General features: G+C 53.4%; 55 protein-coding genes (1 of these 55 running past the window's edge). 35 read left to right on the top strand and 20 right to left on the bottom strand.

From position 1 onward, the window contains the following. Nucleotides 1–116 precede the first annotated feature (116 nt). Nucleotides 117–911 (top strand): 2OG-Fe dioxygenase family protein, encoded by a 795-nt coding sequence (locus A6R74_RS03685; RefSeq protein ID WP_064233093.1) that lies wholly within the window; start codon nt 117–119, stop codon nt 909–911. 76 nt (nt 912–987) lie between these two features. On the opposite strand, the gene A6R74_RS03680 is transcribed toward A6R74_RS03685, so the two are convergent. Both A6R74_RS03680 and A6R74_RS03675 read right to left on the bottom strand, forming a co-directional pair. Further along, entirely contained in the window at nt 988–1,533 is a 546-nt protein-coding gene (locus A6R74_RS03680; protein ID WP_064233092.1) for an invasion associated locus B family protein, read from the bottom strand. Between the two features lie 155 nt (nt 1,534–1,688). Continuing rightward, nucleotides 1,689–2,216: a PadR family transcriptional regulator gene (locus A6R74_RS03675; RefSeq protein ID WP_064233091.1), complete on the bottom strand. Its 528-nt coding sequence runs from the start codon at nt 2,214–2,216 to the stop codon at nt 1,689–1,691. Nucleotides 2,217–2,333: 117 nt separating this feature from the next. Between A6R74_RS03675 and A6R74_RS03670 the strand changes: the two genes are divergently transcribed. The 4 genes from A6R74_RS03670 to A6R74_RS23205 all read left to right on the top strand — a co-directional run bounded on the left by A6R74_RS03670 (nt 2,334) and on the right by A6R74_RS23205 (nt 6,066). After that, nucleotides 2,334–2,705, top strand: a complete 372-nt coding sequence (locus A6R74_RS03670) for a DUF2306 domain-containing protein (RefSeq protein WP_064233192.1) — start codon at nt 2,334–2,336, stop codon at nt 2,703–2,705. A 109-nt stretch (nt 2,706–2,814) separates the two neighbouring features. Continuing rightward, a complete protein-coding gene (locus A6R74_RS03665; RefSeq protein WP_064233090.1) occupies nt 2,815–3,441 on the top strand; it encodes a LysE family translocator in 627 nt (208 codons plus the stop codon). A gap of 48 nt (nt 3,442–3,489) precedes the next feature. After that, nucleotides 3,490–3,981, top strand: coding sequence for an arsinothricin resistance N-acetyltransferase ArsN1 family B (locus A6R74_RS03660; protein WP_064233089.1), 492 nt, complete (start codon nt 3,490–3,492; stop codon nt 3,979–3,981). A 393-nt stretch (nt 3,982–4,374) separates the two neighbouring features. Further along, nucleotides 4,375–6,066 (top strand): methyl-accepting chemotaxis protein, encoded by a 1,692-nt coding sequence (locus A6R74_RS23205; protein WP_064233088.1) that lies wholly within the window; start codon nt 4,375–4,377, stop codon nt 6,064–6,066. 477 nt (nt 6,067–6,543) lie between these two features. Here A6R74_RS23205 and A6R74_RS03650 read toward each other — a convergent pair whose 3' ends face one another. Then, nucleotides 6,544–7,278, bottom strand: coding sequence for an SDR family oxidoreductase (locus A6R74_RS03650; RefSeq protein WP_064233087.1), 735 nt, complete (start codon nt 7,276–7,278; stop codon nt 6,544–6,546). A gap of 118 nt (nt 7,279–7,396) precedes the next feature. On the opposite strand from A6R74_RS03650, the gene A6R74_RS03645 reads away from it, so the two are divergent. The 11 genes from A6R74_RS03645 (at nt 7,397) to A6R74_RS03595 (ending at nt 16,495) form a co-directional block, all read left to right on the top strand. Continuing rightward, nucleotides 7,397–8,299, top strand: a complete 903-nt coding sequence (locus A6R74_RS03645; protein WP_064233086.1) for a LysR family transcriptional regulator — start codon at nt 7,397–7,399, stop codon at nt 8,297–8,299. A gap of 262 nt (nt 8,300–8,561) precedes the next feature. Then, the gene (locus tag A6R74_RS03640) at nt 8,562–9,254 is read left to right on the top strand and encodes a hypothetical protein (protein ID WP_064233085.1); all 693 of its coding nucleotides are present in this window, start codon (nt 8,562–8,564) and stop codon (nt 9,252–9,254) included. Nucleotides 9,255–9,469: 215 nt separating this feature from the next. Continuing rightward, on the top strand, nt 9,470–10,507 hold the full coding sequence (locus A6R74_RS03635; protein WP_064233084.1) for a hypothetical protein: 1,038 nt from the start codon (nt 9,470–9,472) through the stop codon (nt 10,505–10,507). 18 nt (nt 10,508–10,525) lie between these two features. After that, entirely contained in the window at nt 10,526–11,323 is a 798-nt protein-coding gene (locus A6R74_RS03630) for a M48 family metallopeptidase (RefSeq protein WP_064233083.1), read from the top strand. Between the two features lie 188 nt (nt 11,324–11,511). After that, nucleotides 11,512–12,597 (top strand): GGDEF domain-containing protein, encoded by a 1,086-nt coding sequence (locus A6R74_RS03625; protein ID WP_240488153.1) that lies wholly within the window; start codon nt 11,512–11,514, stop codon nt 12,595–12,597. A gap of 9 nt (nt 12,598–12,606) precedes the next feature. Continuing rightward, nucleotides 12,607–13,008 carry a DUF2784 domain-containing protein gene (locus A6R74_RS03620; RefSeq protein WP_082906582.1) on the top strand — a complete coding sequence of 134 codons (402 nt, stop codon included), beginning with the start codon at nt 12,607–12,609 and terminating at the stop codon, nt 13,006–13,008. Between the two features lie 149 nt (nt 13,009–13,157). Further along, nucleotides 13,158–13,364: a ParD-like family protein gene (locus A6R74_RS03615; protein ID WP_040481168.1), complete on the top strand. Its 207-nt coding sequence runs from the start codon at nt 13,158–13,160 to the stop codon at nt 13,362–13,364. Next, nucleotides 13,357–14,142 carry a type I methionyl aminopeptidase gene (gene map / locus A6R74_RS03610; RefSeq protein WP_064233080.1) on the top strand — a complete coding sequence of 262 codons (786 nt, stop codon included), beginning with the start codon at nt 13,357–13,359 and terminating at the stop codon, nt 14,140–14,142. Before A6R74_RS03615 ends, map begins: the two co-directional genes overlap by 8 nt. A gap of 87 nt (nt 14,143–14,229) precedes the next feature. Further along, complete coding sequence (locus tag A6R74_RS03605) at nt 14,230–15,609, top strand: S8 family serine peptidase (RefSeq protein ID WP_064233079.1); 1,380 nt, start codon at nt 14,230–14,232, stop codon at nt 15,607–15,609. 13 nt (nt 15,610–15,622) lie between these two features. Beyond that, nucleotides 15,623–15,862, top strand: coding sequence for a hypothetical protein (locus A6R74_RS03600; protein ID WP_064233078.1), 240 nt, complete (start codon nt 15,623–15,625; stop codon nt 15,860–15,862). Between the two features lie 42 nt (nt 15,863–15,904). Beyond that, nucleotides 15,905–16,495 carry an O-methyltransferase gene (locus A6R74_RS03595; RefSeq protein ID WP_205634134.1) on the top strand — a complete coding sequence of 197 codons (591 nt, stop codon included), beginning with the start codon at nt 15,905–15,907 and terminating at the stop codon, nt 16,493–16,495. A 79-nt stretch (nt 16,496–16,574) separates the two neighbouring features. Here the strand turns inward: A6R74_RS03595 and A6R74_RS03590 are convergent, their stop codons facing one another. From A6R74_RS03590 to kynA, 3 genes are all read right to left on the bottom strand, one after another. Next, nucleotides 16,575–17,354: an alpha/beta hydrolase gene (locus A6R74_RS03590; RefSeq protein WP_064233076.1), complete on the bottom strand. Its 780-nt coding sequence runs from the start codon at nt 17,352–17,354 to the stop codon at nt 16,575–16,577. Between the two features lie 10 nt (nt 17,355–17,364). Next, nucleotides 17,365–18,594, bottom strand: a complete 1,230-nt coding sequence (gene kynU, locus A6R74_RS03585; protein ID WP_064233075.1) for a kynureninase — start codon at nt 18,592–18,594, stop codon at nt 17,365–17,367. A gap of 82 nt (nt 18,595–18,676) precedes the next feature. Next, nucleotides 18,677–19,513: a tryptophan 2,3-dioxygenase gene (gene kynA / locus A6R74_RS03580; RefSeq protein WP_064233074.1), complete on the bottom strand. Its 837-nt coding sequence runs from the start codon at nt 19,511–19,513 to the stop codon at nt 18,677–18,679. Nucleotides 19,514–19,893: 380 nt separating this feature from the next. On the opposite strand from kynA, the gene A6R74_RS03575 reads away from it, so the two are divergent. From A6R74_RS03575 to A6R74_RS03550, 6 genes are all read left to right on the top strand, one after another. Beyond that, on the top strand, nt 19,894–20,682 hold the full coding sequence (locus A6R74_RS03575) for a DUF2071 domain-containing protein (protein ID WP_064233073.1): 789 nt from the start codon (nt 19,894–19,896) through the stop codon (nt 20,680–20,682). Nucleotides 20,683–20,849: 167 nt separating this feature from the next. Beyond that, nucleotides 20,850–21,548, top strand: coding sequence for a DUF3592 domain-containing protein (locus tag A6R74_RS03570; RefSeq protein WP_064233072.1), 699 nt, complete (start codon nt 20,850–20,852; stop codon nt 21,546–21,548). A 115-nt stretch (nt 21,549–21,663) separates the two neighbouring features. After that, nucleotides 21,664–22,260 carry a LemA family protein gene (locus A6R74_RS03565; RefSeq protein ID WP_205634133.1) on the top strand — a complete coding sequence of 199 codons (597 nt, stop codon included), beginning with the start codon at nt 21,664–21,666 and terminating at the stop codon, nt 22,258–22,260. Nucleotides 22,261–22,278: 18 nt separating this feature from the next. Then, nucleotides 22,279–24,213 (top strand): M48 family metallopeptidase, encoded by a 1,935-nt coding sequence (locus A6R74_RS03560; protein ID WP_064233071.1) that lies wholly within the window; start codon nt 22,279–22,281, stop codon nt 24,211–24,213. Nucleotides 24,214–24,246: 33 nt separating this feature from the next. Next, entirely contained in the window at nt 24,247–24,786 is a 540-nt protein-coding gene (locus A6R74_RS03555; protein WP_064233070.1) for a GrpB family protein, read from the top strand. Between the two features lie 95 nt (nt 24,787–24,881). Then, on the top strand, nt 24,882–25,517 hold the full coding sequence (locus A6R74_RS03550; RefSeq protein ID WP_064233069.1) for a LysE family translocator: 636 nt from the start codon (nt 24,882–24,884) through the stop codon (nt 25,515–25,517). 78 nt (nt 25,518–25,595) lie between these two features. Here A6R74_RS03550 and A6R74_RS03545 read toward each other — a convergent pair whose 3' ends face one another. After that, nucleotides 25,596–26,297 (bottom strand): FMN-dependent NADH-azoreductase, encoded by a 702-nt coding sequence (locus A6R74_RS03545; protein WP_064233068.1) that lies wholly within the window; start codon nt 26,295–26,297, stop codon nt 25,596–25,598. 119 nt (nt 26,298–26,416) lie between these two features. Between A6R74_RS03545 and A6R74_RS03540 the strand changes: the two genes are divergently transcribed. Continuing rightward, on the top strand, nt 26,417–27,322 hold the full coding sequence (locus A6R74_RS03540) for a LysR substrate-binding domain-containing protein (RefSeq protein WP_064233067.1): 906 nt from the start codon (nt 26,417–26,419) through the stop codon (nt 27,320–27,322). Nucleotides 27,323–27,517: 195 nt separating this feature from the next. Further along, nucleotides 27,518–28,561 (top strand): nucleoside monophosphate kinase, encoded by a 1,044-nt coding sequence (locus tag A6R74_RS03535; RefSeq protein WP_064233066.1) that lies wholly within the window; start codon nt 27,518–27,520, stop codon nt 28,559–28,561. A 94-nt stretch (nt 28,562–28,655) separates the two neighbouring features. Here the strand turns inward: A6R74_RS03535 and A6R74_RS03530 are convergent, their stop codons facing one another. Beyond that, nucleotides 28,656–30,572 (bottom strand): DNA topoisomerase III, encoded by a 1,917-nt coding sequence (locus A6R74_RS03530; RefSeq protein WP_064233065.1) that lies wholly within the window; start codon nt 30,570–30,572, stop codon nt 28,656–28,658. 166 nt (nt 30,573–30,738) lie between these two features. On the opposite strand from A6R74_RS03530, the gene A6R74_RS03525 reads away from it, so the two are divergent. Further along, complete coding sequence (locus A6R74_RS03525; RefSeq protein ID WP_064233064.1) at nt 30,739–31,980, top strand: ABC1 kinase family protein; 1,242 nt, start codon at nt 30,739–30,741, stop codon at nt 31,978–31,980. Nucleotides 31,981–32,088: 108 nt separating this feature from the next. After that, nucleotides 32,089–33,906, top strand: coding sequence for an SEC-C domain-containing protein (locus A6R74_RS03520; protein ID WP_064233063.1), 1,818 nt, complete (start codon nt 32,089–32,091; stop codon nt 33,904–33,906). Nucleotides 33,907–33,941: 35 nt separating this feature from the next. Here the strand turns inward: A6R74_RS03520 and A6R74_RS03515 are convergent, their stop codons facing one another. Further along, nucleotides 33,942–35,303: an AmpG family muropeptide MFS transporter gene (locus tag A6R74_RS03515; RefSeq protein ID WP_064233062.1), complete on the bottom strand. Its 1,362-nt coding sequence runs from the start codon at nt 35,301–35,303 to the stop codon at nt 33,942–33,944. Nucleotides 35,304–35,426: 123 nt separating this feature from the next. On the opposite strand from A6R74_RS03515, the gene A6R74_RS03510 reads away from it, so the two are divergent. From A6R74_RS03510 to A6R74_RS03500, 4 genes are all read left to right on the top strand, one after another. Further along, on the top strand, nt 35,427–35,945 hold the full coding sequence (locus A6R74_RS03510; RefSeq protein ID WP_064233061.1) for an FKBP-type peptidyl-prolyl cis-trans isomerase: 519 nt from the start codon (nt 35,427–35,429) through the stop codon (nt 35,943–35,945). 142 nt (nt 35,946–36,087) lie between these two features. Continuing rightward, entirely contained in the window at nt 36,088–36,243 is a 156-nt protein-coding gene (gene ccoM, locus A6R74_RS22725) for a cytochrome c oxidase subunit CcoM (RefSeq protein ID WP_165603341.1), read from the top strand. A gap of 303 nt (nt 36,244–36,546) precedes the next feature. After that, the gene (locus A6R74_RS03505) at nt 36,547–37,047 is read left to right on the top strand and encodes a hypothetical protein (protein WP_064233060.1); all 501 of its coding nucleotides are present in this window, start codon (nt 36,547–36,549) and stop codon (nt 37,045–37,047) included. Nucleotides 37,048–37,139: 92 nt separating this feature from the next. Continuing rightward, entirely contained in the window at nt 37,140–38,189 is a 1,050-nt protein-coding gene (locus A6R74_RS03500) for a GGDEF domain-containing protein (protein WP_064233190.1), read from the top strand. Here the strand turns inward: A6R74_RS03500 and A6R74_RS03495 are convergent. The 6 genes from A6R74_RS03495 to A6R74_RS03470 all read right to left on the bottom strand — a co-directional run bounded on the left by A6R74_RS03495 (nt 38,173) and on the right by A6R74_RS03470 (nt 45,079). Continuing rightward, nucleotides 38,173–38,658 carry a group I truncated hemoglobin gene (locus A6R74_RS03495; protein WP_082906580.1) on the bottom strand — a complete coding sequence of 162 codons (486 nt, stop codon included), beginning with the start codon at nt 38,656–38,658 and terminating at the stop codon, nt 38,173–38,175. The two genes, A6R74_RS03500 and A6R74_RS03495, sit on opposite strands and share 17 nt — an antisense overlap. 10 nt (nt 38,659–38,668) lie before the next feature. Beyond that, a complete protein-coding gene (locus A6R74_RS03490) occupies nt 38,669–39,571 on the bottom strand; it encodes a DUF3034 family protein (RefSeq protein WP_240488152.1) in 903 nt (300 codons plus the stop codon). Continuing rightward, entirely contained in the window at nt 39,568–41,934 is a 2,367-nt protein-coding gene (locus tag A6R74_RS03485; RefSeq protein WP_064233059.1) for a bifunctional diguanylate cyclase/phosphodiesterase, read from the bottom strand. Before A6R74_RS03485 ends, A6R74_RS03490 begins: the two co-directional genes overlap by 4 nt. Nucleotides 41,935–41,984: 50 nt before the next feature. After that, the gene (locus A6R74_RS03480) at nt 41,985–42,668 is read right to left on the bottom strand and encodes a Cupredoxin (protein WP_082906579.1); all 684 of its coding nucleotides are present in this window, start codon (nt 42,666–42,668) and stop codon (nt 41,985–41,987) included. A gap of 115 nt (nt 42,669–42,783) precedes the next feature. Continuing rightward, nucleotides 42,784–43,377: a lytic transglycosylase domain-containing protein gene (locus A6R74_RS03475; protein ID WP_082906578.1), complete on the bottom strand. Its 594-nt coding sequence runs from the start codon at nt 43,375–43,377 to the stop codon at nt 42,784–42,786. Continuing rightward, nucleotides 43,361–45,079: a proline--tRNA ligase gene (locus A6R74_RS03470; protein ID WP_064233058.1), complete on the bottom strand. Its 1,719-nt coding sequence runs from the start codon at nt 45,077–45,079 to the stop codon at nt 43,361–43,363. The genes A6R74_RS03475 and A6R74_RS03470 overlap by 17 nt, the downstream gene beginning before the upstream one ends. A 266-nt stretch (nt 45,080–45,345) precedes the next feature. Between A6R74_RS03470 and A6R74_RS03465 the strand changes: the two genes are divergently transcribed. Next, nucleotides 45,346–45,780: a hypothetical protein gene (locus tag A6R74_RS03465; RefSeq protein ID WP_064233057.1), complete on the top strand. Its 435-nt coding sequence runs from the start codon at nt 45,346–45,348 to the stop codon at nt 45,778–45,780. A gap of 2 nt (nt 45,781–45,782) precedes the next feature. On the opposite strand, the gene nfo is transcribed toward A6R74_RS03465, so the two are convergent. Both nfo and A6R74_RS03455 read right to left on the bottom strand, forming a co-directional pair. Continuing rightward, a complete protein-coding gene (gene nfo, locus A6R74_RS03460) occupies nt 45,783–46,625 on the bottom strand; it encodes a deoxyribonuclease IV (RefSeq protein WP_064233056.1) in 843 nt (280 codons plus the stop codon). Nucleotides 46,626–46,671: 46 nt separating this feature from the next. Next, nucleotides 46,672–47,427 (bottom strand): glycerophosphodiester phosphodiesterase family protein, encoded by a 756-nt coding sequence (locus tag A6R74_RS03455; RefSeq protein WP_064233055.1) that lies wholly within the window; start codon nt 47,425–47,427, stop codon nt 46,672–46,674. Nucleotides 47,428–47,692: 265 nt separating this feature from the next. On the opposite strand from A6R74_RS03455, the gene A6R74_RS03450 reads away from it, so the two are divergent. Further along, complete coding sequence (locus A6R74_RS03450; RefSeq protein WP_064233054.1) at nt 47,693–48,670, top strand: NADPH:quinone reductase; 978 nt, start codon at nt 47,693–47,695, stop codon at nt 48,668–48,670. On the opposite strand, the gene A6R74_RS22615 is transcribed toward A6R74_RS03450, so the two are convergent. Then, complete coding sequence (locus A6R74_RS22615; RefSeq protein ID WP_125410281.1) at nt 48,654–48,866, bottom strand: hypothetical protein; 213 nt, start codon at nt 48,864–48,866, stop codon at nt 48,654–48,656. The two genes, A6R74_RS03450 and A6R74_RS22615, sit on opposite strands and share 17 nt — an antisense overlap. A 123-nt stretch (nt 48,867–48,989) precedes the next feature. On the opposite strand from A6R74_RS22615, the gene A6R74_RS03445 reads away from it, so the two are divergent. From A6R74_RS03445 to glpK, 3 genes are all read left to right on the top strand, one after another. Further along, nucleotides 48,990–50,963, top strand: coding sequence for an SLC13 family permease (locus A6R74_RS03445; protein WP_064233053.1), 1,974 nt, complete (start codon nt 48,990–48,992; stop codon nt 50,961–50,963). A 123-nt stretch (nt 50,964–51,086) separates the two neighbouring features. After that, nucleotides 51,087–51,845: a DeoR/GlpR family transcriptional regulator gene (locus A6R74_RS03440; RefSeq protein WP_035578823.1), complete on the top strand. Its 759-nt coding sequence runs from the start codon at nt 51,087–51,089 to the stop codon at nt 51,843–51,845. Nucleotides 51,846–52,007: 162 nt separating this feature from the next. Further along, a complete protein-coding gene (glpK, locus tag A6R74_RS03435) occupies nt 52,008–53,492 on the top strand; it encodes a glycerol kinase GlpK (protein WP_064233052.1) in 1,485 nt (494 codons plus the stop codon). A 147-nt stretch (nt 53,493–53,639) separates the two neighbouring features. On the opposite strand, the gene A6R74_RS03430 is transcribed toward glpK, so the two are convergent. Both A6R74_RS03430 and A6R74_RS03425 read right to left on the bottom strand, forming a co-directional pair. After that, complete coding sequence (locus tag A6R74_RS03430; RefSeq protein ID WP_064233051.1) at nt 53,640–55,280, bottom strand: glycerol-3-phosphate dehydrogenase/oxidase; 1,641 nt, start codon at nt 55,278–55,280, stop codon at nt 53,640–53,642. A 127-nt stretch (nt 55,281–55,407) separates the two neighbouring features. Next, nucleotides 55,408–56,928 carry the 3' portion of an ABC transporter substrate-binding protein gene (locus tag A6R74_RS03425; protein WP_064233050.1) on the bottom strand. Its footprint extends 258 nt past the window's final position, so only the last 1,521 of its 1,779 coding nucleotides appear in the window; its start codon lies off the right edge, out of view — the gene reads right to left on this strand; the stop codon is at nt 55,408–55,410.

Here is a 56,928-nt window from a genome sequence, read left to right as displayed (position 1 = left end):
TTCTTAGTACATTTCTTTGACATGTATTTGCAAATCTTTTCATTTCTCTCCTGTTGACCGCGTTCTTACACCGGCAACCCAGGGCAATTCCGCCCAGTTAACAGGAGAATACCAACATGAAACTCGATACCCTCAAGCACGGTTTTGATCTCACCTTCATGCCTGTCGATTCACTCGCCGATTATTGGCATCCGGGAGTGACCGAGGCGCTGAGGCATCAGGATTGGGCGAAAACCGATATTCGGGGACGAATTGATCTGACCGCCTGGCAGGGGTTTACCGCTGACCTGCCGCGCGATCCCTATGTGAACCAGCGATGGAAGCGAATGTCATGGCTCGCCCTGAATGATCAGGGAGATGTCGAAGATATGGGCCAATGCCCCATGGCCCAGGGAGGGGCCTTCAATGACGCGGAAAGCATGGCGGATCGCCTGCGGTACTATGATCCGCTGACTCGGGAATTCATGGCGCGCCCTGATGTGAAGGCCTTCGTTCGCGCCTGGGCAAAGCTGTGGAGTATCGGTGCGCGCGAACCCATCCTGATGCAGATCACCGGGGTTCGCGGGGAAGGCAGCATAGACCCCCTTCAGGGACAGGGGATTCATGCCGATGGCTGCAAGGCCTTGAGCATTCTGGTCCTCAATCGAGAAAACGTGGCAGGGGGTGAAAACCACCTCTATGGCGACAAGGCTGGCACGCAACCCTTGGTTGATATCACCCTGAGTCCGGGTGATATCCTTCATCTGCGCGATGACCGGCTATTCCACAGTGTCGACGGGATCGAACAGCTCGACAGCGAGACACCCTTCGAGCGGTTCATCATCATTATTAATAGCCGTTTCGTGGACGATTTCCAGAATCGGATGTTGCGCCGCTACTTTCCGGAAGCGGTTCTCAATGAGAGCTACTGACACTCTCTGTAAACTGAGAACCTAGCAACATCAACGCCCCCGGAATTCCGGGGGCGTCTTGTTCGGGGGAGTGAGATCAGGGAGCGATGCGGGCACTGGCGTCGGTAAAGCCGATCAGCGAAATTTCTAGGTCCATGCGGTCACCGCGTGGATCAATCATGCTGAGGGTTGCCGTATTGCCACTGCGGAGTTGCTGCAACATCGACGGCTCAATGGGGACGTCAGCACGGCACCCTTGCTCCTGGCAGACCTGATAGGGGAATTGGATTGGCTCACCGTTATCCACACTCAATTGCAAGCCCGGGGCCAGGCGTACCCCTAGCGGCACGAAGAAGCTCATCGCCGGGTCATTGATCTGGGGCGGATAGTCGAGGATTACCTGCATCAAGGGCTGGTCGCTGTCAGGTTGAGTGACCAATTGCGACATCGCACAAGGGGCTGGTCCCGCGGCATTACGCTGGCAACGGACTTCCCAGTCCTGGAACGACTCAGTAGTGACATCATTACCGGAGGCAACCCCCGCTTGTTGTTGGCTGAAGGCATTGGGAGACAAAACTAAAATCGATAATAGCCCCATCCTGCCTAGGTTTTGAGACAGGTTTTGAGTAAGAGAGTGCGGCATTGGCGTAACCTCCTGTTGGTTCGCTGATGGTGGATAATAATACTCACCATGCCTGCTTGTTCGCTTGAGGTCGAGCCCTTGATTTACAAGAGCTTGGTTTACAAGAGCTTGGTTGGGCGGTTTTTTTATTTAGTCTCAACTAAAGGCCATCATAGCTACTCTTCCTTCATTACTTCCTCAACCCATTCCACCCACGTTTCTGTAAGGCGCTGACCAAGCCGCAGCGTGTGCCAGGGCGCGCGCTGGGCGGGCGTCAGCGCCTGTGGGTCGCTAAACCACTCCCGCTCGATGGCGGCGTAGGTCGTCAGGCGCTCCTTGAGTTGCTCGCGAAAAGCGGTGAGCTCTTCGCGGCGGGCCTGCTCGGGCCAGCGCTCCCAAGCGAAAAATTTGGCAAACAGCGGCTGGCGCACAGGGTTGGCGGCTAAGGGCTCGGCGAGCCAGGTGTCGAGCGCTTGAAGGCCCGCTTCGGTAACTCGATAAATCTTGCGGTCGGGGCGTTCAGTTTGCGGCAGCGTCTCACATGTTAACTGGCCATCACTGCGCATCCGTTCAAGCTCGCGGTAGAGCTGCTGATGGCTGGCTTGCCAAACATGGGCAAGGCCCGCTTTGAAGCGTTGCAGGATATCGTAGCCGGTGCCGGGCTCACGCTGCAGAGTGATTAACAAAACGGCGCGTAGGGACATAAGGAACCGTGTGTTGTGAGAGTGTTATGCACATAGTTGCATATTAAAGAAGTAGAGACTAGCCTTATGCAACAAGTTGCATTTGCCGGGCGGTTTGCTTGGCTCTCGGAGGTTTCCATGGCTTTGACTTTGCATCTTTACGCGTCCCTTCTGGCCCTGGTGCTTGGGGCCATCCTGCTGCTCTCGAACAAGGGCACTATCCTCCATCGCATATTGGGCAGCACTTGGGTGCTGGCCATGGCCCTCTCGGCGTTGAGCTCCTTCTGGTTCGGCGGCGGCGTTCTGCCGTTGATGGGGCACTTTGGGCCGATCCACCTGCTTTCGTTATGGGTGTTAGTGGCGCTTGCTGTTGCGGTGTTGGCGATCTTCAAGGGCAGGGTAGAGCAGCATCGCAGTGGGATGATGGGTGCCTACCTGGGGCTGGTCGGTGCCTTTATTGGTACCTTGGCGCCGGGGAGGTGGGTTGCCGTGCAGCTAGGCATATGGTGACAGTTAAAAGTCAGCAATGAAGATATAGGCAATAAACGCCTCACAGAGCATTCCAACCTTCGTTGAGCTTATGCTAACTTAGCAGTAACTAACTGTGAGGTGGCGCCCGATGTCTATCGAAATGTGGTTCGCTTTTGCTCTTGCCTCAGTGGCCTTGCTTGCCATCCCGGGGCCAACAATTTTAACCGTCGTTAGCTACTCGATTGCCCAAGGCAGGCGCGCTAATATTCCGCTTGTTGCTGCGGTGGCGTTAGGCGATTCAACGGCGCTGCTTTTTTCGTTGCTGGGTCTGGGTGCGGTGTTAGCCACCTCGGCCTTTTGGTTCACCGTGATCAAATGGATCGGTGGTTTATACCTGCTATATATGGGCATAAAGCTTTTACGTGCCGGTATATCGTCGGTGCAACCGGTCGCGCCTAAGGTATCAGGGTCGCGCTGGAAGCTGTTCGCTAATACTTATCTCGTGACCGCGCTTAACCCGAAAGGCATTATCTTCTTCGTCGCCTTTTTGCCGCAATTCGTTAGCCCGAAAGCCGATGCAGGTCAACAGCTGTGGATGTTGGCCGTCACCTTCGTGGTGTTGGCAACGCTAAATGCCACGCTTTACGCCGTGTTCGCAACGTCGGTGCGCAAAATGCTTGCATCGCCTCGTGCGCAACGCCGTTTTAACGTCGTTGGTGGAACGTTGCTTTCTTCGGCGGGTGTCTGGGCGCTGCTTGCCAAACGGCCTGCGTGACAGGCGTTTGGTGATTTTAAAATCGTTAGAATACAAACGGAATTAACCATGATCAGAGATGCCGCAAAGAGCGATGCGGGCGCAATAGCGCATATTTATAATTTCTACATTGAAAATACCGCTATTTCGTTTGAAGAGAAGCCCGTATCGGGTGCTGATATCGAGCGCAGAATTGAGGGGGTTCAGGGGGCTGGTTTACCCTGGCTGGTGGCCGTAGAAGATGGTGCTGTGGTGGGTTATGCCTACGCGACAAAATGGAAGGAGAGAAGCGCCTATCGATTTTCAGTCGAAGCTAGCGTCTACCTTGCCAACCAGATGCAGGGCAGGGGCTTGGGTGCAAAACTGTATAAAGCTACCTTTGCCAAGCTGAAAGAAGGTGGAATTAATACGGTGATTGGCGGTATCACGCTTCCCAACTCTGCCAGTGTCGCTCTGCATGAAAAAATGGGTATGAAAAAAGTGGCTCATTTTGAAAAAGTAGGGTTCAAGTTCGATCAGTGGCACGACGTTGGCTATTGGCAGATAAGCTTGGATGCCTAATGGTCATTCAGCATATTTAAGCAAGCCTCGAAGATAAATTTAGGTGACTTAATTATATTAGGCGCTTTTTTTAATTTTTATTTATTACTATTAATATCAATGGGTTAAGTAAAGTTCTCATGGCGGGTTTTCCTCGCATCGCGTACTGTTAGTTTGCAACTTATTGATTTTTTAAAACAAAAAGTTTCGGCATTATTTTAAAATTAGATTAAAAAATTGACCTGGATCAAAATTTTAAAATTATCTTTTGTAACACCTAAATCTCGGGTTACGGCTGCCGATAATTTATCGTACTTACCCATAACACGTAGTTTGATTTTTTGTTATGGAGTAACACCTTCCCCGTGGCTGGAGTCATTCGTTCACGATTGATTCTCTATATAAGAGTAGACAATGCATAACCTATTGAAAAACCTATCCGTTAAGGCAGGCTTAACGGCTGTTCTGGGTTTGTTTACCGCTCTGATCCTTCTTGTCGCGGTGTTGGGCTACCAATCCAGCACTCTGGGAGCGAGTTCGATAGATGAACTTAACCGTATTAACGTTGAGCAACTGAACGCTCTTAATCGAACGCAAGTGAATATCGCTGACACCCAGCTATTTTTTCTTAACCACCTCGACGCTTTGAACGAAGGGAATCAGGCGCTGGCAGAAACCTATCTAGAAACAGCAGGCCAAAGCCTGCAAAGAGCCGCGCAGCGTTTTGAAGCATTTACTGTGGTTCCGAAGTCTGAGCAAGGAAAACCTTTTGCTGATGCGATAGAAGCTGCTTTTACTCAGCTTGTGGCCCGCGGTTTAGAGCCACAATATGAGGCACTGTTGCAAAATAATGAGAACGCCTTTCGTACAGCTAAACGTGAGGGTGACCAGCTCAACCTAGCCTATGTCCAGGCCAATGAAGCCTTTAACGACTATGCCAGCACTCGTGGCCAAAATCTTATGGCCGATTATCATTCTACAATGACCGTATCTGGTTATGTCGGACTGGCTGCTTTGCTGCTGGTTTTATTATGCGTTATCTTCGTTCGAATGGGCATGATGCGAGTTGTTATCCGCCCCATTCAAGAAGCCGTTCATCATTTTGAGCGCATTGCCCAAGGTGATTTATCGCATAAAATCGCAGAGCGGGGACGAAACGAAATAGGCCAACTGTTCGCGGCTATGCAATATATGCAGAAAGGGCTTTCACAAACCGTCTCATCCGTGCGTGACAGCAGTGGATCTATCCATATCGGTGCAAGAGAAATTTCCGGCGGCAATGCCGATCTTTCTTCGCGTACAGAGCAACAGGCCGCTTCACTCCAAGAGACGGCTGCCAGCATGGAACAGCTCACTGCGACCGTGAAGCAAAACTCAGATAATGCGCGCCAGGGCAGCACCTTAGCGAGTGATGCGTCTACAACGGCAGCGCGCGGTGGGGAAGCGGTAGGCCAAGTAGTTGCGACAATGCATGGGATAGCAGAAAGCTCTAAAAAGATGAGCGACATCATTGGTGTGATCGACTCGATTGCCTTTCAGACCAACATTCTTGCACTCAATGCGTCGGTTGAGGCTGCTCGTGCGGGTGAGCAGGGGCGAGGCTTCGCCGTAGTGGCCACTGAAGTACGTAATTTGGCAAGTCGTAGTGCTGATGCGTCTAAGGAGATTAGAGCATTAATTGAAACATCAGCGGGCCAGGTGAAGCAGGGCTCTGACCTTGTGGAAGGGGCTGGCCGAACAATGGAAGAGATAATGGCTTCCGTGAAGCGTGTTGCCGATATTATGGATGAAATCTCCGCTGCTTCCTCGGAGCAAAGTGATGGCATCGAACAGGTTAATCAAGCTGTCTCGCAAATGGATGAGGTGACGCAGCAGAACGCAGCCCTGGTTCAACAAGCGGCTACAGCAGCAGCTTCACTCGAAGAGCAGGCAGCTCAGCTTGAATTGGCTGTGGCTACCTTCAAATTGGCTGGGGGTGAGAGTCGTGTTGCTCTGCCAATCAGTAATGCTCTACCAAAGGCCGTTTCTTCTATAAAGCAGACTGGGTCTGCAGGTGGAAGGGCTCCCAGGGCCAAAGTGGCAGAATTGGAGTGGGAAGAGTTTTAAATAGGCGCTTATTTAACTAGTTAGTGATAGCTCAAGCGTAATTTAAACCCAGCCAAAACGGCCGGGTTTTTTTTAAACATAGTCGTCTCCCATATATAACTTGCTAGCTGAGTATCAGTAGTTGCAACTAGGGGTTTCTAATAGTCATCCCAGAAGGTGAGACGCTGGGTGTGTCACTCTCTTTATGCGTGGATGTTGAAAATTCAGGATTAATGATTCTGTTGTCCTCAGTAGAGCCTCTCTCAGCGATTGCTATTCCTGAAATAAGCATCAATGTAATGATTGTTAACGTACTTAAAATTTTCATGATTTTAAACTCTTAAGTTTATAAAAATCGTTAAAATGAAGTTATGGTGACGACAGCGGCTTTATATCAGCTAACCTTGCGCAGCCCTGTTATGGCATTGGGGAGGCACTATGTCTGTAGGTGAATGGGTGATTGAACTCCACGGTCAGGCAGAGGTAATTTCGCCGAGGTCAGGCGGGGCTTGCGACGGGACGTACCACAATGTCAGTGGTGTCGACGTCTGCTGGCTGTCCAACCACATGAGCGATGGCGTTGGCGATCGCTTCTGGCTTGAGTGCAATTTGACGAAAATGACGCATGGCTTCTGCTGCCGACGCATCGGTGATGGTGTCCGCCAACTCAGATTCAACCACGCCGGGATAGACACAGGTCACACGGATGTTGCTGTGTTCCTGACGCAGCCCATCGGAAATCGCGCGTACGGCATATTTAGTCGCACAGTAGACTGCGCCGGTGGGCACAACGTAAAGGCCGCCGATTGACGAGATATTGATCACATGCCCGCTACCTTGTTGCTGCATGGTGGGCAGTACGGCGGCGATGCCGTGCAACACGCCGCGGATATTGACGTCAATCATGCGATCCCACTCATCGACCTTCAGGGCGGCAACCGGTGATAGCGGCATTACGCCAGCGTTATTGATAATCACGTCGATTCGGCCGAACTTGTCTAGCGCGTAATCGGCGAATGACTGCACGTCCTCGCGGCGAGTCACGTCAACCGCACATGCGATTGCCTTGCCTCCAGCGGCGTTAATTTCTGCCACCAGCTTTTCTAACCTATCGATGCGTCGTGCGCCGAGGGCAATGCTGGCGCCTTGGTTGGCAAGTGTTCGGGCGGTTGCTTCGCCGATGCCACTGCTGGCACCGGTGATGAGGATTACCTTGCCTTGAATATTGCTCATGTTAATCTCCATTGTTCCATTAGGCGCTCGGGGCTGAACGCTTGTTAGAACTTTAGAGACCTATCGTTATCGTGAGAAGCTACCCAAAGCTAACCACATTGGTTAGGATTGCTTTCCAATGAGCGCAGATTTCAATCTTTTGAAAGTCTTCCTAGCTGTTGCGCAAGCTGGAAATTTTCGTGCTGCTGCTGACCAGTTGGGCGTTACTCGTTCTGCTGTCAGCCAGAGCATGCGACGGCTGGAAGATGAGTTGGGCATCGCATTGGTTCAGCGCTCTACCCGCAGTGTGAGCCTGACCGAAGCAGGTACTCGGCTAAGAGCGCAGATAACCGAACCGTTTACGGCTATTACATCTGCATTGGAAGAAGTCGTGGATGATGGCCCTCCTCGAGGGCTGTTAAGGGTGGCGGTTACTTCAATAGCCGAGCGTTTTCTCTCCGGCCCACTGATCGCAACCTTTGCCGAGGCTTACCCCAGTATTACGTTGGACGTAACCGTAACCGATGAAGAGTTCGATATTGTGGGTGCCGGGTTCGATGCTGGAGTGCGCTTGGGAGAAGTCATCGAGCAAGACATGGTGGCAGTGCCGCTCTCAGGGCCACAACGCCAAGTAGTCGTGGCCTCTCCCCGCTATTTGCAGCGGTATGGCACGCCAGACGAACCTTTCGAACTGCTGAATCATCTTTGCATTGGCTGGCGGCCTGCACCGAGCGTGGCACCTTACCGCTGGGAGTTTGCCGAGAAAGGGCGAGAGTTTGATGTGGGGGTTAACCCTCAAATCACGACCAACGATATGTTGCTCATGATAAGAACCGCTCTTGCAGGGGGAGGGATTACCATAGGTATGGAAGAGACATTTCTACCTTGGTTAGAAAGCGGTGAGCTAGTGCCGTTGTTGCAGACATACTTGCAGCCTTTTCCCGGTTTTTACCTATACTTCCCAAATCGTCGTAACCAGCCCCCTAAATTGCGGGCGTTAATCTCACACTTGCGTGCCTATCGTGAAGCGATTGAGCCTTAGTGATCTCGTACGTTGCGCTCAGAATCTGGCGACGTCCCGAGTGGCTGAGCGTGTCGGCGCGTCAGTCATCTCGGCGAGCCTATCGGTTCAGCACTCGTCCTCAACTATCTGCTAAAGCGTAATTTCAGCTATTACTAAACGTACACTTCTAGCCGAATCAAAAACTTTCCTCCATATTAGCGATAGGTCAGGCCACAACCCGCCGAAATGCATGCGTTATCTACTTAATTAGTGATTCCAATAAAGCGAGAGGTTTGAACCAATGACAGGAACTGATAAACCATCAACGACAGCATTGTTGAGCGATAACCGCGTAAAGGTGATCTTAGCCATTGCTGTTATTGCCGTGGTCTGGGCCATTGTTGCACATACCATTGCAGGGTCGCGGCAAGACAGTCTGGAAGCAACCGAAGCGCAGCTGGCCAAAACTGAGCGAGAGCATCAGCAAATTCAGGCGCAGATGTCTGAGGTTGAAGCCGCGGAGCTGGACTTGGCAACACTGCAGCAGCGGATGAGCAACCTGGAAGTTGAACAAGCCGAAGCGGAAGCCGAGCTTGCCTCGACGCGAGCCGACATTGCCAATGTTAAAGAAGATTTGACCGCTTTACGGGGCGAGCATGAAACCCGCGAAGAAGAAGTTGGCGCCCTCAACGAACAAATAGATGAAAGAGAGAGCATCCTAGCGGAACTGAATGAGACATATGCCGAGGTAGAAAAAGACAAACAAGAAGCCGAAGCTGCCCGCGATTCTGCGCAACAGTCTCGACAGGATGCAGAGGAGGCTCGTAGTGAAGCTGAAGCGGATCTAGAAGCGCTAAACGCCGAAATTGAAGAGGCTAATGCTCAACTTGCCGCAGTGGGCGAACAGGCCAATGAGTTAGAAGCAACGCGTGATGCGCTCAATATTGAAATCACCTCGCTCAGAGTGATGCGCGACGAAGCGCAAACGCCTTAAGGTTTACACACCTTAACGAACGCGATTTTACAGCGCAGCAAGCTAGACGTATCTCCCCGCGACTTACAGGGGAGGTCGTCGAGAGTAGCCCGTTCCAGCTACGTCACAATTCAAGCAGATGGCGACCGAATAAATGGGTCTGCATATGTTCGACGCCCTCCCCAAAGCTCTAGTAAGCTGCGACTTACTTTCAGCAGTCGGGAGGATCAACCACCATGACGCACGCGACCATTCTGCAGCAAGGCACTATCCACTGTTTTCCTGCTGGGCTGCGCGATGAGCGTGGCAAGCTGGTAAATGCCGAAGTGTCTGCCGTGCTTTACGACGGCCAGCGGCTTATTTTAGCCAGCGATAAACCGGTGCCGGGGGAGGAACGCTCGGCGATGTTTGCCATGCCAATGACTGAACAAGGCCCGGATGACAGCCAATTGGAGTACTTCACCACGCCGCTAATTAAACAGGCGGTTAAGTACGAAGATCTTTCCCTCACGGCGGATGGCCGCTACGTGCTGGCCACTACTGGCTTTGACCGTATCGACAACGAAAGCCATGACCTTAACGATTACAACCACCTGTTGATTTGGCCGCTGGGTCACCCAGAACAGGTGCAAGTGGTCGACCCCGACCCCCGCGATGGAGTGAAAGGCTCGCTAGAGCTTCGCACCAAGCTGGATCAAGCGATTGGTTTCCCGTACTACAAAATCGAAGGACTGGCCGCCATTCCCGGTGAGCGCGGCGATGGTCTGCTGCTGTTTGGCATTCGTGAGCAGGGGCAGTCCCATGCTGATTTCAGCTATGTCAGCAGGATCGTCGGCGCGCATTATGAGATCAGCAAAAGTGGCAACCTGGTATTTATCGATGAAATGCGTGAGCACTACGCCTTCGACCCTGGTAGCCACTCAGCGGTGCGTTACGACTGTGGCCTATCGAGCCTGGAGTACGATCCCTACCATGGCCGTCTTTACCTGCTAAATAGCTTTGAGGTAGCTAAGGCTGGTGAAGAGCGCATTGGCGGGTATCTGTGGGAAGTGAGCTTGAGCGGTTTTCGGGAAGGGCGCGAGCCAACGCTGGTGACCACACCCGCGGGCTTGCCGCTGGAGTTTGAACACAAAGCCGAAGGCCTTGCCGTGCTGGATCATGACCGGCTGTTCGTCGCCTACGATAACGACCGTCACCTTGGGTTGGGTAGCGTTGATGAACGCGACGAGCGCCACGCCTGCGAAGCGCCTTACACTCTACTGAACGTTTCTTAATCCAGGCGATACCATCCGATGCATCGGCGATTTCTGTTACCTCTTTTCCTCTTGGGGTTGCTGGCCTCTTTAGCTGGCTGCGGGGAAACACCCACTGGGCGCTCCCAGCTGGCGTTAGTGCCGAACTCATTAATGGCCGACATGGGGGAAGATGCCTTTAGCCAGTTACTCAATAGCCAGCCGATCAACCACGATGCGCAGGCGAATCAATTGGTGCAGTGTGTGGCCGAGAGAGTAGTGGCTGGCGCTGAGGCAAGCTATCCGGGGCTCGCCTTCCCCGAGCGCTGGGAAGTGGTGGTGTTCGAGGATGCTTCCCCCAATGCGTTTGCGCTGCCCGGTGGGCGCATTGGCGTGCATAGCGGCCTGCTGCGAGTGGCCGAAACCCCCGCTCAGCTAGCGGCAGTGATTGGGCACGAGGTGGGCCATGTGCTGGCGGATCATGGCAATGAGCGGCTTACCCAGCAGTTGGGCATTAAAGCCGTGTTCATGGTGGTGGGGTTATTAGGGGAAGAGGAGTTTGGCAACCAGCAGTTAATGCAGACGTTGGGTATCGGCGCCCAGTTGGGTATTAGCCTGCCGTTCAGCCGCACCCACGAAGAAGAAGCGGATTTGATGGGCCTGGAAATTATGGCCCGTGCGGGGTTTGACCCTCAGCAAAGCGTGGCCCTGTGGCGCAACATGGCGGCTGTTGGCGGCGACCAGCCACCGGAGTTTCTTTCTACCCACCCGGCTCATGAGTCCCGCATCCGAGCATTACAGCAAGGGTTGGAAGAGACGACAGCCATTTATCGCACGGTTACCCCGGCAAAATGTTGAGGTGAGTGGTATCGCGTTGTTGATAAAATTAAAAAAATGCTATGTGACGTCGGGAGTGCGGGACTGTGCCATTACGGGAAAAAAAGTATCAGGTGCATAGGTTAACAGGGCAATTTTGCGACGCTAGCAGTGAGTTGTTGTATCGGCGGACTATCCAGGAAAGTTTGAGGCTTGAGTTCAGCCTTGCCGTGAGCGTTGCAGCATGTGTCTTTGGCATGTTTGTGATTGCGGATTACTACCTGTTAGGCCTTACCAGAGAGTTCTATCTGCTGCTTATCATGCGAATAGTGGTGGTGAGCCTTTGCCTATTGATAGCCTTCGTGGTGCGGCGTTGGAGTGGAAACGATTACCGCGCCTGGTTGCACGCCTTGCCGCTATGGGTATTTGCCACAGGCATTATTTTGATTGTACCTCTAAGACCTGAAAGCTTATCCACACAAATTACCGCCGTGGCGGTCGCCACCATGGGGTTCTATCTCCTGATCCCCAATCGACTTACCGTGGTGACAGCTGCCAGCCTCTATTTAAATATTGGCTTTCTAGTGGCTGCGATGCTGTTCGCGGGACTGACCCCTATAGGAATGCTTTTGCTTGCTGTTTTGCTGGGTATGAGCAATGTGGTGGGGTTCTTTGCCTTGCTACGCCTGGAAAGACTGCAGCGTAAGCAGTATGCAATGCTTTATGAGGAGCGTGATCAAAACCGACAGTTGCATAATGAAATCGCTCACCGACAATCACTGGAAGAGCAATTGCGGTTAGCCGCTGAGCGGGATGCGCTTACCAATCTCAATAATCGTGGCCATTTTATGAAACTGGCTAATGGGCTATTAAAGCGTTCCCAATACGAAAAAGTGCCGTTTAGCCTGTTTATGATCGATGTGGATCACTTCAAGAATATTAATGATACCTGGGGACATAGCCACGGGGATTGGGTGCTAACAAAGATCGCAGAGGTTTGCGCAGAGTCGTTGCGCCCATCAGATGTGATAGGACGTTTTGGAGGTGAAGAGTTTGTCGTGGCGTTGCCGAACACTAGCCCAAACGAAGCACAAATGGTTGCGGAACGCCTGAAAATGAAGGTCGCCGAGCTGTCTTCAATGGAAGAAATGAGCAAACTGAATCCAAGTATCACCATCGGTGTGGCTGCAACGAGTACTGATGATGTCGGCCTTGAGTCTCTTATCACGCGTGCGGATCAGATGCTTTACGTTGGTAAGCGTGGTGGAAGGAACCGGGTGGTGGTATGCCGTGACGCACGCTCCGACAGCAGTTAGCTGTTCCCTATGCCCCTATCACTGCTCCTTCTCTTCGCCGACATACTACTAATTCTCCACGTTCTATTCGTGGCCTTTGTGGTGCTCGGCTTATTCGCAGTGTACACAGGCTATTTCCTGAACTGGAAATGGGTGCGCAATCGGTTGTTTCGCATCGTGCATCTGTGCGCCATAGGCTATGTGGTGATTCAAGCCTGGTTGGGCGTAGTTTGCCCGTTAACGGTCTGGGAAATGGCGCTCAGAGCTCAGGCGGGCGCTGCTACCTATTCCGGCTCATTCATTCAGTACTGGCTGCATAGCCTGCTCTATTTCACTTTGCCGGAGTGGGTGTTTGTGGTGGCTTACACGCTATTCGGTAGCTTGGTGTTGGCCAGTTGGTTTGTCGTGCGTCCAAATGCGCGCTCTCGTTAATTTCTTCACAGATCGGTATCTTTTTTAGCTAGCCAAGCGCTAGGAATTGGTGGGGCTCCTTGCGCATTGGCAGGTAAGCTTGTCGCTTCATTCTTTGCGATATATGATTCGTAAGCATTTTATATTCGTTTCATATATTGGGTGATGTGATGGGTATCGTTAAGATCAATGACCAGTTGCATGAAGATATTCGTAGGGCGAGTACCGTCATGGTGCGTTCAATCAACGCCCAGGCAGAGTACTGGATGAAGGTTGGTATGTTGGCTGAGGCTAATCCGAGTATGACTTTCTCTGACATTATGCGTGAGCAAATGAAGCAAGCTGATGTAGATGTAAGGAAGGTGATCGGTGGGTGAGGTAACGCTGAAAAGCGAAGAGGAGCTGAGTGTAATGCGTGAAGCCGGGCGGCTACTCGCCTTGGTTTTTAGTCATCTTGATAAGCAAATAGTGCCCGGTATATCCACCATGGACATTAATAATTGGGCCGAAAGATACATCGTGGATGATTTGCAGGCTCGCCCAGCCAGTAAAGGGCAATACGATTATCAATTTGTGCTGAATGCGTCAGTTAATCACGTGGTGTGTCACGGGATTCCATCTGAAACGCAAACGCTTAAATCAGGCGACATTGTTAATGTCGATATTACCCTGGAAAAAGGCGGCTTTATTGCTGATTCCAGCAAGATGTATCTGATTGGCGATGTTACACCCTACGCAAAGCGGCTGGTGGATAAAACCTACGAAGCCATGTGGCAAGGAATACACGCAGTCAAGCCCGGTGCCACGTTGGGGGATGTGGGTTATGCCATCCAGCAACATGCCGAAAAGCACGGCTACTCTGTTGTCCGAGAGTATTGCGGTCATGGAATTGGCCGGGAAATGCATGAAGAGCCCCAGGTACTGCATTATGGAAAGAAAGGCAGAGGTTTGGTTTTAAAAGAAGGCATGGTGTTTACCATCGAGCCGATGATTAATCAGGGTAGGGCCAAGATAAAAACCAAGCGAGATGGTTGGACGGTGGTAACCAGCGACAAGACATTGTCAGCTCAGTGGGAGCATACAGTTGCGGTCACATCCAGCGGTTTTGAAGTGCTCACACTTAGGAATGAAGAGCTTAGTCAACCTGGGTTTTAATCAATCTGGCGAAGATCATTAGGTGCGTTAAGCTGAAAGCAGCAGTATTTCAATATTTCTGTCCAGCCAAACGAAAAGGGATCTACGATGGCTAAAACACCTAAAGGTACCGGCAGCGGTAGCACGTCGCCTGGCCCGAGCGGCTCACTTAATTCGGTCTCCTGCAGCACCGAGAAACTCCTGTTGGCAGCGCTGGAGCGTGGCGGTAGCTGCCTTGAAACGGGACGCTTTCTTATCAGCTACCGTGAGGGAAGAGTAGAGGAGGGCATTAAGGCGCTAAAGGCTCAGAACTTTCGGGTGGCCGATGCCCGTGACTTTACCGATCAGGCCGTCAGCCTGGAAGACACTGGGGACGCCGAGGCGTTGGTGTTCCCGGAGCTGGGTGTCGCGCTGGTTGGCGGTGACGCCTTAGAGCAGCACGGGATGAGTGTTTTTGACAAAATTTCAGCGGACAGTCCGATAGAAATTATTGAGCCCGAGTATTTTGCGTTTTCTGAAAACTCTGATTTTAAAACCCCTGATTCTAAAAACACTAGTTTTAAAAACTCCGATTCTAGAAATGCTGATTACCTGCGGGGCTTTTTGCGCGCAGCGAGTACTATCGCGTGCGATCTCGGCGTTGAACTTGATAGTGACGAGCGCGAAGAATCGCATGAGACGGACGCGCCTGAGGTGACTTGGGGGCTGGCTCAGTGCAAGGTGCCGCAAAGCCGTTGGAGCGGGGCTGGCATTAAAGTCGCCGTGCTGGATACCGGTATGGATCTTGGCCACCCGGATTACGCTGGCAGGGAGTTTGTTACCCGATCCTTCGTTGGGGAACCGGTTCAGGATCTCAATGGGCATGGCACGCACTGTATCGGTACGGCCTGTGGGCCAAAAGCGCCTTCCGAAAGTACTTCACGCTACGGTATCGCGTTCGATGCTCAGGTGTTGGTTGGCAAGGTGCTGACCAACTCGGGCAGCAGTACCGGGGCGGGCGTGCTCGCTGGCCTGAACTGGGCCATTGCCAATCGGTGTGAAGTTATCTCGATGTCGCTGGGTAGCCAAAGCCCAGTGCAAGCAGCCTACACCCACGCTGGCGCTGCGGCACTGCGTAATGGGTGCCTGATTATTGCCGCCGCAGGCAATTCCTCTGCAAGCACGGGCGCGCCTGCCAATTCACCCACGGTGATGTCTGTGGCGTCTCTCGATGCAAACCTGAAGCCTTCCAGTTTCTCAAATCATGGCAAGATTGAGATTGCCGCACCGGGACGCGATATCTTCTCTTCATGGCCTCGGCCCACACGCCATAAAACAATTAGCGGTACCAGCATGGCAGCGCCGCATGTGGCAGGCTGCGCTGCCCTCTGGGCACAGTCTGATGCGTCTCTGCGGGGAATGAAGCTGTGGCAACAGCTGGTGGCTTCGGTAAAAGGGCTGCCATCGCCTGAGCCCCGCGTTGGCGCGGGTTTGGTACAAGCACCTTAGTAAGGAATGATCGATGGCAAAGATAGCGCTATGGATAATTACGATTTCCGACGATCAATCGATCAATGACATCGCCACACGGCTAAGTGCTGAGGGGTTGGCCATCCGGGAGGTGCTGAAAGAGATCGGTTGCATTACCGGGTCGGCAGACGATGTCACGGCTGAACGGCTGAAAAGAGTCAAAGGCGTGGTGGATATTGCCCCTGATAGGCAGGTTGATGTGGGGCCGCCGGGCGCGGATGAGACCTGGTAAGGCAGTTGACTCTTATCGAACAACTGGGACAGGGGAATGGGAGTGAACGAGTCATTACAAGCGCTGTTAGTCGAATTAGAGCAATTTGGTCAGGAAAATGACGCTGCCGTTGCCGACCGCCCAAGGCGGATGCTGAACATTACCCGTGATACCGGAGAATTTCTTTCAGTGTTGGTTCAGGCAACCAGCGCAAAGCGTGTGCTAGAGATTGGCACCTCTAACGGGTATTCTGCATTGTGGCTGGCTAAGGGGGCGCAAAAAATAGGCGGGCATGTTACGACAATTGAGCAATCCGAGTTCAAACTTGAGCTAGCGGCCAAGAACTTTGAGCGCTCTGGTCTTTCTGAGGTGATCACGCAGCTCCGCGGCGAGGCGGGAGGTCTGATTGAAAACATGCCCGTCGCTAATGTTGACCTGATTTTTCTAGACTCTAAGCGCTCGGAATACGTGAACTGGTGGCCCACTATTAAACGGATACTGCGAAAAGGCGGGCTTCTTGTGGTTGATAACGCGACCTCTCATGCAGATGAAATGGCGGCTTTTATGGCGTTGGTATCTGCCGATGCTGATGTCACTACTTGCACAGTGCCCGTCGGGAATGGTCAGTTTTTGGCAACGCGGGATAGCTGTTAGCGGGATAGTTGTTAGTAAGATAGCTGTTAGCGAGATAGTTGTTAATGGCAACGTTTAGCGCTCTATTTTTCCTCGCGGTTTAACTCTTCAAGGTTCCCAATACATCTAGCACATCAAAGTGATCGCGGTTCGCTATATCCACTAGCGCGACTTGGACATCGGTAGCCTTCAACGCTGCTATAAAATCGAGGGCCTGTTGGCGAAAAGTGGGTGGGTCATTTTCGGCGATCACGACCTTGCATGGGGGGAGTCCGTTTATACCGGCAAACTGAGGGCTTAATGCGCGTGCTTGAGTAGGATTGAGCTCTAACGCTTCGTTCACGTAGGTGTCGACTAATGGCGTTAGGTCATAAACGCCGCTAACCAGTATCAGTTTGTCGATGGGTATCTCACCGCTGGCGGCTACCCAGTATGCAAGCTGGGCACCGGCGCTATGGCCGCCTAATACAATAGACGCCACACCACCATTATTTAAGAGGGCGTTGCATGCCGCTCTAGTTCCCTGGATGCATTGGTTCACCATGGACACAATTGAGGTGTTCGGTGCTAAGCCGTAACCCAGGGAGGCAAAGGCCATGCCACGGGCCAAGTAGCGTTCAGCCAAAAAATCCGTCGCGGTGTTATCCAGCTCCTGCCAATAGCCGCCGTGAATAAATACCATCAGCGGCCAGGGGGCAGCCGTATTTTTCGGAATAAACAGGTTAAGACGGGCTGCTGGTTCTTCACCGTAGCTCAAGGTAATCGGCTGATGACGTGCCTCCAGGTCGACGCCTAAAGCGGCCTGGCGCGTTAACGTGGCTTTAAAATCCCGAGCGTAGTGGCTCGGGGAGTAGGCGAGGTTCTGTGGTGTTTCAGCCATAACGTACCCTTTAGGTAACCGCGCCACGCACGTGAAATTGGGGATCTTGGTACGCGCCGCTTTCCATTACTTCACGGAAGTGTTGGGCTGCCTGCCAAACATCTTCGAAACTAAGGTACAGCGGGGTAAAGCCAAAGCGCATTAGGCCGGGCTCTCGGTAGTCGCCGATTACGCCGCGGGCAATCAACGCCTGAACGATAGCGTAGCCGTTTTGGCTGTCCACCAGTGATACCTGGCTGCCGCGCTCGCTGGCAGATGGGGTTATATCGTCAATATTATGAGCGGTAAAAATATCGCTCAAACACTCTCGAAACAGGTCGCTCATCGCCAGGCTTTTGTCTCGCAGCGCTTGCATATTCACTTCGCTCCACAGGGCGAGCGAGGCTTCCAAGGCGGCGTAGGCTAGTGCCGAATGTGTGCCAGTACGAAAGCGGGAAATATCGCCCGCTGGGGTGTAATCAGCTTCAAAAGCGAAGGGCGATGCGTGACCGTGCCAGCCGGAAAGTGGTTGCCAGCCTTTGTCTTGGTGATCGCTATGCACGTACAAGAAGGCTGGCGCGCCAGGCCCGCCGTTAAGGTACTTGTAGGTACAGCCCACCGCGTAGCGAACGCCACAGCCGTTAAGGTCGATGGGCAGTGCACCTGCGGAGTGGGCCAAATCCCAAATCACTTCCGCACCCTGGTCGTGTACTAATTTCGTTGTGCTGGCCATATCGCGTAATTTGCCGGTACGGTAGTTAACTTGGCTAAGCACCACCACGGAGACACCGTTCAGGTGTTCGGCCAAGTCGCGCCCTTCGGGCAGGAAACGATGCTCGGCACCGCTCACCCGGCAATAGCCTTGGGCGATATAGCCATCGGTCGGGAAGTTACCGCCCTCGCTAAGAACCACACGGCGGCCATCCTTGGCTTGGTCGAGGATATACCCCAGCAGCTTGAAGATATTTAGCGTGATGTTGTCGGTAACGCTCATTTCACCAGGCTGTGCGCCAATAACCGGTGCTAGAAGGTTACCCAAGCGCTCGGGGGCATCGAACCAGCCCTGGTTCCAGCCTTTGATCAGCTCATCGCGCCACTGATCAAGAGTATCATCGACCGCTTGTTTGGCAGCCTTTGGCTGAGCACCCAGAGAGTTTCCATCAAGATAAAGAATGCCTTCAGGTAGGGCGAAGCGGCTTTTAAACGCTGCCAATGGGTCTTGGCGGTCACGCTCACGAACACTATCCAGGTTTACAGGCATATCGCTACTCCGAAAAATTGAATGTCACTGGTTTGAACTTCTCAACGGTCATTAAACTTGGCGCGCAGCAGTGCGGTAGTGTTTAGATAGTTGTCCGAACACTCCATAGTTCGGGGAAGAACTGAAGATCCAGCGCTTTGACCAGATAGTTCACGCCAGCCGTTCCGCCGGTGCCGCGCCGGTAGCCAATAATGCGCTCGACTGTTTTCATATGACTGAATCGCCAGCGCTGAAAGTTGAATTCGACATCCACCAGTTTTTCGGCAAGCTCGTAGAGATCCCAGTGCTGTTCGCTGTTGCGGTAGATTTCCGTCCAGGCCGCTTCCACCTCGCTACTTGCAGTGTAGGGGATACTCCAATCGCGTTGGGTATTGCTTTCCGGAATGCTGAAACCGCGATGGGCAAGCAACTGCAACACAATGTCGTAAAGACTGGGTGCGTGGAGGGCTTCCTGAAGTTTTTGGTAATGTTTGGGTTTTGAACGGTGGGCTTCGATTAGCTTGGCGTTCTTGTTACCCAATAGAAATTCGATTTCCCGATACTGATAAGATTGAAACCCAGAACTCTGACCAAGGCTGTCTCGGAAGCTGGCATAGTCGGCGGGGGTCATGGTGACCAGCACTTCCCAAGCCTTAATAAGCTGCTCCTGAATTCTAGAAACCCTCGCAAGCATCTTGAAGGCAGGGCGCAGGTTATCTTCTTGTATATGCTTTGCGGCGCCATAGGCTTCGTGAAGACATAGTTTGATCCATAGCTCGGATACTTGATGGATGACGATGAACAGCAGTTCATCGTGCTCCTCAGAAGCCGGGTTTTGGCAAGCAAGCAAGGGTTCCAGATCCAAGTACTGACCGTAGCTAATATCCTGATCCCAATGGATGGCTTCGTTATCGACGCTGTTTTTTTCATGAGTCGTCATCTTATTCTGCCTTTGACGCTGTGTTATGTAGGGTTTTTTGGCTTCTCTAAATGTTCGTGCCCGAAGCGTGTCTAGAGCTCAGAATAGACCTACGGCAAGCTTTAGCTGAACAACGCCCCGTGATTCTGGAAACAAGGTGAGCAGGTCGTGACTGGTTCGAGGGCCGTCAGAGGCCAAGAAAAGATCGGACTTAATTTATTATTTATAGGTTTTTCTGGCTTCTTTCAACCCTTGACAGCTATTTCACCGCGCAACAAAAAAAGGATCTTAAAGTTGTTGCCTAGTTATGCCTAGTTATGATTAGTAAAATTAGTTGATTTACCTTACAATTACAGAAAGGAATAACCTAGACGATGAAACATTAACTCAAGGAAAGGCTCATGCAGGCATCGCGAAAGTTTGAGGATTACCTGATTAAGCGGCCAAAGCCTAAAGGCATAGATGTACTGTGTGGTCTTAAGCACTTTGCGATTATTACTTACGCTGTGCCGGCCAGACGATTCGAGGGGCTTTTTCCTGAAAGGTTTGTGTTAGATGCTGTTGAAATTGATGGTCAGGCAATGGGGCTTATTTCAGTGGTTCCTTTTATCGATGTGGATTTCACTTCTGCCGTGTTTCCTTTCCCCAAATTTACTATGGGGCAGACCAATTACCGTATCTATATCATCGACAAGAATACGGGGGAGCGATGTGTATGGTTTCTGGGAACCACTTTGGACTCATGGACATTGGTGGTTCCCAGATATCTCTGGAATTTACCTTGGCATGCAGGCAAAGTCTCTTTCGATTGTATGTATGATGAGACAACCGGGCTGTATAGCCATTATCGTATGAAAACAGCGTCTAAGTGGGCGGAAGCTTCTGTCGAGCTTGAGCAATCACCTGAATCAGCTTTTAACTTTCCTGGTTTTCCAGATACTGAGTCAGCATTGGTTTATCTTACCCATCCGCTTGCGGGTTTTTATTATCGACGCGACGGCAAGTTAGGTAGCTATCGTGTTTGGCATAAAGAGCTGGAGGTGAAACCCGCTACGGTAAAGACTGCCCGGTTTAAGCTGTTATCTGACCTAGATATTGTTCATTTAGAGGAGCAGAGCTCCCCGTACAGCGTATTAATTGAGCCCATCAACGAATTCACTATATATTTGCCTCCTACCGTGATCAGTTAATTTTTTCAGTGGCATGAATCATAGAGGAAGATCCCATTCGATAATTATTCCTAATTGACGAGTGGGTTGGTTTTTTTTAAGCTTTATCTAATAGACTGTTTCGTCTGTAAGGGCTGCTCTGATTCTAGCCTGCTACGTTAACCCCCCAGTTTTTCCAAGGAGTGGAAGTGAAAGCACTTTTTTTTGTAAAGCTAACGTCATTAATGGTGGGCATTGCCTTGTTGGTCGGCTCTGTATTTATGTTGCTTAATACAAGGGATTTTCTTTCAGAGGCAGTTATCACCCAAGGTACGGTAGTTGAGCTAGTTGAGTATCGCTCAAGCGACTCGATTACTTATCGCCCTGTGGTTCAATTCACAAATGAAAGCGGTCAGCTTGTGAATTTTACATCATCGACAAGTAGCAATCCGCCGAGCTACACCCCAGGTCAGCAGGTAGACGTTTTATACCAGCCAGGTGAGCGAAGTAGTCCCCGAATCAATAGCTTTTTCTCACTATGGGGAGCAGAGGCGATTCTTGCCGGCATAGGCATTGTGTTCCTGTTGGCGGGAGTCATCCTTATGTTCGTGCCGGAGTTTAGACATCGTAAAGGGGAAACTTTAAAGAAAAATGGTGTGCCTATTGATACTGACTACCAGGGAGTGGAGTTAAATACACGCTTTTCAGTGAATGGCAGGCACCCATTCCAGGTGGTTACTCAATGGCAAAACCCTGCAACCTCGGAAGTGCATGTGTTTAAAAGCAATAATATTTGGTTTGATCCATCAAACTACATTCATACTGATACGATCACAGTGTTTTATGAGAAAGGAGATCTTCAGCAATACCATGTCGACCTTTCCTTTCTCCCTAAGCTTGCAAAGTGACGTACTAACGTTCGAGATTGAACTTGTTTGCTGCTTTTTTTACTGGCTAGCTTCTCATCGTCTAGCTTTGCATAGACCGGCTTATACTGACGAAAGCCTACTATAAGGAAGAACCATGCTGCTCACTCTTATCATCATCGTGGCGATCATCGCCGTTATTACCTTTTACGTCATCGGTGTCTACAACCGACTTGTGTCGTTGAAAAATCGCTTTGAGAACGCCTTTGCCCAGATTGAAGTGCAACTTAAACGGCGGCATGACCTGATTCCTAACCTTGTCGAAACTGCTAAAGGCTATCTCAGTCATGAGCGGGAGACGCTGCAGTCGGTCATCGAGGCGCGTAATACCGCCGCCGCTGGGCTAAAAGCGGCTGCGGCCAACCCAGGCAGTGCCAAAGCGATGGCAGACCTGAGCGGCGCAGAGGGTGCGCTGATACAGGCGATGGGGCGGCTTAACGTGGTTATGGAAGCCTACCCGGATTTAAAAGCCTCGCAAAATATGCAGCAATTGTCAGAAGAGCTAACCAGCACTGAAAACAAGGTGGCCTTTGCGCGGCAGTCATATAATGATGCGGTGATGCACTACAACACCTATCGGCAGAGTTTCCCCCCGGTAGCAGTGGCTGGCATGTTCGGCCACGGTCAGGATGCTTCTTTGTTAGAGTTTGAAGACAGCGCCCAGATTCAAGTGGCGCCGAAGGTGTCGTTCTAAGCTCAGGGAAAACGCGACATGGATTTTTTTACCGCGCAGGATAACGCTCGGCGTAAAACCGGGCGTCTGGTTGTCTTGATGGTACTGGCAGTACTCGCCTTGATTGTTGTTACCACGCTGGCGATTGCCATAACGCTTCATCTGATGGGGGAGCAATCCGCGACACAAACCAACCTTCCTACTCCGGGGTTGTGGTCGGCTCTCTCGATTGAACTGGTCATTGGCGTTGCGATTGCGGTGCTGGCTGTCGTGGTGTTGGGTGGACTATTCAAACGCAGCCAGCTAAGGCGTGGTGGCCGGGTAGTAGCAGAAGCCCTGGGTGGCCGCGAAATCAATCTGAATACCCGTGATGCTGACGAGCGGCGCATTCTCAATGTGGTTGAAGAGATGGCGATTGCCTCTGGAACGCCTGTGCCCCCGGTTTATGTGCTGGAAGAAGAGAGTATTAATGCCTTTGCCGCAGGCTACCAAACCAATGATGCTGTCATTGGTATTACCCGCGGCACTATCCGTGACCTGACAAGAGATGAGTTACAGGGCGTCGTGGCCCATGAGTTTAGCCATATCCTGCATGGCGATATGCGGCTGAATATGCGCCTTATCAGTACATTGCACGGCATCCTGTTGATTGGTCTATTGGGCAGTACAATACTGCGTAGTATACGTTTTAGGCGGGTTGGCGGCGGAAAGCGCGACAACTCAGTCGCGGTCATCTTAGCGCTGGGGGCGGCGCTAATGCTGATCGGCTACGCAGGCACTTTCTTTGGCAATTTGATTAAATCAGCAGTCAGTCGTCAGCGTGAATATCTAGCGGATGCGTCAGCGGTTCAGTTTACTCGCAACCCTCAGGGGATTGGTAACGCGCTGGTAAAGATTGGTTCGCATACCCAGGGTTCGCGCCTTCAGGCAGCGCAGGCGGCGGAGTTCAGCCACCTGTTTTTTGGGCCGGGCGTGCGGCTGGGCTTTATCAGAATGATGGCAACTCATCCGCCGTTAAACGACCGCATCAAGCGGGTTATGCCAACTTGGAATGGCCGTTTTGAGGCAACGCTACCCTCCCAGCAGGAACAAAATGCAAGCTCCGCTTCAGGCCAAGCGACTGCCCGTGTTGAGCCCGGATCCAGGTCGGCTACGCTGGCGTCTGCCTTGACCGGGGCGTCTGCTCAGGCCGCTATTAATTCCATGGGCCAACCCAATCAACGACATCTGGCACAGGCGCGGGCGACGCTCAAAGCATTGCCTGAGCGGATTAAAAACGCCGCCCATGAGCCCTATGCGGCGCGCGCGTTGATGTATGCGCTATTGCTCAGCCAGAATAAGGAGATGCGAAAGCAGCAATTAAGAGCGCTGCAGCAAGTGGCGCTGCTGGATGTTTATCGTGAGCTAGTGGAATACGGCCCAGAGGTATTAAAACTGGATGTACAGTTGCGACTGCCACTGATTGAGCTGGCGCTGCCCGCCCTCAAGTCGCAATCGAGGGAGCAGGTTCAGCATTTTCGCCTTTGTATGGAGCATCTGATCAACGCCTACGGCCAGGTTAGCCTGCTGGAGTGGACGCTGTATCAGCTGGTGCTGAATAACCTGAGCAAGCCGGATAATGGGCCCGCTAACCTGAAGCTAAATGACCTGCAGCGGGAGTGCCAGATGCTGCTTAGCGTGCTGGCGGCTGCCGGTCAGGATGCCCCCGTGGAAATAAACGCAGCGATTAGTGCTGCTGAAAGCGAGTTGCCGTTTTCCCTCACTGCCACTGATGTAAGCGATATGCGAGCACTGAGCTTAGCCGTTGACCGCTTGCGTCGCTTGCGGCACATGCAGAAACCAGCGTTGCTGAAAGCGATGGCCCGTTGCATTGAGCATAGCGGGGTTATCCGGCCCGCCGAAGCCGAGCTGTTCCGTGCCGTGGCGGATATTCTCGATTGCCCCATGCCGCCACTGCTAATAGAACAATCTTAGCCTGAAACTAGCGGCGCAAGGAGTGTAAAGCTCATGGATGAAACGGAATCCTTACATCGAGCGATTGACGAAGAGGTAGCGCTTTTTCCATACGACACAGCTTGGCCAGCCCTGTTTGAGCAAGAGCGTGACCGACTATTTGATGTGTTTCCAAGCGCGTTTTTGGCGATAGAGCACATCGGCAGTACCTCCGTACCAGGGCTTTCGGCCAAGCCTATTATCGATATCCTGGCGGGGGTAAATTCAATCGCCCAGGCCGATGGCTTACTGGAGCCGCTGTGCTCTGCCAAATATGCAACGTCAATGGAATATAACGCCTCTCTTGTGGGCCGCCGTTGGCTGATGCGGTTTGCCGATGGGCGCAGAACCCACCACCTGCATCTTATGGTGTATGGCAGTGAAGAGTGGAACCGGCGCTTGGTGTTTCGAAACCGCCTTCGCCAGAGTGCTGAGCTAGCGCAGCAGTATGAGATGAATAAACGACAATGGGCAGCAGCGTTTAAAGCAGATCGAGAAGCTTATACGGCTGCGAAGGGCAGCTTTATTGCCGAGGCGTTAAGAGATAACATTTAACCGCCGACGAGTAACGCTACTGGTGGAGACCGCATGAGAAGCCCCTGCGATGATTCTTTAGCATTACAGCTGCTAAATAATTAAGGAAAATAACAGTGTTTGACTACTCGCTATTTCATTGGATGACATTTCTTTCCGCGGCGGTGCTTCTGAATCTTTCGCCAGGGCCGGATATTGCCTACATCCTGGGGCAAACATTACGTAGTGGGCGACGGCAAGGGTTTGCCGCTATGTTTGGGATTTGGACAGGAGCGGCGCTGCATGTCGTGATGGCCGCGGTTGGTCTTTCGGCCATTCTGGCGACATCCGCTCTGGCGTTTTCGATTGTTAAATGGGTCGGGGCGGCCTATCTGATATGGCTGGGCGTAAAAATGCTGCTCTCACGGGGCGATCAATTTATTGCAGCAGAAAAGCAGAGCCCCAAGCGCCTATCCTCGGTTTATTGGCAGGGCATGCTGGTGTCCGCGCTAAACCCCAAAGTGGCCGTATTCTTCTTGGCGTTTTTGCCACAATTTATCGTGGAAGGCGCAGGCTCTGCCGAAGCTCAGCTTTTATTGCATGGCAGCTTGATTATCGTGGTTGCCGCGGTAATAGAGCCCCCTTTGGTTCTGGCTGGCGCTAAGCTGGGTGCTTTCCTAAAGAGAAAACCACGCGTTGGTTTGTGGATGGATAGAAGCCTAGGGGCTCTGTTTGTGGCTTTAGGTGCACGGCTAGGAGCTAGTGCTAAGTAGATGCTCAAGGTCAAAGCACGGATTTCCTGAATTAGCGATTTCCGTACCTTTGATACTGGTTGTTTACATCACATAGCTTTAGGCTGGTTCGGGGATTGGAGCCTCCTGGAACACCACCTGCAGTTCATCAACCAGAGATTCAACTTTACCGACTGCCTCGGCAACGGAAGCGGCCAGTAGCTCACCTCCCACTTCCTGGCCTTCGATAGCAATGTAGTGAAGGCGGGTAATACCAATAAATCCTAGTGCTGTGGCCAAGTGTGGTTCTAGGTGATTCATATGGGCCATTTCTTCGCCTGGTGCCATATTCACGCCGCCTCTGGCTGTAAGAATAACCGCATGCCTTGGCCGATCATCCAGTTTTGGAATGTAAGGGTCGGTCGGGTTGCTCTCATCAATTTCCACTGTTCGGCCAGCGCGCACTACTTGGTCGATCCACGCCTTAAGGGCGGCAGGCATTCCGAAGTTGTAGAGAGGCGTTCCTATCACCAGAATATCCGCTGCAATCAGTTCATCAACCAGTTGATTGCTTTCTGCAAGAGCGTCCTTCATCCAGGGCTCTAGACTCACCTCGGGTGTGAAAGCAGACGCAATCCAGTCGTGATTAATAATAGAAGGTGGGTGTTGACCTATATCTCGATAGGTAACGGTGTCTTGTGGTCGGCCTGATTGCCACTGACTGACAAACTGATGGGTCAAATGGCGGCTGTGAGAACCGTGGTTATCCGTTCCAGCAATGCCGGGGCGGGCGCTAGCGTCTAGTTGCAGAATATGTGTCATGGTAACTTCCTAGTCTGAGTTGAATTCATCTATGATTAACAGCAGACTCAGAGTAGGCCTCGCCTGCTAGCTGGAACAAACGATCTTTTCTTACCGCTATAGATGAGTTAAATTCATTCATGAGCCAGCGCCGATTACCCTCTCTTTCGTCGCTCCGCGCTTTTGAAGCGGCTGCCCGCCATGAAAGTGCCAAGCAGGCCGCACAAGAGCTGTCGGTGACTGCCACTGCCATTAGCCACCAAGTTCGAGGACTCGAAGAGGCGCTGGGCGTTTCGCTTTTTTTGCGTAAACCTCGTCAATTGGAGCTGACACCTCAGGGCCGCGAGCTGCTGCAGGTGTTGGAAACAGCCTTTGATAACATCAGCAGTGTTGTCGAACGGCTAAGCGCTATATCTGTTCGCCAGACCGTTACGCTTTCTACAACGCCAGCTGTCGCGGTGCGCTGGCTGCTGCCCTGGGTGTGCATGCTGCGTGACTCTCATCCGGATATTGATCTGCGTATTCACGCCTCTCACGAGTCGGTAGCGCTGGACGGGGTGACGGCAGATATTGCCATTCGATACGGCGATGGTCGCTGGCCGGGGCTAATAGCGGAGAAGTTGTTCGATAACACCTTTATCCCGGCTTGCAGCCCACAACTTGATTTGCACGATGCAGCGCAACTCTCGGCGCACTCGCTGATCCACTTCCGCATTGCAGGTGCTGTATCTTCGCCACTGGATTGGGTGGCTTGGCAGAAACTGGCTAAGGTACCGGGACTAGATGTGAGTGCAGGGCTGGTGTTTACTGACGAAACCCACGCTATTTCAGCCGCCGTGGGGGAGCAGGGCGTGGCGTTAATGAGCCGTCAGTTGATTAACGATGAATTAGTTCAGGGCCGTTTGATGCAACCTTTCGGCCCGTCACTGGAAGGCAAGCCGTTCTTTTTGGTCTACCCGGAAAGCCGTCAGCAAGATCCGACTATTCGAGCTATACGGGAATGGGTGATGTCGGTACCGAGTGGAATGTCTGCGCTATCGAAGTGAACCTAGGTAGGCTACAACGCGATAGCGTAAGGGAAGGTATCATGCTGTTCTGATACAATTTTGATGCCGTGTTTATGCCCACGCTACTCGCGCTATCTGAATCACGCTGGGCGCTTTATTTAGCGCCCAATTGTCGAGGTCGCTTTGGCAGTCAAACGCTCCCTCATAAGTCGTTAATCGAACATGAGAGTACACATGACCGAAACAACATCCTTTATACCCAATACCCTGTTTATCGAAGTATCCGGCGCTGGCCTGCCGGAAGTTGATGGCCTTTATGTTCCGTCACAAGCACCTCCCACCACATCAGAGTCTGGCGTTGTCTCCAGCCCCGGTTACTGGAACGGTAAAATGGCGTGGGATCGTGCAGACGGCAAGGCAGTCAGAAGCCCGGCTATTTCATATTCCAATAGCTACCAATCTTGGCGCATCAGCCGTCTTGACGGGCATCTTGCTTACGAAATTACCTGCGAAGATACATTGCCGCCAACGGATCGCGAGTGGAACGTATACAAGATGGGCGTCGCTCCCGCCCCTCAGGTGACGATCTACCATAGTGATCCGCGTGAGCTTTGTCCCGAACCTAATGTCGTCTTTGTGCTAGGCGGGCCTGGGGCTGGCAAGGGCACCATGTGCGAACTTGCAGAGATTCAATTGGAATGGACACATCTCTCTACTGGCGACCTATTGCGCGCAGAGCAGGAAGCGGGTGGGCCAACGACTGAACTGATCAAAGAGTACATTGCGGCTGGCAAGCTGGTACCCAATGAAATTGTCGTGCGCCTGCTCAAAGACGCAATGGAGCGTACCACCCGCACGACGGGCAAAAGAAACTTTCTGATTGATGGTTTCCCACGTTCGCTGTCCAACCTTGAAGCCTGGTACGAGGTCTTTGGCCGGGAGACCGAGCTGCCGACCATGCTGTACTTTGAATGCCCATTCGACGTACTCGAACAGCGTATTCTGGGCCGTGCCAAATACTCTGGACGCACGGACGACAATGTTGATGCGATGAAGCTACGGTTTGATACCTTCAAAGCTGAAACGTTGCCGACGGTTGAGCTGTTCACAGGAAAGGGTAAGTGCGTGGAGATTGATACGAGTCAGGGTCGTGAAGCCGTGTATACGTTGCTGCGCGAGCACCTTGCCAAGTACACCGAGCAGCAACTGCTGGATCAACCGTTAACAGAAAAGTCTGAAATTTTGCTTGGTTTGAGACCTTACCCGCAGAACGGGTAATGTTGAACCCGCATCGCTCAGCAGGCAGTTTCCAGCGATTGAGTGGTTGGCGATTCGCTAGATAATCAGTGAGGGGCGCTTATTAAGTTTCCCCTTAACTCGTCTTCTTTCTGCCCCCCGTACTTTTCCTTTTCGTATAGCTCTTTCTTGTCTTACCCGTGCGCTTTGCAGGGCCACCGGCTTCGCCCTGGGCAGTTTGCAGGCTCTGCCTCAGTTTTGCGGCGTCGCTATGGGTGAGCAGAGCGCGTAGGTCGTCCAGTAACGCCTGCTGAAACGCGCCGGGATCATCCTGTTGTTCAGAAATCGCCCGCAGGCGCTGTTCCCAAAGCGCGGTGCGTTCGGGGGTGCTCACGGCCAGTGGCAGGGCGGCGATTAATGCGCAGCCGAGTTTGGTGGCGCGCAGGGCTTTTTGCTGGCGCACCAAGTAGCCGCGTTGTACCAGGGTTTCGATAATGCCTGCCCGGGTGGCTTCGGTGCCCAGGCCGTCGGTGTCTCGTAGAGTGCGGCGAACGGCGGGGTCGTCCACGTAGCGGCCAATGTTCATCATTGCCTTGATCAGGCTGGCATCGGTGAAGGGCTCCGGCGGGCGGGTCTCTTTCTCTTCCACGCCTGCGCCTAATGCCTGGCAGGGTTCACCTTGGGTCAGCGGCGGAAGCGGCGGGGTTTCATCGCGGGTGGTGAATAGCGGTTTCCAGCCGGGGTCGAGAATGCTTTGCCCACGAGCGCGGAAGGCTTCATTAAGCAGGGTAAATTCGGCTTTTACCTCAAAGGTGCGCAGCGGGCGATAGAACTGCGCCATGACATTGCGCACGATCAGCCTAAACACATGGCCTTCGGTATCGGAAAGCTGACCAAAATCGGCAGGTTTGCAGGTGGGCGCGATGGCGTGGTGGGCGCCGACCTGTTTATCGTTCCAGGCTTTGGAGCGCAACGTAAAGTCTGCACCATTGAGCCACTGTTGTAGCGTCTTATCGTTTTGGCAGGCGCCGGATAAGCTGCGCTGGGCTAGCTGAAGGTGCTCTTCGGGTAGGTAGCGGCAGTCAGAGCGCGGATAGGTAATCAACTTGTGGCGTTCGTACAGCCGCTGACAAATATCCAATACCATCTGCGCGGAAAGCCCGTGGCGACGGGCGGCGTCCACCTGCAGGGCAGACAACGAGTAGGGCAGTGGTGGCGCTTGGCGTTTTTCCTGTTGATCGAGTTTGCTCAGATGCCCTGAAGCGCCGGGCAATTGAGCTGCTAACGCGTCGGCGGGTGAGCGGTCAATCAAGCGCCCTTGGTCATCTAACGGTTGGTGCTCTTTGGGTGCCCACCAGGCGCGTAACTGGCCTTGGGCAACCTTTAAATCCACCCATAGCGGATAAAACGGGTGTGGCACAAAGTCACGAATGGCGTTGTCGCGGCGCACGATCAGCCCTAGCAGCGGGGTTTGTACACGCCCAACAGAGAGCACGCCGTCGTGACCTGCCTGACGGCCGGTAAGTGTCCAGGCACGGGTTAGGTTGATGCCGTAAAGCCAGTCGGCGCGGGAACGGGCTTGGGCGGCCTGAAACAGCGGTTGATATTCAACATTAGAGCGCAGTTTCGCCAGTGCACGGCAAACTGCCGGTTTGTTTAGATCGCTAATTAACAGGCGCTGTACTGGGCCACGATACTTCATGTGCTCAATGACTTCCTGTACCAGCAATTGACCTTCGCGGTCGGGGTCGCCAGCGTGAACCACATCGGTGGCTTGCTTGATCAGCTTGCGAATCACAGCCAGTTGGCCCCGCGCCTTGGGACGCGGCATCAGTTTCCACTGCCGCGGCACGATGGGGAGTCGGTCTAGACGCCACTGCTTGTCGGCGGGGTCGTAGGCCTCCGGCGGCGCTTGCTCTAATAAGTGGCCCAGGCACCATGTGACCGTGGTGTCACCACAGTTAATGGCGCCATCCTGGCGCTTGCTAGTGCCCGGTAACGCCTCTGCGATAGCTTGGGCGAGGCTGGGTTTTTCGGCAATTATCAGGCGCATAGCAGCGAAGCCTTCATCGTATCCTTTGATAGCGGCTATGTTAGCAGACGCTCCAAAGATTAGCTGGAACGGAGCAGGATAGTGATGCGGTAAGTGGTCAATGCTGTTAGATTGTATAAATTGTGTATAAATAATTTGATGTGGTGAGCGTTAAGGGGCAGAGCCAATGCGTGAGCGAGGCAGAACACGACGATTGATGGGCTTGGGCGCACGCACAGGTGGTGCGCTGCTGAAAACACGGCTCGGCGGCCAAGCGGATTGGCGCGCCCTGGGCGAAGCGCTGTTTGAGGGGCTTTCAGAACTGAAGGGCCCTGCCATGAAGCTGGCGCAGGTAATGTCTCAGTGGGATGACCTGCTGCCGCCAGATCTGGCTGAGGAGCTTGCCCGCTTGCAGCGCCAGGCCGAGCCCATGCCCTGGCCTAAAATTCGTGAAGCATTGCTGCTGCAGTACGGGGATATTGATCACCACTTCCGTGAGATTGAAGAACGCCCGTTTGCCAGTGCTTCCATGGGGCAGGTGCACCGGGCAACAACCCATGGAGGTGAAACCGTTGTATTAAAGGTGCAGTACCCTGGTTTGGCTGATGTTTTGGAGAGTGATTTGGTTCAGGTGCGGCGTATTATGCGGTTGGGGCGCTGGCTTAAGGTACCCCAGGCAAGGCTTGATGCGCTGTTTGAAGAGCTTGCTGAAAGCTTGCGCGGGGAACTGGATTACCACGCCGAGGCTGATGCACTGGCGCGGTATCGCGAGCGTTACAAAGATAACCTGAGCCTGGTGATTCCCGAACCGCTACCGGCCCTTTCCGGGCAGCACGTGCTGGCAATGCGCTATGTGGGCGGCACGCCGCTGCGTGATTTGGCGGATGCTGATGATGTTACACGCCAAGGCATTGCCCAGGCGTTGGCAGACTGGATAACCCAGGAGTTATTTACTTACGGCGAACTGCACGCAGACCCTCACGCCGGTAACTTCGCCGCTGATGATCAGGGGCGGCTGGTGATTTACGATTTAGGCGCGGTGATTGCGGTACCCGAAGTACGTATAAAGGCGATGATGCAACTGCTCGATGCTACCTTGAAGCATGACCCGATGGGAATGGACGAGGCGCTGATGCAGATGGGTGGTCGCCAGGGGCAGGGCGCACCGCTGGCGCTGTATCGCGAATCCGCCGAATGCATCGCCCCGCTGTTTGAGCCTGGTGAGCAGGATTTCAGCGATGTTCGGGTGCACCGCCGTTTGCGCGAGCTAACCCCGAAAGTGTGGGCGGCCATGGATCGCCTGCAGCCCCCCGCAGATACGCTATTGCTTTCTCGAGCATTGAACGGCCACTACTGGAACTTGGTGCGTTTGGGGGCACGGCTGGACATGCACGAGCGTTCGCGTCCACTCTTAAAACGAGCCCACTAACGATCAATCGATTGCCGCTGCGGTGATGTCGGCCTTCGTGATAAACTATGTCGCTTTCATTTTAGTCATCGTCATTTACAGACATCGTTTAACGCAGTGGAGACGGCAATGCTGGCGGTATGGGTCGATCAACTGCTGGGATTCGCCTCCGGGGCACTCTCGGCAATCAGGCAACAAGAACACTATCCGGACTTCATGACCTGGGTGCGCGCCAAAGGCGCGGATTCCTTCGAAGGTGATGTAGCCATGGCCCAAGCGCTGGCACCGGTGCTGTGGTCACAAACGCCGCTGGAGCGGCTTGATTTTGCCTGCGAGCCTCTCGCCACGCCAGGGCGTAACGAGCCATGCTGGTGCGATTCCGGGCGCAAATTTAAGCAGTGCTGCTACCAGGTCGAGTTTCCCACCGAAATTCCTGATCAAATGATGTGGATGCTCTCGCTACGCGAATGGAAGGGCGCCACTCTGAAAGCCGCGCTGGATAGCCAGCAAGCACCGCCTCAAGCGCTGCTGGAAGCCGGGTTGATCGCCGCCGAAAGTGGTCAGACAGGCCGCGCTATGCAAATCCTTGAGTCGCTGTTCGATGGCAGCGACTGGTCACGGCTGCCCGAGCAGGCCGAACCCGCCTTTGAAATCCTGCTGGATATTTATCAAGAGCGTGGTTTTAGCCGTAAACGTGCCGACTTACTCGATGATGTAATGGAACGCGGGCCGCTGTTCTTGCGTGGCGTGGCCCTTGAGCGTCTGTGCCTGATGCACCTGGATAACGATGACCTGGATAGTGCCCGTGGTGCCTTTGTAAAGGCCCAGCAGGCGCTGCCCGATTCGCCTACCCTGGCTTACATTGAAGCTATGCTGCTACTGCACGAAGGCCATGAGCAGGAAGCCAAAGAGCGCGCCAACTTCTGGTATCGCCGCCTGGTTCGCCAGGGCGAGTTGGACGAAGATCAGTTGGACTTTTTGGCCGCGTTGGCAGAAAACCCCGGTGCGACGCTTGCTGACCAGTTGCTCAGCGCCGAGGAGGATCTGGCCACGCCGCTGGTGGCACTTCAGGCCTTGCTGGCCGAGCTACCCACCGCCCCCAAAATCGATATCAGCGCCGATGCTGAAACCGGTCGGTTGTTTTATAACGCCAGTGCCCGCGAGGCGACGCTGTTTGCCGCTTGGCATGAGCAGTTCCAGGTGCTGGTGGATGAAGACGTAGCGCTAGGCTTTCGCGATGACCCCTGGGGCAACGCCATTGAGTGGATGTCGGCACTATGCTCGCATCCAGAGTGGCTGGATGCGCCCCAGGTCGTGCAAGACTTAACGCTAGCGCTGACCAGCCGCTTTGGCAGCCTGCCGTGGATGGCGCCGAGCCTGCTGGAACCGCTGGCGCTGCGCCTCTCGCGCTGGTTGGAACAAGCCCGCGCCGAAGGCGACGGTAGCCTGTGCTGGGACGATGCCAACAACGCCATGTTGCTGCGCACGGGGCTAGCGCTGGTGGTGGGTATGGAGCGCGGCGCCCGCCAGCACTCTCGCGAGTTGGCCGAAGAGCTACTGCTGATCGACCAGGAGGATAGCTTGGGCCTGCGCGAGCTGGTGCTGGATCAACTGCTGCGCGATGACCGCAATGAAGAAGCGTTGGCGTTGGCAGAAGAGAATGACGACGATGGCTCGCTGGTGCTTGGGCTACTGATGGGTAAAACTCTGGCGCTGTATCGATTAGAGCAGCGTGAGGCCGCTGAAACCGCGCTTGGCGATGTGCTCGGTCATAACCGCTACGCGCTGGAGCTAATTTGTGCCGAAAACCCCCGGCCTTCCATGCCCCACCCAGATGGCCAGGTTGACCCCGGCTCCCGGGCGGAAGCGTGGCAGTACCGCACGTTGATGCGCGACCAGTGGCGCACGACGCCAGGAGCGCTGGACTGGCTGGAAGCACACCGTTAGCCCAAATCTTCACTGGTTTAAGCCTTCAAGCCTGTTTAGGCAGGCTTGGGGGTTGGCACTAACTGCTTGTCTCGGCTGATCCAGATTGCCAGCAAAATAGCCGGTAAGCCGAGCAGGGTGGCGATAACAAAAAAGCTTGGGTAGCCCTGGGCGTTAACGACCAGCCCGCCAAAGCCGCTTAAAAACTTCCCCGGCAGCGTCATTAATGACGAGAACAGCGCGTACTGGGTCGCGGTGTAGGCACGGGATGTGAGGCTGGAGAGAAAAGCGATAAACACCGCGCTGGCTAAGCCGTTGGCTAAGTTGTCACCAATAATCGTCACCACCAGCATGGGTAGCTGATTGCCCACCAAGGCAAGCACCGCAAACAGTAAATTGGTGACCATCACCAACCCCGCGCCGAAGATCAGCAGCGGCCCAATGCCGTAGCGCGCCACGCAAAGCCCGCCTAAAATCCCGCCGGTAATGCTCATCGCAATACCAAATATATTGGTTACGCTCGCAATCTCTGCCAGTGAAAAGCCCAGATCGATATACAGCGGATTGGCCATGGAGGCCATGGCCAAATCGCTGATTCTAAACACCGCAATAAACACCAAAATCCACAGCGCTTTTACCTCATAGCGGCTAAAGAAGTCGGTAAACGGGCAGACCAGCGCGCCAATACTCCAGGCACCTAAGCGGCGCAATATTTTTGGCTTGCCCCGGCTGGCGCGAATAAACGCCCGCACCTTAGGCTCGTGAATAAGCTGAATAGACAGCGATGCGCGTTTGGGCTCCGGGCGCACTAACACGGTAAGCACGCCAATGCTCATTAGCGCCGCCATGCTCAGATACGCCACATCCCAAGAGGCTGACGCCGCGATATAGAGCGCGCCGGCACCGGCGGCAAGTAAGCCGCCGCGATAGCCAATAATATAGGTCGAGGCCATGGCCGCCTGAACATCGTCATCGGCGGACTCGATACGGTAGGCGTCGATGGCAATATCCTGGGTCGCCGAGCCAAAGGCTACCAACAGTGCAAAAATGGCTACCAAACCTAGGTTGCCTACCGGACTTACACCCGCTAGCCCCACCAGCCCTAAAGCTATGGTTGCTTGAGCCAATAGCATCCAGCCGCGGCGTTGGCCGAAGACGCGGGTGAGTAGCGGCAGCGCGAGTCGGTCTACCACCGGTGCCCAGAAAAATTTGATTGAGTAAAGCATGCCGATCCAGGCAAAAAAGCCAATCGCCGCGACCTCAACGCCATCGCTGCGCAGCCAGGCAGAAAGCGTTGAAAACACCAGCAGAAATGGCAGGCCTGCGGAGAACCCTAAAAACAGCATGGTGATAACGGGCGCACGACAATAAACAGCCAGTGCAGCAAGCCAACTGCGCTGGGGGGTGGGGGTGGGCATCAAAGGCGACTCCTGAAAAGACCCAAGCAATGGTCAAGTGGTAAACTAAGACAGTGTTCTAATACAACGTTTTATCACAACGTTCTAACACAAAACCGACAGCTTACCGGAGAGGAGTTTTCCATGTCGATTACAGCGCACCAGGTCGTTACCTTGCACTATGTGCTAAGCGACGTACTCAACGATGGCAGCAAGCAGGTATTGGATGACTCCCAGGCGCGCAATAAGCCGCTAGAGTATTTGCATGGTCACGACAATATCGTGCCAGGGCTAGAGAGTGCCTTAGCAGGCCAAACGGCTGGGGCCGAGTTAAGCGTTCAACTAATGCCTGCCGATGCCTATGGCGTGCGCAACGAAGACCTGGTTCAAGAGGTTAGCCGCGGCTCTTTTGGGAACGCCGAGTTAGTACCGGGTAACCGCTTTCAAACTGAAGGCGAAGCCGGGCCGCAAATTGTCACGGTACTGGAAATCAATGGCGACCGCGTCACCGTTGATACCAACCACCCCCTGGCCGGGCGCACGCTAAACTATAAAGTGACTATTTTAGACGTGCGTGAAGCCACTCGTGCAGAGTTGGCCAAAGGCCATCCATTACCACCGGGTACCGAGCACAGCAAAGTCGAAGACCGCAAGGTGTTGTAACGCCAGCGCGGCCGTGAGTGAAACGTCAACAGGCCCTAATCACGCCCAAAAATTGATCGGTATCAATTTCCTGTTTATCCGCTTATCCCCGCCTTCCGTAACTTGACCCAGGTCAGCATTCTTCCGTCGTTGAGTGGCTAGTATGAACGCATACATCACGGCGGGAGGATTCACCATGTATTGGGATGACACAATTATCTTTGGTTTAGCCACCGTCGCGTTAGTCATCGTATTTATGGTGGGTTGGGTGGGCTTCGTGATTCGTGATCATCTACGTAAGGATGAGCGCAAGAAGTAGCTTTCCCAGTTCATGTAAACCTTGTCAGGGGAGGGGGTTTGCTAGCTTAGCTTCATTAGCTTAGTAAACCTCCTGTTGCCAGCCCAATTTGGGCTGGCTTTTTTTTGGGTAAAAATCGCGAGAGTTGAAATTTTGTAACGTGCGTTGTGGAGCAATACAAGGTCTGCTCTGGTAAAGTTCTCTGCATAAGTTCTTTGCGCCGGTTCTTTGCACATTTCTTTGCAATAGGTCTTTGCGACAGTTCTTTGCAACAGGTCTTTGCAACAGGTCTTTGCAAGAACGAACTCACCAGGAAGCTATGCCATGAACGCAGTTGCTTTACACCGCAGCCCATGGGGTCGTGCACGTGATCTGTTAGCGTGCGCGTTAATAGTTGTGGGCATCACAATCCCCATGGCTGCCTTCGCCCAGGCGTTAAGTATCATCAACGGCGATGTCACTCAAAAGGTCGCCCTAAGCGATTTACGTGCCATGTCTGACGAGACATTTACGCTCTACGACCCCTACCAAGGGCGCGATGTGGAGATGCAGGGCCTAGCGTTTCGAACCTTTCTGATTGAACAGTTTGGCGAAGTGCCGCCGGCACTTCACTTTACTGCCTGGGATGACTACGAAGTTACTCTTGAGGGGTGGGATGACCCCAGCTGGTATTTAATTACCGCTGAAGATGGCGACCCGCTCACCATTCGCTCGCGCGGCCCTGCACGTCTGGTCGAGCGAGACTATGGCGATCGCGACGTCGAAAATCTGCGTGAATTCAATGATTGGATATGGATGATCCGAAGCATAGAGGCGAAGTGGTGACATCCAACCCCAAGCCTGCTGATCAGCCATCAATGCAGCCCCGCGCGGTTGCGCGTCAACATCGCTACATTACATGGTTGTCGTTGAGCTTGATGAGCTTTTTGGCACTTATGGTGCTGATTATTTATGAATCGCGTTGGGTCTACCCCGAAATACAGGCTTACTTCAGTCAAACGGGTAACCTTACAGGTCAGCAGCTTTCAACGCGGGCACGGGTCTATTTGCAAGATGCCCAAGTCGAATTGTTGGGCGATCAGACTGAGCAAGATGCGCTGAATGCTGCCATCTTGGACATTGAATTGGCCTACGGTTTAGCCGATATGCACGTCTATCGACGTGAGTATGCTTGTGCCGAGGCTAGTTTGATGGATTTAGATCGGTTAGTGGTTCAGTTAGCGGCGCGCAATATTGATCGTTTCGCTGCAGTGTCGGCGTTGTTTGCCCCTATTCAATGCCTGACCCAGATTGAGATGGATCAGCTTGATCGTCGGGGAGCGGCGATTAATGATTTTTCAGAAAGTACGCGCCAGCATAGCCAGATGCTGACTTACTCCAGCTTATTAATCTTTGTGATGGGATTGGTGTTTTGGTGGCTTCACGAACGCCAGCTGCGGCGCACTGATCGTGCCACCCGAGAAACCTTTGAGTGGATGCAGCGTGCTATGCGCGACCCGCTCACCGGGATCGGCAATCGCAGTGCTTTGCACCAAGATGTGTTGGCGAAGCAGCACCAAACGCTTGGGCTGATTCTGGTCGATATCGACTTTTTTAAACAGTACAACGATGCCTGTGGGCATCCTCAAGGCGATACCTTGTTGCGACAGTTGGCGACATTGATTGGTGAAACGCTCGATGAGACGCAGCTCTACCGCTTGGGAGGCGATGAGTTCGCGGCACTACTCGACTGTCCAGACATAGTCACGCTTAAAAGCTACTGCCAGCAGTTAATGGATGGGCTGCGGGAAGCTGACTTTCCACACCCTGCCCATCCGGATAAGAAAGGCGTTACCTTGAGCGTTGGGGGCAGCTGTTTTGTGGCCAATGAAGCAACTTTTCCCTACGCTTATGAAGCGGCTGACAAAGCACTATACCGGGTAAAAACGATGGGCCGTGACGGCTGGCAGGTCACTGAAGACGCATAACGTCTGCGTACATTGGCGCGAGCCTGCCTAGCAGTTCATTACGCGCGCCTAGGGCAATACCTTCCTCTTGCATAGCGGCATCGAGATGTTCCACTAAGCGATTAAAATGCACATCTGTCAGTCCCATATGTTGATGAGCACGATCCATTGGTGGGCCCTCGTATTGGCAAGGGCCATCGCTGACGTCACATAGCTGGCTGGCCAGCGATTCGGCAAATAAATCGATATTTGTGTTAGCAAAAAATACGACCACCTCAGGATCATCTGCAATCCGGTACAACAGGTTCTCAACCACCGCCTCAATCGTGTTTTCACCGCCCAGGCGCTCGTAGAGTGTCGTTTGAGTGGGTTGATAAGCACAACCAGTGAGCGTGAGCATGGCAAGCGTGAGCGCTACTAAACAACGACGCGCACGATTGTGTTTGTGTTGATAGCTGTTGTGTCGATGGGTTTTGCGTTGATAGGTCATAGCGCCCCGCTTAAAAAGCTGCCTGAAGTGAAAGATAGCCGCCGTGCTGAGACGGTAGACCGGCAATGTCACCTAAATCTAACCAGGCGCCCGTCAGTGATAAGTGCTTATTGAAAAAGTAGGCAGAGTAGAGGCTTTGCCAATCGTCCTCGGTGGCCACGCTCAGGTTATCGGGTTTCTGGCGATACTCGGCGCCGACAATCCATCGCGGGGTAATGAAGACGCCGACGCTGCCCTCGGCCATCCATGATCGGTTCCCCTGATCACCGCCAAAGCCGAGCAGGCCGCCCTGATTGGCGTCGGTGTTGCGCAGGGTGGCGTTGAGCAGCACATTGCGCCCAGCAACAGCACTAAACAGCAGCTTGCTGGCGCTAAGGTACACATCGGTACCGCGCGTTTCATCGGCGCCTAGGGCGGTGGGCACAGTGCCATCTACCAGTCGCTTGTGTTGTACGCCAGCGCTCCAAATGCCCCAAGGGTAATAGAGCACATCGCCGAATAAGCGCAGTTTAGCGCCGTAAATATCCTGGCCTAACTCGCCACCTAGGGTTTCTAAATCAAGGGTTTGACGAGCCACTGACACTTCAACACGATCATAAATATTCACGCTGGCGCTGGTCACCGTTAGCCGGTAGTCGTCCACCCAGGCACGGGTAGTGGCGGCCGTTACGCCTATTTCCTGTTCGCTTGCGGTGCTAGTCAGGACTGCCCAGGGCGATAACCCCCCTCCCGCGGCCCCTTCAATAGCACTTACTCCACCCGTACCTACAATACGGCTACCGGCAAAGGAGGGCGTGGCAGCAAGCGCTAAACAGACCGAAAGGCACAGGGCTAAGCAGGCCCCAAGGCAGCCGGGAAAGGAGAGGCGAAAGGGCGAGCTGGATGATGAAAACATAGATTGAAATAACATCATGGCTTTCTCTGGAGTGTCTTTAGTATGGAAGACATGGGGTGGGGCAACGACAGCGAGGTAAAGTTATCCAACCAAGTAGGGAGTTCATCAGCGGGCATTGGTTTGGCAATCCAATAGCCCTGCAAATAGTCACAGCCGAGCTTGCTTAACAGCTCAGCGCTGGCGCGATTCTCAACGCCTTCGGCCACTAAGCGCAGTCCTAAACTGTGGCCCATGTCGATGGTCGAGCTGACAATGGTTAAGTCATCTTTTTGCGAATCGATCGCCAACACAAAGGATTTGTCGATCTTGAGTTCATTCACGGGTAGGCGTTTGATTTGCGCCAACGAGGAGTAGCCAGTGCCGTAATCATCAATGGCGATGCGGAGTCCCAGCTTGTTGAGCTCCGTTAATGTTGCCATGGCAGCATCAACATCCTGCATAACAGCGCTTTCAGTGACCTCGATACTCAGGCGAGCAGGGGTAAGCCGATAGCGCTCAAGTAGGCTAGATAGATAAGTCGGTAATTGGCGATCCATTACATCGCTGGCGGAGAGGTTAACGGCTACCGATAAGTGGTAACCACGCTGCTGCCAGGCATGTAGCTGGGCGCAGACATTGGCCAGCATCCACTGGCTGAGCATGCGGATGCTCCCTGAGCGCTCTGCCAAGCCAATAAATTCATCGGGAGGAACAAAGCCCAGTGAAGGATGGCGCCAACGCATCAACGCCTCACACTGATTAACATGGCCACTTCGTGTATCAACTTTAGGCTGGTAGGCCATCCATAGCTCACCGTTGCTCACCGCGTCCTGTAGGTCTCGAATTAAGGTGAGCTGGCGTAAATGATGCTCATCCTGACCCTCTAGGTAGCGTTGATGGGGCTGGCGATGGCGACGCGCCATATCCAGTGCAATATCGGCCCTACGCAGCAGCAGTTGAGGGCCGTCGCCGTGGTCGGGGTAGTTGGTCTCACCCGCCGAGAGTGACGGTGTGATGGGGGATTTATCAAGATCGATAGGCTGGTGCAAGGTGGTGAAAAGACGTGTCCGCCAGGCAAAGTCAGTTCTCGACTGCTTCACCAAGAGTAGCAGTTCATCGCCATCAAGTCGGTAGGCTGTGCTGTCAGCATCTAAGTGCTGTAAACGCTTGGCCAGGGTGACCAGCATATGATCCCCCAGCGCGTAGCCGAAGGTGTCGTTAATATCGCGGAAGTTATTAATCGCAAGGCGCATTAAGGTAAACGGTTCGCCGCGTTTGATCAAAAGGCTAATATCCTCCTGGGCACTGACGCGATTGGCCAGGTCGGTGAGTAAGTCGTGGCGAGACTGGTGATGGAGCGTGGCCTCGCGTTGAGCGATGCCCTCTTGCATGGCGAGTAGTGTCGACGCCAGCAACCCGGTTTCGCTGTGCTCAGTACCGTTCGGTAACTCGGTGAAACGTTCTCCGCGTCCAATGCGCTGTGCCGCCTGTGCCAGCTCCATTAGCGGTTTGCTCATACTTCGCGCACTCCACATGGCAATCAGCACGGTAAACAGCAGGATCAGGGCAATGATTCCCAGCAGTTGCCACTGCAATGAACGATAAGCACCGAGTAGTTCGTTGCGGGAGAGTTGCAGCAGCGCATAGGTGTGATTGGCAGCGTCGGAATAGAGCTGGCTCGCATAGGAAAGGTACTCAGCATCCGGCGTCATCTGACTGTGTAAGGTGTATTCACCTTCGCTGAGCTCGCTACCACGTCCGTTCATTAATTGTTGGGCTAACTGCTTGTCATGAGTGCTTGCCAGGTAGGTGATCTCTCGATTATCGAGAAAGTTAACCACGCTAATGTCCAGCCCGGTTAACGTATTAATCTCTTCCGTTACTGCTTCATTGATCAAAAAGCCCATACCTACCCAGCCAATCAGGTTGGGAGCGCGTACGGGCAGCAGGGCAAATTCGTAAGGCTGCCCCTCGGCGATGACAACGCTAACCGCTTCGCCCTCTTGGCGAGCCCGCTCGAATAGTTGGGGGAAGGGCATCGGGCTGTTTTGCGCATGATGGCTGCTGGCTAAAATATGTCCATCTAGACCACTGAGCAACACTATGTCTGCCTTAGCTCGGTCACCGTGATTGGCCAGCACAGAGTAGAGTGTCTCGGTGTCCTGAGTGGAAACAGCGCTTTTAAACCCGAAGTCATCGGCGAGGATGGCAACGTTGTTGGCTAGCTGCTCACCGCGGGCGTCCAGCAACTGTGCCAATACATTAGCGCCCACTTCTAAGCGCTGGGAACCTTTCGCAATGACGTCGTTTTGGGTCGCACGCAGGAATGCCAGCCCAGTGGCGAGTTGCGAGACAATCACCACGGTCAGTAGCACGAGCATCAGGCGCGTTCTAAAGCGCATAGCAACCTCACTAAGTGGCGATTCACCATTTCCTGAATGTTGGTAGGGGCTTAAGTGGCATCTTTAAAACGCTGCTGAAGGGGCGAGAGCGTAGGCGCTGGAGGTGGCAGCGCGTTAAGTTCCAAACTGACGTCTAGTTTGTCGGTATCCGACACCATCCCTTCCCACCAGATTTGTTGGTTGTCATCAAGCTGTGGGTGCCAAACGCGCACACGATGCTCGCCAGCCGGAAGCGCGGGTAGCTCAAGCGAGCCTTCAGAATTGGTCGTCGCCGCATAGGGGGCCTCGCTGACAACAATAAATGCCTGCATATGGTCGTGGATATTGCACCCTAAAACGACAACGCCGGGTTGGTCGAACTGAACCGGCGGCGGCGTTTCTTGCAGGTAGAGATTTAAATCAAAGGTTTTGGCCGGTGAAAAGGAGTAGACGTGGTGACGCGTTGTATCTTGGTTGGGAAAGGCGACATAGCTGCCCGTAGGCACAGTCAGTACCTTAGGGTGAAAGGCAGCATCGCGCTGATAGATGTTCTCTTCTTGAGGTGGGTTACCTGCCGCTGTCTCGTAGTAAACCTCAATGACGGCGTCCTCAAGTGGCTGGCCGTCAGTGCTGCGAACCGTTATCTGCGCGGCGTTAGCGGTGGAGACAAGAAGTGGTATTAAAGCTACTGCCAATAATGGGGTTGCGTATGCGCTGATGAAGCCCATAAAAGGGCGATGTTGTTGTATTGGCATTGCGACGGGTATCCCTCATTAAGCTAGCGAGTAGTTAGCTGACACAGTGTTGAGCTTTATAGTGAATGGATTAGGCAGAAAAGTCATGCGTTTGGCTTAACGGTAAGCCAACAGTTTAACGCAGGGTGGGGTGGCGCCAGGTCTCTCGCCAAGCACGCATGATTCGCTCCGGGTACCAGGTTTGCCCCAGGCTACCGTTATAGCGGGCTAGAGCACGCGTAAAGTCGCCATTTTCAATGGCTAGATAGTGCGCCAAAATCGTACAGCCATAGCGCAGATTGCGCGGCGGATAGGTTAAATCATCAATCGGCAGCCCCAGCTCGCTGACCCAGAAAGGCATGATTTGCATCAAGCCGACGGCACCTGCTGAGGAGACAGCATTGGCTTTGAAGGCGCTCTCTACCTGAATCAAGGCGAGCACTAAATCCGGTGGTAAGACTGCCAGTCTGGCTTCTTGATAGATGCGGGTTAGCAGCGTCTCGCGCTGCACGGCGTCATCCATAAAACGCGCCAGTGGAATGTCCATGCGTTCACGCCACTGGCGCGCTACCCGCTGTTGTTGGGGCGTTTGATGCTGCTGGTTGGCGGCTTCAAAGGTAGGGCGCAGGGGTTGGGGTAGCGGCTGAGCCGCAACGGGGTTTGTCGCTACAAACCCTGCGCTGCTCAGCAGCACCCCGCTAAGCGTTACTGCTTTAGCTAGCTTTCTCACGCAAAAAGTCGATGATTTGATCCGCAGGCACCATGGTGGCTTCGCTATCTCGGCGACCTTTATATTCCAGTTCGCCGTTGTCCAGGCCGCGGTCGCCGATCACCAAGCGGTGGGGAACGCCCATCAATTCCAGATCAGCAAACTTAACGCCGGGACGGGTGTCGCGGTCATCCAACAATACATCTAAGCCTGCAGCGGTTAGCGCTTGGTAAAGACGTTCAGACTCTTCACGCACACGCTGGGATTTGTGCGCATTCATCGGTACCAGTGCCACCTGGAACGGCGCAATGGCGTTAGGCCAGATAATGCCGGATTCGTCGTGGTTCTGCTCAATAGCCGCGGCTACTACTCGGGTCACGCCGATGCCGTAGCAACCCATCCATGGGTGGCTGGTCTTGCCATTGTCGCCTAACACGTTGGCGTTCATGGCCTGAGAGTACTTTTGACCTAGCTGGAAAACGTGGCCAACCTCAATCCCACGCTTGATAGAGAGCGTGCCTTGGCCGTCTGGCGAAGGATCGCCTTCCACCACATTGCGCAGGTCGGCCACTTCGGGCAGGGCAACGTCGCGCTCCCAGTTAATGCCGAAGTAGTGTTTATCGTCCACATTGGCGCCGGCGCCGAAGTCACTCATCAGCGCTACGCTGCGGTCAATAATGACCGGCATTTTCAGGCCTACCGGGCCAAGTGAGCCGGGGCCAGCGCCAACCGCGGCGCGAATCTCTTCTTCACTTGCCATGGTCAGCGGCGCTTCCACTTGCGGAAGGTTTTCGGCTTTTACCTCGTTTAGCTCATGATCGCCGCGCACCAACAGGGCGATAAGGCCACCTTCGGCGGCATGCACCATCAATGTTTTAACCGTTTTCTCAATCGGCAGCTCGAACTGTTCAACCAGGGCGGCAATGGTCTTGGCGTTAGGCGTATCTACCAGATGCATCTCTTGGGTAGGCGCTTCACGCTGCACGTTGCTGCCCAGCGGAGCAGGCAGAGCTTCGGCCTTTTCCATGTTTGCGGCGTAGTCTGAAGAGTTGGAAAAAACGATGTCGTCTTCGCCGGAGTCCGCGAGCACGTGGAACTCGTGGGAGCCGGTACCCCCGATAGAGCCGTTATCGGCGATAACTGGGCGGAAGTCGAGGCCAAGGCGCGTGAAAATACGCGTGTAGGCATCGTACATATCTTGGTAGGTTTGCTTCAGCGAGGCTTCATCCAGGTGGAAGGAGTAAGCGTCCTTCATAATGAATTCACGAGAGCGCATCACCCCAAAACGCGGACGGATCTCGTCGCGGAATTTGGTTTGGATCTGATAGAAATTGATCGGCAACTGCTTGTAGCTGGCGATCTCTTTACGTACCAGATCAGTGATGACCTCTTCGTGGGTCGGGCCGACGCAGTAGTCGCGGTCATGGCGATCTTTCAGACGTAACAACTCAGGGCCGTACTGCTCCCAACGACCAGACTCTTGCCATAGTTCGGCGGGCTGTACGGCGGGCATGAGAACCTCTTGAGCACCGGCGCGGTTCATCTCTTCGCGCACAATGGCTTCCACCTTGCGCAGTGTACGCAGGCCAAGTGGCAGCCAGGTGTAAAGCCCAGAGGTTAAGCGGCGAATCATCCCAGCGCGGAGCATTAGCTGGTGGCTAATGACTTCGGCGTCAGCCGGGGTTTCTTTTAGAGTGGCAATCAATAGTTGGCTGGCGCGCATGGGCGTTAGCATTCCTTGGTTTTGAAAACAGGTTTTGAAAACAGGTTTCTGGAAAAAGTTCTTGAAAAAGTGCTTAAAAGCGTTGAATCCTGGCATTGTACGGCCTAGCGGTTGAAGCGGCAAAATAGTCCTTATCGCTAAATCATCTATGCTTGTGGATGGCTGTGCTAAACTTATCGAGTTTTATGGCGCGGTAGTCGGCAAAAAAACCAAAGCGCAATACGCTATATCGGCTATCGTTACTTTTTTTGTTTGAGGGAACCTTCATGCATCAAGCAGTTCGTCGCTGGTTGACTGGCGCCGTGGTTGGCGTTTCCATCGTGTCTTTGAGTGGTTGTGGTACGCTCTTTCATCCTGAGCGTAAGGGCCAATTGAGCGGTGATATTGACCCGGTTATTGCTGTCGCTAATGGGGTAGGTTTACTGTTTTTTATCGTACCCGGAGTAATTGCCTACGCCGTGGATTTCTCTAATGGCACCATCTACTTGCCGGGCCGCAACAGTGCTTCAGTAGATGTTCACCACTTAGACGACGCTATGGATGTAGCTTCCCTGGAAAAACTGCTGTCTGAAACAGCCGGTCAGCCAGTGAGTTTAGAGAGCGAACTGGTGATGATTGAAGAGATGAGCAGCTTGGATGAAGCGCTCGCCATGGTGCGCATGTCAGGCGTACTGGATGAAGAGAAGCTTTCAGCGATGTAAAACTAAGCGATTTGAGCGCGCAGCCAAGCTATTTCATCAGCCCAGATCTCGGGTTCGATAGTCTCCAGGATCATGGGGATGTCGCTAATCCGGGGTTCCTGCATGATGGTGGTAAAAGCGGGTAGGCCAATGTTGCCTTTACCCAGGCTATGGTGGCGATCTACACGGCTGGCAAGGGCACTTTTAGCATCGTTTAAATGCATGCCGCGCAAATACTCAAAACCGACAACGCTAGCTAATTCATCAAGCGTTGCTTGGGCTGCCTCTGCAGTGCGCAAATCGTAGCCCGCCGCAAAGGCGTGGCAGGTATCAATACACACTCCTACGCGGGTTTTATCGTCTACGTGGGCAATGATTTCGGCTAGATGCTCAAAGCGCCAGCCTAGGTTGGTGCCTTGTCCCGCCGTATTTTCAATCACCGCTGTGACCCCTTGGGTATGCGCAAGCGCTTCGTTAACGGATTCTGCAATACGCTTCAAGCAATCGCTTTCGCTGATTTTATTTAAGTGACTGCCGGGGTGAAAGTTAAGCAGAGTCAGCCCTAATTGCTCGCAGCGCTGCATCTCATCAAGAAAGGCATCTCGAGATTTGCGTAGTCCTTCCTGCTCAGGGTGGCCAAGATTAATCAGATAACTGTCGTGGGGCAGAATCTGCTCTGGGGCGAAGCTATGCTCGGTGCAGGCGTCACGAAAGGCTTGAATCGCTTCATCGGTGAGCGGCTTACCTTGCCACTGGCGCTGATTTTTAGTGAATAGCGCAAAGGCATCCGCGCCGATGGCTACCGCTCGGTGTACGGCTTGGTCTGCGCCGCCAGCGGCACTCACGTGGGCTCCTAAGTACTTCACGGTAGACTCCTTGTCGGTGCTTGAGCTTATCAAGCGGTTGAACTTATCAATGGCTATCTAAAAAGCGCTTAAACGCGGCGGGCTCATCGGTGATAACGCTGCCGATACCCCACGCCCAGCGGCTATGAAAGGCGCTGGGGTCATTGGCGGTATAGCACATTATTTGATAGCCATCGCGCTGCATCGCGTCGGCTTGGGCGCGCTTTAAGCGTGGCCAGTGAGGGTGCACACTGAATGCCTCAATGGCCTCGCACTGCTCACGCCAATTTTTGGGCACGCTACCGAACAGCACGCCTAGGGCCAGCTGCTCTGTGTTGGCAAACTGACGGCAGTGGCTAAGGGCGCTGGCATTGAAGGATGAGATGATCAGACGCTCGGGGGGGAGTGTGTCCAACATTTCCGGTAGGGCACGTTCAACCAGCGCAATAGGGTCGCGGCCTTTGTTGACCTTTATTTCCATATTCACGCCCATCTCCAGCTCGTTAAGCAGTGCCAGCATTTGCGCCAAACTGGGCATTTTCTCACCAGAAAAACGGTCGTCAAACCAGCTGCCTGCATCCAGCGTTTGCGCCTTAGCCCAATTCATGGAGGCCAGACTGCCGCGTCCGTTTGAGCAGCGCGCGACGTCGCTGTCGTGCCAAATTACCGGGGTGCCGTCACCCAGCAGTTGCACATCCAGCTCGACCCATGTGGCCCCCGCTTGGTGAGCAGCGCGCACTGCTGCTAAGGTATTTTCTGGGGCGGCGGCGGAGTAGCCGCGGTGGGCAATAAGTGCGGGTACTTGAATGGCGGGATGCGTCATGACAAATCTCTAAGCCTTAGACGATAAAAGAGCACTAATACTAGCACGAGTGCATGACAGCAGGATTTCATCTCTTTTGTGGTTTGATTCTTAAATCCTTAAATTCTAGGCCTTTAAAACCCTAGATTTAAATTCCGCTGGTAAAAAGATAGAGGAAAAAAACGCTAGCGTGCTAGCTTGATTTAAACGCCGCGACGCGCTTGTATTACGGTACCTGTTGCTGTGTTGACTATTAAAAAACTCAATAAGTTATAAGGAAATACTCATGTCTAAGCGTATCCAATTTGCCAATACCGGCGGTTCTGAGGCGCTCGAACTGGTTGACGTTACTCCCGCTGAACCTGGTCAGGGGGAAGTGCGTATTGCCAATAAGGCTATCGGCCTTAATTTTATCGATATCTATTTTCGCACCGGGCTTTATCCAGCGCCCTCTATGCCGTCTGGGCTAGGCACTGAGGGGGCCGGCGTTGTCGAGGCGGTTGGCGAAGGTGTTACACATCTAAGCGTGGGTGACCGCGTTGCCTATGCGCAAGGCCCTTTGGGCGCCTATGCCGAACTGCATACGTTGCCTGCGGCTAAAGTGGTCAAGCTACCTGACTTCGTTGATTTCGACACCGCCGCGGCGAGTATGCTGAAAGGCCTAACCGTGCAGTATCTGCTCCGCCAAACCTATGAACTAAAAGGCGGTGAAATCATTCTATTTCACGCCGCGGCTGGTGGGGTGGGGTCAATTGCCTGTCAGTGGGCAAAGTCATTGGGCGTAAAGCTGATCGGTACCGTGAGCTCACAGGAAAAAGCAGACCTAGCCATGGCTAACGGCGCCTGGGCGACGATCAACTACAGCGAAGAGAATGTGGTTGAGCGAGTACGTGAGCTCACCAATGGCGACATGTGCGATGTAGTGTATGACTCGGTGGGTAAAGACACCTGGGAAATGTCGCTGGACTGCCTAAAACCCCGTGGACTGATGGTCAGCTTTGGCAACGCCTCTGGCCCGGTGGATGGCGTTAATATCGGTATTCTGAATCAGAAGGGCGCACTCTACGTGACGCGCCCCAGCCTAAATGGATACGCCGACACCCGCGAGCGCTTGGAGATGATGTGCGAAGAGTTCTTTGCCATGCTGAAAAGCGGCAAAGTCAAAATAGATATCGCCAATCGCTACCCCTTGGCAGAAGCGGGCAAAGCTCAAGACGCGCTGCAAAGCCGTCAAACCACTGGGTCTACTATTTTGTTGCCTTAGCAAGCGTATTGTATCTGACGTTATTTTTGAAAAGAGGAGCAGACTCAGTTTGTAAGCGTCTTGCGATGCGATGAAATCCTGCAAGCCGCTGTTTATTTAAACCTGCTGTTACTCTAAAGAACAGGCACTTCCTTAGCAGCTCGGCATTGCCGAGCTGCTCTGCTTTTATACGATAGGCGTTGATAAAACTATCCATTTGCAGGGGCTATACGTGTGTATAGTAAACGTCTAATGTGCAGGAGAAATGTCATGCTATGGGCGTGGCGTGCACCAACCGTAGGCTGCCCCTATCAAGCGGTGGCAAGGGAGTAGGAAAAGGATGTCGGCTGAGAACTTAAGTGTTGAAAGCTCAGGTGCACAGGGCTCTGGGGTTGAGAATTCAGGTGTTGAAAGCGTAAGCATTGAGTCGTTAGATCTTGGTTGGTTAACACTCGCGCCGAGCACGCTGGTGTTTATTGTGCTTGGACTGACGCTTGCCGCGTTTATCTGGGGGCGATTCCGTTATGATTTAGTGGCACTAACGGCGTTACTAGGTTCGGTCATGCTTGGGCTTGTTCCAGCCGGAAGTGCGTTCACTGGTTTTGGCCATCCGGCGGTGATTACCGTGGCCGCTGTGCTGGTGCTTAGTCGGGGGTTCGAGCGCTCGGGCGTGGTCGATATTATTTCCAATCAAGTGCTTAAAGTAGGTGAAAACCTGCTGCTACAGCTCCTGGTATTGGTGGGCACCATCGTACTGTTATCGGGTATTATGAATAACGTGGGCGCCTTAGCGCTGTTGCTACCGGTGGCCATGCGACTTGCCCGCGAGCACAACACGTCTCCCTCTCTACTGCTTATGCCGCTAGCGTTTGGTTCTTTGCTCGGCGGTTTGACCACCTTGATTGGCACCCCGCCCAATATCATTATTTCCAGCTATCGCCGGGAGGTTACGGGTGAAGCGTTTAGCATGTTTAGCTTTTCGCCGGTCGGTATCGCGGTTGCGCTAGCAGGGTTGGCGTTTATCGTTCTGGTCGGTTGGCGTTTGACGCCCAAGCGTAGTGGCCAGGCCTCCACCGATGAAATGTTCGATACCGCCAACTATCTGGTGGAGTTGAAAGTGGGCGAAGCGTCAAAAGCCAAAGGCTTGACGCTTCAGCAGTTACGCGATGAGCTGGATGAAACCATTCCCGTGTTAGCGGTGGTTCGAGATGACAACCGTCGTGCTGGCTATAACTTCCACGGTGCCTTAGAAGAGGGCGATATACTGCTGTTGGAGGCAGGGCCCGACGAACTGCAAATGCTGGAAGACAAAGTGGGGCTCAGCGCGATCGCTGAGCTTGAGGAAGAACTGGAGGACGATTCAGAAGCGCAAGACGTTGAGCATTCAGCCAGCGGCAAAGAGGCTGGTAAGGCTAAAAAGAAAGATGCTGCACAGGACCCGCAGCGGGTAGATACCGAGGGCCTGCAACTCATTGAGGCCGTGGTGCGTAATGACTCTATGATGATTAACCGTAGCGTGCGGCAGCTACGCCTAAACCATCAGTTTGGGCTGCACTTGGTGGCCGTTGCCCGGGATGGCGGGCGATTGAAGCAGCGGTTGCGGGATATCCGCTTCAAGAACGGTGATGTTTTGCTGTTGCAGGGCAGCGAAAATGAAATTTCAGACAGTCTGGCCTCGCTGGGGTGTCTGCCGCTGGCTAGCCGCGAATTGCACCTGGGGCAGCCGCGTAAGCTGGCCATGTCGGTGGCTATTTTTGCCTTGGCGATCACGGCGATGCTGTTTGATCTACTTCCGGCTGCCGTGGCCATGAGTAGCGCTGCACTAATTTCGTTACTGATTGGCGTGTTACCGTTACGCGAAGGGTATCAAGCCATTGATGGCCCCGTCATCGTGTTGCTAGCGGCAATGATCCCCGTGGGCGAAGCATTAGAGACCAGCGGCGGCGCCGATTTGATTGCCAACGCGCTGCTAAGTTTTGGCAGTGACTGGCCGGTCGTCGTCACCATGATCGGGCTGTTTTTACTCTCTATGCTGCTATCTAATGTGGTTAACAACGCAGCGGCGGCGCTGCTGATGGCGCCTATTGCGGTGAGTTTAGCCAATGGCTTCGATGTCTCACTCGACCCGTTCTTGATGGTGGTGGCCGTTAGTGCTTCCTGTGCTTTTTTAACCCCTATCGGACACCAATCCAATACGTTGGTGATGGGGCCTGGTGGCTACCGGTTTGGCGATTACTGGAAACTAGGCCTGCCGCTGTCATTGGTGGTACTGGTGGTTGCGATCCCGCTAATTTTGTTGGTGTGGCCGCTTTAGTAAGCATTATCACACTTCACTGTCGGTTTGGCGCCTGTGGAATTGTTTGAAGAAAGCTATTAGATTTCGAAAATTTTGCTAGATTATGTTCAGATATCAATAATAAACGAACAGGCCGGGCTCATGAATCAACAATTTCGTCAGGATGCCATTGTCGAGCTGGTTCGCCAGCACGGTTACATGAGTATTGAACAGCTCACTGAGCATTTTGCCGTGACACCGCAAACTATTCGTCGTGATTTGAATACCCTGGCGGATGAAGGCCGGGTTAGACGCGTCCATGGCGGGGTAGGCATTGAGTCAAGCACGGTGAATACCGCTTACAGCACGCGTAAGACGCTCCATCTGGAAGAGAAAGAGCGCATTGCCCGCTGTTTAGCCCAGCACATCCCTAATCACTCCTCACTGTTTATTAATATCGGCACCAGTAATGAAGTGATTGCTCAAGCGCTGTTAGAGCACCAGGGCCTTGAGATTATCACCAACAACCTTAACGTGGCTGCCATCCTGCAGCATAAAGAGGATTTCACCGTGATTATTGCCGGTGGCCAGGTGCGCTCCCGGGACGGGGGCATTATTGGCGAAGCCACTATCGACTTTATCAACCAGTTCAAAGTGGATTACGGCATTATCGGCATCAGCGGTATTGACGAGGATGGCTCGCTGCTGGAGTTTGACTACCAGGAAGTGCGCGTTGCCCAGGCAATTATTGCCAATTCCCGACGCATCTATTTGGCGGCGGACTACTCTAAATTCCATCGTAATCCGGTCGTGCGGCAGGGTAATCTGGAACAGCTGGATGCGTTATTTACTGACCGCAAGCCGCCAGAAGCGATTCAGCGTTTGCTAAATCAGCACGATGTGGCGCTGTACATTGCTTGACGAGATCGCTTGACGAGATCGCTTGATGAGATCGTTTAATAAGATTGCTTAATGAGGTAGTTTCGGCCTTGAGCATTTTGGATGGCTGGAGTAGCCTTGAATCATAATAAAGCGAAAGTAAGTATACAAAATCGAAAGACAATACAACAAAGTGAACTCGATATGTCCTCTTTTATACTCGCCATTGATCAAGGTACCACCAGCTCCCGCGCCATTCTGTTTGATCGCCAAGGCCAAGTGGCCGCTGTTGCCCAGCAGGAATTCACCCAGCATTTTCCCCATGACGGCTGGATTGAGCACAACCCCGAAGACATCTGGGAAACGGTGGTGGCGACCTGTCGGGACGTCATGCACAACGCTAAGGTTTCCGCTGACCAAATAGCTGGCATCGGTATTACCAACCAACGGGAAACCACAATTCTTTGGGATCGGGAAACCGGTAAACCACTCTATAACGCCATCGTTTGGCAGGATCGCCGCACTTCAGATTTGTGCCAGTCGCTGCGCGATAAAGGCCACACCGAGGTTGTTCAAGCGAAAACGGGTCTTTTAATTGACCCCTATTTTTCGGCTACGAAGCTTGCCTGGATATTAGATAACGTTGAGGGTGCCAGGGAGCGCGCTGAACGGGGCGAGCTGGCATTCGGTACGGTGGATAGCTTTTTAATCTGGCGGCTGACGGGTGGCCAGCAGCACGTGACTGATGCCACGAATGCTTCGCGTACGGCGCTGTTTAATATCCATACCCAGGAGTGGGATGCAGAGCTGCTGACGCTGTTTAATATTCCCGCTAATTTACTGCCCGAGGTGAAAGACTCAAGCGATGATTTTGGCACCACCGAAGCGCACTGGCTGGGCGTTTCGCTGCCCATTGCTGGGGTAGCGGGGGATCAGCAGGCTGCTTTAGTGGGGCAGGCGTGCTTTCAGCCGGGGATGGGCAAAAGTACCTATGGCACCGGCTGTTTTATGATTGTGAATACCGGTGAAACGCCGTCGCTGTCGCGTAATCGCCTATTGACCACGATTGGCTATCGGCTTAACGGTAAGCCGACCTACGCCATGGAGGGCAGCATTTTTGTGGCCGGGGCGACGGTGCAGTGGTTGCGCGATGGCCTAAACCTGTTTGCCGACGCATCGGAAACCGAAGCTTTGGCCCAGCAGACCCGCAGTGGCCACAGTGTTTATCTCGTGCCCGCCTTTACCGGCTTAGGCGCTCCCCACTGGGATCCGAAAGCACGCGGCGCTATTTTTGGCTTAACTCGTGATACCGGCATCGCTGAAATAGTGGCCGCTGGCCTGCAAGCGGTGTGCTATCAAACCCGCGATTTACAACACTGTATGAACGACGATATGGAGGCAACGCCAGGCACGTTACGCGTCGATGGCGGCATGGTAAAGAATAGCTGGGTTATGCAGTTTCTTGCCGATATGCTGGGTGTTCAGGTAGATCGACCAACTATTTTGGAGACCACCGCACTTGGCGCTGCTTACTTAGCCGGTCTGCGTCTAGGTTGGTATCAAACGCTGGAAGAGATCGAGCAGTTGTGGCGTTGTGAGAAGAGCTTTATGCCGACGATGGAAGAGACTACCCGCGAGCAGCTCTATCAGGGCTGGTTGGACGCCGTTTCACGCGTGCGCTCCACCTAATTAAGGCTCAGTCGCTGTCGCTTAATGACAGTTCTTAATTACTGCTTTGTTTAAACACTCTAAAGCCCCCTCATTGGTATGAGGGGGCTTTTTAAGTTTATTCACTGAATATGCTTAATCATTGAATATATTTAATCAATAAAGAGGTTAAACCACTGAAGAACTAGGCGGTAACGCAGTATCGCGATTTTGTTCAAAATATTGGTTAAAACGCTCGTCAGCGTCGTCGCCAAATAGTACGCGGCATGCCTCTTTTAAGCCTGTGGATTGGCGTAAGTGCTCGTGAGGTACCACCAGTGAGACTTTTGCGCGACGGCGCAGGAAGTCCTCAAGCTGGGTGATCATTTCGTGGTCGCGGGCATGCTCAATTTCGCAGCGGATGTACTCAGTGCCTTCGATTAAAATTTCTCCCTGAGCGGGATCCTGACGAATTTTTTCAAGCATCTGTATGGCTTGATCGGCGTAGCGGCGCCAAAGCCGAGTGGAGAGCAATTCCGACGAGGTAGAGGCCGTCATGGCATCCAGGTTCATGCGCTTGGCTTGATCCATAAATTGCTGCTTCACTGGCTTGGGGGGTTCTCCGTACCACATGAAATTGGGGTCTGACAGTGAAACGCCCAAGTGGCTAATTTCTTCGGCAATCTCATCGCCAACGTTCAAACAGTCGGTCAGCTTGCCGCCAAAGATACTGATGTGGGCGCTTTCGGTGTTGGTATCAACCACATGCTTGCGGGAGAGTTGAAGAAAGTCGCGATCACTACCCTGGTCATCTTTGATGGCTAACGGTCGAACGCCGCAGCGGGTTGAGATAATGTCGTTCTGGGTAAGCGGTTTAGCTAAGGTTAGGCGCTTATTGATATTTTCCAGCACAAAGGCGATATCGTCAGCGGTAACGTCCACTTCTGGATGCTCCATATGGGTGTCGGTAGTGCCGATACAGGTGCGGTTACCCATGGGAATAACAAAAAACAGCCTTCCATCGTCGGCGAAAAATGCCAGCACCCGCTGAGAATCAGTTAGCTGCGGAACGATGAGGTGGATGCCCTTGGAGTAGAGGTGATGGTGGGTGGTCTTTTGGCCGGTGAGCTCGTTATGCTGATCGACCCAGGGGCCGGCGGCGTTGATCAACACCTTGGCACGTATATCGAAAGTGCTGCCATCCATTACGTTGCGGGCTTTAGTCACCCATAGGTCGCCCTCGCGCTCGGCGCCGAGTGATTCGACATAATTAGCAGCGATGGCACCATAGTTAAGTGCATGGCGCACAAAGTTAAATACAAAACGGGCGTCATTGTCGTGGAGGTAAGCATCGGAGTACTCGAAGCCGCCAATGGAGTCTTCGATATCAATAATCGGCTCTTGCTGCTTAATTTTGCTCGGCGAGAGCAGGCGCGGCAGTTTCGTGAAGCCATTGCCCATTAACCAGTACAGCCAGGTGCCCGCCCACAGGTAGCGAGGTGAGTGGCGGAAACCTTTGGAAATAGTGGTCAGGAAACGAATTTCCTGCACCGTGGAAGGGTAGCTCTTAATCAAGTGATTGCGGCTTTTGCACAGCTTGCGAACCAGCGCGAAATCCTTGCTTTCCATATATTTAATGCCTCCCCACACTAGGTTGGAGGAGTGCATGCTGGTACTGCCCGCGAAGTCGCCGCGGTCAATCAGCGCGACTTTTGCGCCTTTGCCAGCCAGCGCCGCCGCTGTGGCTGCGCCGTTAATACCGCCCCCGATAATCAGGGCATCAAAGGTCTCGCGAGGTAATTTTTCAATGTTTCTATTTCGCAGTTTCATAGCGGATCCAATTAACCAATAAATAGCCCTGTTGCTGTGGGTGTTTTCTGTTGTGCTATGGCCTGCCGCCAATGAAACCCTTGACAGGGCGGGCGGTTGCCCGCCCTGCAAGCGTTACGCGTGGTGATTATTGGCGCGTACCGGCTTCCATCCAGGCTTTCATCATTTCATCGTAAGGAACGGTGGTGCCCTGCGGCATTTCATTATCCAGCTTGGGTTTGGGCGAGCCCTCTTGATCCAGCCAGTACTGTGGATCCTGTTCCTCGTTGAGCAATGGCGCGTAGCTGTCGAAGACATTGGCGCGGGCCAGGCGATTCATGGTGCTGTCCATATCCGCTGCCAGCTTATCTAGACCTTCCTGAGGCGTAACTTCACCACTCATGACCGGCGCCAGGTTTTGCCACCACAGCGGCGCCATGCGTGGATAGTCAGGTACGTTGGTACCGGTAGGTGTCCAGTTCGACTCGTTGGGGCTGCGGTAGAATTCCACCAGACCGCCCAGTTTGGGCGCCATTTCGGTCATCTGCTCGGAGAAGATGTCCGATTCACGAATCGGCGTTAAACCGTGCATGAGTTTTTCCAGCGACACCGTTTTAGACACGGTGAACTGGCCGAACAGCCATGCCGCGGTGCGACGGTCTTCCGGCGTTGAGTCGAAGAATGTCCAGGCGCCTACATCCTGATAGCCGACTTTCATGCCCTCTTCCCAGTAAGGCCCAGTAGGGGAAGGTGCCATGCGCCATAGCGGATTGCCCTCATCATCGGTCACAGCGACCGCAGGGTCGGTCATGTCCGCAGTAAAGGCGGTGTACCAGAAGATTTGTTGAGCGATATGGCCTTGAGCAGGCACGGGGCCGGCTTCACCAAAGGTCATGCCTTGTGCCTCAGGCGGGGCAAAGTCACGCAGCCAATCGACCGCTTTTTGCATCGCAAATACTGAAGCAGGTGAGTTGGTAGCACCACCACGGCTGACGCTTGCGCCTACCGGCTGGCTGTCTTCGTTAACCCGGATACCCCAGTCATCCACCGGGTTACCGGAAGGGACGCCGGGGCTGCCCATACCTGCCATAGAGAGCCAGGAGTCGTGGAAGCGCCAGCCCAGCGACGGATCGCGGCGGCCGTAATCCATATGGCCGTATACCTTGGTGCCGTCTATCTCACCCACATGTTCGGAAAAGAATTCGGCGATGTCTTGATAGGCCGTCCAGTTAGTGGGCACCCCTAAGTCGTAGCCGTAAATCTCTCGGAACTGCTCCTGCAGGTCTTCGCGTTGGAACCAGTCATAGCGGAACCAGTAAAGGTTAGCGAACTGTTGAGTGGGCAGTTGAAAGAGGCTGCCGTCTGGCCCAGTGCCGTACTGCAAGCCAATAAAGTCGTCCAGATCCAGTGTGGGCAGGGTGTAGTCGGCCCACTCATTCTCCATTGCTTCCGACAGGTTGATGGTGGTGCCATAACGAATATGCGTGCCGATGGCGTCGGTGTCATTGACGAAACCGTCGTAGATGCTGTTGCCCGACTGCATCTGGTTTTGCATGGTGTCCACCACATCACCTTCACCGATGATATTGTGGGTCAGATTGATGCCGGTGAGTTCGCTGAATACTTCTGCAAGCACCTCGCTCTCATAAACGTGAGTCGTGAGACCCTC

The organism is Halomonas sp. ALS9 (assembly GCF_001651035.1).
GTDB lineage: Bacteria > Pseudomonadota > Gammaproteobacteria > Pseudomonadales > Halomonadaceae > Vreelandella.
This window is presented reverse-complemented; position numbering and strand designations above follow the sequence as displayed.

Excerpts from the sequence above, each read along its gene's own strand:
- A6R74_RS23205 (WP_064233088.1), top strand. The coding sequence starts at position 4,375 with ATGCATAACCTATTGAAAAACCTATCCGTTAAGGCAGGCTTAACGGCT.
- A6R74_RS03545 (WP_064233068.1), bottom strand. The coding sequence starts at position 26,297 with ATGACACATATTCTGCAACTAGACGCTAGCGCCCGCCCCGGCATTGCT.
- A6R74_RS03615 (WP_040481168.1), top strand. The coding sequence starts at position 13,158 with ATGGGTATCGTTAAGATCAATGACCAGTTGCATGAAGATATTCGTAGG.
- A6R74_RS03600 (WP_064233078.1), top strand. The coding sequence starts at position 15,623 with ATGGCAAAGATAGCGCTATGGATAATTACGATTTCCGACGATCAATCG.
- A6R74_RS03520 (WP_064233063.1), top strand. The coding sequence starts at position 32,089 with ATGCTGGCGGTATGGGTCGATCAACTGCTGGGATTCGCCTCCGGGGCA.
- A6R74_RS03430 (WP_064233051.1), bottom strand. The coding sequence starts at position 55,280 with ATGAAACTGCGAAATAGAAACATTGAAAAATTACCTCGCGAGACCTTT.
- A6R74_RS03650 (WP_064233087.1), bottom strand. The coding sequence starts at position 7,278 with ATGAGCAATATTCAAGGCAAGGTAATCCTCATCACCGGTGCCAGCAGT.
- A6R74_RS03505 (WP_064233060.1), top strand. The coding sequence starts at position 36,547 with ATGAACGCAGTTGCTTTACACCGCAGCCCATGGGGTCGTGCACGTGAT.
- kynU (WP_064233075.1), bottom strand. The coding sequence starts at position 18,594 with ATGCCTGTAAACCTGGATAGTGTTCGTGAGCGTGACCGCCAAGACCCA.
- A6R74_RS03485 (WP_064233059.1), bottom strand. The coding sequence starts at position 41,934 with ATGCGCTTTAGAACGCGCCTGATGCTCGTGCTACTGACCGTGGTGATT.
- A6R74_RS03500 (WP_064233190.1), top strand. The coding sequence starts at position 37,140 with ATGAGCTTTTTGGCACTTATGGTGCTGATTATTTATGAATCGCGTTGG.
- A6R74_RS03495 (WP_082906580.1), bottom strand. The coding sequence starts at position 38,658 with ATGACCTATCAACGCAAAACCCATCGACACAACAGCTATCAACACAAA.
- A6R74_RS03510 (WP_064233061.1), top strand. The coding sequence starts at position 35,427 with ATGTCGATTACAGCGCACCAGGTCGTTACCTTGCACTATGTGCTAAGC.
- A6R74_RS03555 (WP_064233070.1), top strand. The coding sequence starts at position 24,247 with ATGGATGAAACGGAATCCTTACATCGAGCGATTGACGAAGAGGTAGCG.
- A6R74_RS03605 (WP_064233079.1), top strand. The coding sequence starts at position 14,230 with ATGGCTAAAACACCTAAAGGTACCGGCAGCGGTAGCACGTCGCCTGGC.
- A6R74_RS03470 (WP_064233058.1), bottom strand. The coding sequence starts at position 45,079 with ATGCGCGCCAGCCAACTATTGATTGCCACTCTAAAAGAAACCCCGGCT.
- A6R74_RS03660 (WP_064233089.1), top strand. The coding sequence starts at position 3,490 with ATGATCAGAGATGCCGCAAAGAGCGATGCGGGCGCAATAGCGCATATT.
- A6R74_RS03535 (WP_064233066.1), top strand. The coding sequence starts at position 27,518 with ATGACCGAAACAACATCCTTTATACCCAATACCCTGTTTATCGAAGTA.
- A6R74_RS03490 (WP_240488152.1), bottom strand. The coding sequence starts at position 39,571 with ATGATGTTATTTCAATCTATGTTTTCATCATCCAGCTCGCCCTTTCGC.
- A6R74_RS03665 (WP_064233090.1), top strand. The coding sequence starts at position 2,815 with ATGTCTATCGAAATGTGGTTCGCTTTTGCTCTTGCCTCAGTGGCCTTG.
- A6R74_RS03480 (WP_082906579.1), bottom strand. The coding sequence starts at position 42,668 with ATGCCAATACAACAACATCGCCCTTTTATGGGCTTCATCAGCGCATAC.
- A6R74_RS03670 (WP_064233192.1), top strand. The coding sequence starts at position 2,334 with ATGGCTTTGACTTTGCATCTTTACGCGTCCCTTCTGGCCCTGGTGCTT.
- glpK (WP_064233052.1), top strand. The coding sequence starts at position 52,008 with ATGTCCTCTTTTATACTCGCCATTGATCAAGGTACCACCAGCTCCCGC.
- A6R74_RS03455 (WP_064233055.1), bottom strand. The coding sequence starts at position 47,427 with ATGACGCATCCCGCCATTCAAGTACCCGCACTTATTGCCCACCGCGGC.
- A6R74_RS03525 (WP_064233064.1), top strand. The coding sequence starts at position 30,739 with ATGCGTGAGCGAGGCAGAACACGACGATTGATGGGCTTGGGCGCACGC.
- A6R74_RS03560 (WP_064233071.1), top strand. The coding sequence starts at position 22,279 with ATGGATTTTTTTACCGCGCAGGATAACGCTCGGCGTAAAACCGGGCGT.
- A6R74_RS03680 (WP_064233092.1), bottom strand. The coding sequence starts at position 1,533 with ATGCCGCACTCTCTTACTCAAAACCTGTCTCAAAACCTAGGCAGGATG.
- A6R74_RS03635 (WP_064233084.1), top strand. The coding sequence starts at position 9,470 with ATGACGCACGCGACCATTCTGCAGCAAGGCACTATCCACTGTTTTCCT.
- A6R74_RS03675 (WP_064233091.1), bottom strand. The coding sequence starts at position 2,216 with ATGTCCCTACGCGCCGTTTTGTTAATCACTCTGCAGCGTGAGCCCGGC.
- A6R74_RS22615 (WP_125410281.1), bottom strand. The coding sequence starts at position 48,866 with ATGGATAGTTTTATCAACGCCTATCGTATAAAAGCAGAGCAGCTCGGC.
- A6R74_RS03630 (WP_064233083.1), top strand. The coding sequence starts at position 10,526 with ATGCATCGGCGATTTCTGTTACCTCTTTTCCTCTTGGGGTTGCTGGCC.
- A6R74_RS03445 (WP_064233053.1), top strand. The coding sequence starts at position 48,990 with ATGTCGGCTGAGAACTTAAGTGTTGAAAGCTCAGGTGCACAGGGCTCT.
- A6R74_RS03465 (WP_064233057.1), top strand. The coding sequence starts at position 45,346 with ATGCATCAAGCAGTTCGTCGCTGGTTGACTGGCGCCGTGGTTGGCGTT.
- kynA (WP_064233074.1), bottom strand. The coding sequence starts at position 19,513 with ATGACGACTCATGAAAAAAACAGCGTCGATAACGAAGCCATCCATTGG.
- A6R74_RS03515 (WP_064233062.1), bottom strand. The coding sequence starts at position 35,303 with ATGCCCACCCCCACCCCCCAGCGCAGTTGGCTTGCTGCACTGGCTGTT.
- A6R74_RS03450 (WP_064233054.1), top strand. The coding sequence starts at position 47,693 with ATGTCTAAGCGTATCCAATTTGCCAATACCGGCGGTTCTGAGGCGCTC.
- A6R74_RS03640 (WP_064233085.1), top strand. The coding sequence starts at position 8,562 with ATGACAGGAACTGATAAACCATCAACGACAGCATTGTTGAGCGATAAC.
- A6R74_RS03530 (WP_064233065.1), bottom strand. The coding sequence starts at position 30,572 with ATGCGCCTGATAATTGCCGAAAAACCCAGCCTCGCCCAAGCTATCGCA.
- A6R74_RS03575 (WP_064233073.1), top strand. The coding sequence starts at position 19,894 with ATGCAGGCATCGCGAAAGTTTGAGGATTACCTGATTAAGCGGCCAAAG.
- A6R74_RS03540 (WP_064233067.1), top strand. The coding sequence starts at position 26,417 with ATGAGCCAGCGCCGATTACCCTCTCTTTCGTCGCTCCGCGCTTTTGAA.
- A6R74_RS03440 (WP_035578823.1), top strand. The coding sequence starts at position 51,087 with ATGAATCAACAATTTCGTCAGGATGCCATTGTCGAGCTGGTTCGCCAG.
- A6R74_RS03685 (WP_064233093.1), top strand. The coding sequence starts at position 117 with ATGAAACTCGATACCCTCAAGCACGGTTTTGATCTCACCTTCATGCCT.
- A6R74_RS03565 (WP_205634133.1), top strand. The coding sequence starts at position 21,664 with ATGCTGCTCACTCTTATCATCATCGTGGCGATCATCGCCGTTATTACC.
- A6R74_RS03645 (WP_064233086.1), top strand. The coding sequence starts at position 7,397 with ATGAGCGCAGATTTCAATCTTTTGAAAGTCTTCCTAGCTGTTGCGCAA.
- A6R74_RS03590 (WP_064233076.1), bottom strand. The coding sequence starts at position 17,354 with ATGGCTGAAACACCACAGAACCTCGCCTACTCCCCGAGCCACTACGCT.
- A6R74_RS03620 (WP_082906582.1), top strand. The coding sequence starts at position 12,607 with ATGCCCCTATCACTGCTCCTTCTCTTCGCCGACATACTACTAATTCTC.
- ccoM (WP_165603341.1), top strand. The coding sequence starts at position 36,088 with ATGAACGCATACATCACGGCGGGAGGATTCACCATGTATTGGGATGAC.